The following is a 57,671-nucleotide window of genomic DNA, read 5'->3' as shown; positions in this document are numbered from 1 at the left end:
CATCAACGCAATAAGCCCTTTTTTCACCGAAAAGTCGTAATCGGTTACACTGCCATTTTCTACCTCGTAAATAACGTCACTGCTATTTTTTGACACTGAATAGTTGATGATTTTCCAACTATCAGCAGTTTTTTGCATTAATGCAATGTTATCGTGTGATAGCCAGATTGGATTACGAATTTCTGATGATTTACACTCCATCAGCACGGTGGGAGATATTGGCCCTTTAAGCGCTTGATTAAAATCTAAACTCACCAACTTATAGCACTTTTTCTGAAGTACAGGTTCGTCACAGTCACCTTTTGAAATAAACGTTAGCTTTTTGCCATCGTGAGATAAACTATGGCTGCTATAAACACCCAAATCTTTGGTTAGCTGAAACTCTTGCTGGGTTTTAATATTTTTCGCCCAAATATTATTAATGCAAGCTTGCTCAGAAAAACGATGGAAAATAATAAACTCCCCATCATGAGAGTATATCCCTGCACTTTCTTTATTATCGGTTGCAGTCAACGCACGAATTTGCGAAACCGTTAAGGTGGGTGTTTGGCTCTCGGCCCAGTATTGATATCCCACAACTATCATGATCAATAAAAAAAGTCCGCTAAGGGCTGCTATAGAGCTGATTTTGGGAGTTTTTGCATTATGGTTTTGGGGGGAGGTTAGGTTATTTTCTGGGGAGCTATTTTTAACTGAGTTGACTGGCATGTTGCCCTCAGACCACTGCACGTCACACTCTAAGCTATAACCTTTTTTAGCATGCGTTTTTATATAAACTTGCTCTTTGCCATCATCGCCCAATACCTTTCTCAGCTGGGCAATACTACGCTGTAAAGTATTAGGAGAAACGATAGTGCCTTGCCAAACTACGTCTAAAAGCTCATCTTGGCTTACTACTCTACCTTGGTTTTCGGCCAAGTAAGTCAGTACGCTGAGTGCCTTAGGCGCAATGGTTTGCACTTGTTCACTTTTAGTTATCTGATTTCTCGATACATCAACAAAAAAGTCACCAACCCAATATTGCTGCACACTATTCTCTCTTTTCAAAAACGGTAAATTAATAAGCGTCCAAAGCTAGCTTATATTAAGTGAGCGTTACACACTATAAAAAACAAATAACACTTTGATAAAGTTCGTGATTTATCTACAAATCTTTAGGTCCTAGTTAACCATCACGTATTTGCGCTTTAAACCGCTAGATAGAGTACCTACACGCCTCGGTACTGAAGAAATTGGTTATAAACAGGTCATAAGTCTCAGAACATGCTCATCCGAGTAAGTCTATTAAACCTCCACGGTTACGTGCTCATGTTGTTTTAGCATTTCCAAACACTCTAAAATAGGTCTTGCGGGGCTATAAATATACCCTTGCATTAGATGACAACCAAAGTCAGAAAGCATTTGTTGTTGCTCTGGTTGCTCAACGCCTTCGGCTATTACCTTTATGCCTAACTGAGAGCTCAGATCTATCAAACACTTCACCATCACTTGCTTGTTGTGATCAACCCCCATACTATCAACAAACGATTTGTCTATTTTCACAAAGTCTACTTGGTTCTCAATCAGGTTACTCAATGACGAATAGCCAGTACAAAAATCATCAAGTGCTATTTGTACGCCTAATTCGCTAAGCGCTTCTAATACCTGCCAAGTGTATTTGTTCGCCGCCATCGACTCTGTCACCTCAATCGTAATTGCGTCGTACGGTAAGCCAAAGCGTTCTATTTCTGCTGGAATAAGCTCAACTTGGTTGTTACTTGTTTTAAATTCGTTGATTGAACGGTTTATTGAACAGCTAATATGTTTAAAGCCAGCTTGATGAAGCATTGCAAGATCGCGGCAACTGGTTTCTAGCACATACTGTCCAATTAAATGAATTAAGCCAAACTCTTCAGCAATAGGAATAAAATACGCGGGGGAAATAGCACCAAACTCATCATCAAACCAACGTATCAAAGCTTCAAACTTTGATATTTTACCCGTGCAAGTGCATACAACAGGTTGATAATGTACTTGTAGTCTACCAGCTCTTAATGCGGCTTTAAGTTTGTCTCTGAGTTTTATTTTTTTTAGGTAGGCATTTTGAATCGCTTCATCATGTAGCGCTACACGTGATCGTCCTTGCTTTTTGGCATTACTCAATGCATGAGCCGCATTTTTTACCAAAGTCGAGGCACTTAACTGTTCCGCAGCTTTAAGATATGCAACCCCAATACTCACACTCAGTTCAATCGTTAGCTCTCCAATATGATATGGCTCACAAAGCAGTTGCTTTAGCCTCTGTGCATGATCCATTGCTTCGGAGAGTGTATGATGCGCAACCAGTAAAGCAAATTCATCACCGCCATAACGGCTCGCCATATCCTTTCTTTTAAGCGTATTCAATAATCGGTCAGCGACAGCTATCAGCACTTTGTCGCCTATTTCTGGGCCAAAAATATCATTGACTTCTTTAAATCGGTCTAAGCCTAAAAAAAGCAGCGACGTATCATGAAGCCGATACGACTTAGTCAGTTGCTTTTCTATACTCAACATAAAACTACGGCGATTTAAAAGCCCAGTCAATGCCTCGTGATTAGCGTAAAAGGTAAGCTGTGCTTCGTTACGCTTCCAGTCAGTTATATCTCGAAAGATAGCCACATAGTTGGTTATTTTACCGTCACTCCCTTTGACCGCATTTAGTGTTAATTCTTCTGGAAATACTTGACCATTTTTCCTTCGATTATAAATCTCCCCTTTCCATATGCCGGTTTTCTCTAGCTGCAGCCACATTTTTTGATAAAACTGCTTAGTTTGTTTACCTGAAGACAAAATACCGGGGTCTTCACCATAAAGCTCTGCGGCGCTATAGCCCGTTTGCTGTTCAAATGCACGATTTACCATCATGATTTTATTGCGATGATCGGTGATCATAAATGCCTCTGACGCATTCTCAAACACCACATTCGTCAACTCGACTTGGCGACTCAACGTAGAGGTATAAGTGATATCTTGGACAGTAGCGCGCAGTATGCGCTCGTGCATGTGCTCGTCACTCAACTCAACCTCACCAACAATATGAAACAAGCCTTGCGTGGTAGTCATTTGCTTGTGGCAAACTAACATATCAAATTTATCAATTTTTTCTTGTTTGATAAGTTCCAGCTGCTCGGTAACTTTTTTACTATCGTCTGAACGAAGGTGCGACAAAAAGTATTGCAATGACACTTCGTTATTTTCGCAATTCAATAAGCTACTCATCTCTTGGCTAAACCAATGTACATTGGATGTGATATACCAAGTCCAAGAACTTAACTTTGCAATTCGCTCACCGTTTGCAAGTTGTTTAAGAATCAATTCTTTGGCTGACATTTCAAGGTTGTGACTTAGCTCAGTTGCAACAATACAGCCAATCTCAGAGAACCAAAGTTTATCCTGTTCGCTCAATATCATTGGCTCATTGAACATGCATACCAAAATACCAACGGGCTTGTGATCTGGTGCTCTTAAAGTTACACCTAAGTAGGCATTAATATCGAATGACCTTAAAAAGTCATCTTGAGGGTAAAGCACTTGTAAATTGCTTTCGTAGGCACAAACACTATCCAACTCTTTTGCATCAAAACAGGGGGTGTGAATTAAATCGTAAACAAAATTGCTTTTAATTTGATCCTCATGCAGATATTGCAGTGTTTTAACTTGCTTTGCGTCATTTATAAACTTGCCTATGATACAGTGGCTTGCTTTTAAACGGTGATAAAGCGTCTTGAGCGTATATTGATAACGCTCCTCACTACTTTGTAGGCTGTAAAAGCGGCTAACAGACAAATCCATAAGTTTGTGTACCTTCGAGTATTTTTGAGGCAAAAGACGACGCCGAATAATAATTAATTAAAGTACATACAACTTATACGTGGATCAACAAAGTTGCGAGTAACTGAAAAAAATTAATAACGATAACCACTTGTAACCTCTTTAGAATTACCCATTTCAAGCACAAAGGCTTTACGCTTTAAAATGAGCTTTCAGTTATCAAAAACACCTTACAAAATGTGTAATAATCAAGCATCTTTTTACAGTTTCTTACTGGCTCCTCAGCTAAAAACTCCAAATAATACGCCCACCAAAATCATATTTAGGGCAAAACAATGAAGAATACAATTATTTCACTGACCACCACAGTACTATTAGCAGCCTGTGCGCACCATGACGATGTAAGGCCTGGAGAGGGTAAACACTATGTGGTGATTAAAGCGGTCGATAGAGACCAAGGTATGAAAGAAGCGCTTGGACAAGCTGAACACTTTTGCGACAAAACCAAAAACAGTTTAGTAGTAATAAACGAGAACGTTGATTATCAAGGGGAAAAATCAGAAAAAGATTACCTGGATAGTCGCTCAACTGCTGAGTTTGTAACGGAAGCAAGTACGTGGCTTTGGATACTAGGGGATGGTCACGTTGATGATGCTGGGGCTGTTGCAGCTATTGCTGGTGTAGTCGCACTAGAATCAATGGATGCTCCTTACACTGTCACGGTAAACTTTCGATGTGCATAGCTATACGCGCCGTTATTTTTGAGTATTGATTTAAAATAACGGCGACTTAGTTCACTAAGTGGTTTTTTAGCGTTCAATGAGCATAGATAAGAATAGGAACATACCAAAAGCAATAAATACTAACCCGCTCAATTTGTTATACATACTCCGGCCATATTCATTACTCAAAGCACCTCTTGCACTGTTGGCTAAGGCCACATAACCAAAGTAAATCACAAAATGAATCACCGCACTGGTCAAGCAAAGTATCGTAACCTGAGGTAAAACGGCTTTACTGCTATCAATAAATTGAGGCTGTAATGCACAAACAAAAACCAGTGCTTTTGGGTTTAGCAATGTCACCCAAAATGCCTGCTTAAAGATAAATGCACGTTGTGCACTCAAAGGAGTATGTGCGTTTGGTATATCAACGCTGGTAACGGGTAAGCGAATACTTTTTACACCTAAGTAGCACAGGTACATGGCACCAACTACTTTCAAAGCAGTTAAAAGTGTACTAGACGCGAGTAATATAGCCCCCGATCCCGTAGCGCTAATAATCAGCAATAACTGAAACGCCAGCACATTACCCAATACCCCAAACGCCGCTTTCTCCTTTGTATAATGTAAGCCGTTGTTGATGCAAAGCTGTACCGAGGGGCCTGGGGACAACAATAGAGTCATAATAATCACACAATAGCCCAAGTAAAACTCAATCGTCATCACCTACCTCGCCTAACACTTTACCGTGACTACTATAATCACGCATAACGTGTGCAACGCTTATTCTGTAGTTTGTAAACAGCGTGTACTTTCCTTTTTGTTGTGCAGCTTGATGTTCAAAGTCACTTTTCCACCTCACAACAGCCTCTTCATTTTCCCAAAATGACAATGATAAGAGTTTGTTTGGATTGGCTAAGCTTTGAAAACGCTCAACGCTGATAAACCCCTCTACTTTAAGCAATTTACTTTTTAATCTCGCAGCAATGTCTAAATACGTTTGTTGGCCTTCAGCTTTTGGGATTACTTCAAATATGACGACTATCAACTGCCTCTCCTTTTGTTGGTAGCAAATAAGTGGCAGGAACAGCCCTTAAAAATGTGCGCTTTTCACTTACTATAAACTGTTCACTTTGTGCAAAACTAAAGTTGCGGCTACCGAGCTGTGATTGACGCAAGGTGTGTCGATATACTTCGTAATCCGCAAGAGACTCAAAACTGATTAAGCCGTATGCTGTGTTATTGGTACCTTCATGTGGTAAAAAGTAACCCAGTAACTCTCCTCCACTTTGCGGAATTACTTTGCCCCAGTTCTGAGCATATTGCTCAAATAAATGGACTTTGTGTGGGTCGATTTGATATTCAATAAAGCAGGTTATTTTCATAGTGGTTGTCTCCATAATGTTTTTTTGGCAGTCTACTTGAGGTAAATTTCGATGCTTCGGTGGCAGTCGAACTATGAAGGAAAGGTATGGAACCAAATATTGCTTACTTAGGCGCGCTTGTTGGCGATGTTGCTCGCTCTAAAATGCTTACGGCTTTAATGAGCGGTAAGGCACTCACCGCCACAGAGTTGTCGCTCGAAGCAAATATCACACCGCAAACTGCTAGCAGTCACTTGATGAAATTGGTCGATAGCGAACTAATCACGGTGCGCAAACAAGGTCGACATAAATACTTCCAACTAAAAGACATTCAAGTTGCTGAACTCATTGAGAAAATGCTAAACATGAGTGCGTCGATGGCACATACAAGTATTGCCACAGGGCCCACCGATGAAAGATTGAAAAGATCGCGTATATGCTACGATCACCTAGCAGGTGAACTAGGCGTTCAGTTATTTGATACGTTACAAAGCAATGGATGGATAGTTGAAGCTCAAGATACGCTGACTTTAACGCAACTTGGCCTTGGCTTTTTTAGCGAACTCGGTTTTGATATAGCCACAACTAAAAAAAGTCGTCGACCATTGTGTAAAGCATGCCTCGATTGGAGCGAAAGACGCAGCCATTTAGCAGGTTACCTTGGTAAATGGGTATTATCTGATGTACTGGAACGTAAATGGGCACATCAACACTTAGACTCTCGCGCTATCGAATTTACCTCTCATGGCTTAAAAGCGTTTAAAAGTAAGTATCACCTCTAACAAGTAAAACCAAAATAAGGAATAAATTCATATCGAATTATATATAATCTGCACTCTTTATAATAACTATTACAAGCTCCTATGATGTACAAAATATCAATTGCCCTGACATTTTTGCTTACCTCAACAACCAACGTATTTGCATCCCAACCAGATGTAACCGAATTTCTTAGCGTATTGCCGCAGTATGTTGACTGGGCGATCGAAATTGATAAGCAAGGCCAAAAAACGGGCAAACCTTTAAATGAAGCAGATCTCAAGTTAGCCAAAGATGTTGGCGTAGAACATCCCGAAAAAGTGCGAATAGTTTACGTTGAGCAAGTACCCTACCCATACGAAAATCGAACTCTTAAACAAATGGGCGAAAAAATAGGTTTTATTGGTGAAGGGATCACCAATAATGCGCAAGTTTTCGGTTATGCAATCTACGTTAGAAAAGGCTATGAATTAGACAGACCAAAAATGGCACACGAACTCGTTCACGTAAAACAGATAGAACAAGCAAGCTCACTGCTAGAGTATTCCAAAAAGCACCTCGTGGACATGGCAAAATATGGTTACGCCGACGCACCATATGAAGCAGAAGCTTTCAAAGCCAATGAAAAATACGAGGTTAAATAGCTTCAACTTAGGTTAAATTATTTTACTTCTCAAATGCAGTGCGTGTGACACGGTATTAATCTTACCTCGCGCTATACTCTATAACTCGTTATAATTACGTGTAAGCGAACAAAAAAAGTAAGTAAAAATTCGTATATGAAGAGCCAAAAAGTTAATCCGCTGGTGTCGCACTTTACAATCGCATTCGCGCTATTGACGGCCTTATGGATATTTGTAACAGACAAAGAAATGCTGATCCTCGGTAATTCTCTGGTGCTTGTTTATATTGTTAGTGCGCTGGCATCTCGTGTGTTGAAAAAGCGAAAGCCCAAGAAAAAATAACCGTATTAAAAAGCCCAGCTTGTTCGCTGGGCTTTTCTAAATTGACTGGTTAACTTTATAGTCGACCATTAGCCAATTCGATAAAGAACGCATAATTTAGTGCGGTATCTTTGATACTCTTAAATCTACCTGATGCGCCGCCATGCCCAGCTTCCATATCTACTTTAAGTAACAGCTTATTGTCGTCTGTTTTCATCTCTCTTAGTTTTGCAACCCACTTCGCAGGTTCAAAATACTGAACTTGGGAATCATGCAAGCCTGTTGTTACCAGCATATTTGGATAGGCTTGTTTTGATACCTGATCATACGGTGAGTACGAACGCATATAGTCAAAGTATGTCTTGTCGTTTGGATTTCCCCACTCGTCATACTCGTTTGTTGTAAGAGGAAGTGATTCATCCAGCATGGTATTGATAACATCAACAAACGGTACTGCAGCATGTACACCGTGATATAACTCAGGCGCTTGGTTAACAACCGCCCCCATTAGCAATCCACCGGCGCTGCCACCTTGGGCGTAAATGCGCTTTTTATCACCATATCCTTGGGAGATTAAGGCTTTAGTCACATCAACAAAATCGTTAAAAGTATTCTTTTTATGTAACTTTTTACCATCTTCATACCAAGGGCGACCCAGCATTTGCGAGCCGCGAATGTGCGCAATCGCATAAACAAACCCTCTATCTAGCAGGCTCAAACGACTGATAGAGAAACCTGGGTCAACCGTATAACCATACGAACCATAACCATATTGCAGCAGAGGATTAGTACCATCTTTTTTGAATAATGATTTTTTATATACGATTGAAACCGGCACTTTTATACCGTCGCGAGCGGTAACAAAAATACGCTCAGATTGGTAGTCTGCAGCGTTAAAGTCACCGAGCACTTTGTCTTGTTTTAACGTCACTTTAGAGTAATCATTTAAGTCTACTTCAAAGGTGGTTTTAGGCGTTGTCATACTTGCATACTGAACTCGAACTCGGTCGCTGCTCAGCGTATTATTACCGGTCATCGACACTCGGTAGGCTGGATCATTAAACTCAATTTGGCGTTCTTTATTCTTTGCTAATTCACGAATAGTAATTTTTGACTGACCTTGCGCTCGACTTTGATAAACTAGATGCTCATCAAACAAAGTAAAATCTTCAAGCCTAACGTTTGGCTGATGCTCAATAACGGTCTGCCAGTTTGCTTTGTCAGATACAGCATCTATTTTCGCTTTCATTAGCTTAAAGTTCACTGCGTTTAGATTAGTTAAAATGTAATACCAATCCTTATGCTTAGAAACGCTGTATTCTAACCCTTTTTCTCTGGCTAATAGGCGACGAGGCTTAGCTTTGACATCATCCGCAGACAGCGCCGATACGCCTTTTGATTCAGTGCTATAGTGATGGATAAAAATTTGCTCACCATCTTTGCTACGACTTAGGTAGGTATAATACGTATTATCTGCTTCTTCATATACTAGTTCGTCTTGCTCTTGCGCAGTGCCTAGCGTGTGACGAAACACCTGCGTACCTAGTAACGATACTGGGTCTTTTTTGATGTAATAAAGTGTCTGGTTATCATTTGCCCAAACTACACCACCTTGCACACCTTTAAGCGCATCTTTGAGTGTCTCGCCCGTGGTGAGATTTTTAACTCTAACCGTATAAATACGGCGGCTCAGAGTATCTTCAGTATAAGCCAACAAGTTTGCATTAGGACTAACTTCAATACCACCTAAATCATAAAACTCATGAGGTTTTGCAAGCTCGTTGATGTCTAGTAATAACTCCGGATTAGCGCCATCAACAGTTAGACTACGGTAAATAGTGGCATATTCCTGCTCGCCAACTGTTTCGTTAAAATAAAAATAACGCCCTTTTTGTACGGGAACAGAGCGATTATCCTTAACAATTTTGGCTTTTATTTCCGAGAATAGTTGCGATTGCAAAGCTTCACTTTGCGCTAGCACTGAATCTGTGTAGCTATTTTCTTTCTCCAAGTGCGAAATCACTTGTTCACTAGAGCGCGTATCATCACGCAACCAATGGTAATTATCCACCAATTCATAGCCATGAATCTCAGTTTTATGCGGTATCTTTGCTGCAATAGGCGCTGTAACTGATTGGCTACTAACAGAACTTGTTTGGCTAATTGTAGATGTTGATTGGCATCCAGTTGCCAATATAACCGACGACAACGCGAGCTGCCAAAGAACTGATTGTTTCATCCTAAATATCCTTGTTTACTATATTTTGTAGAAATGCCGGCTGCATCGTCCACAATAATATGATTATTCGGCATAAATATAATTGAATTCTTACTTTAGGAACAGTAATCTTGGTAAATAAAAGTTAACAGGTGTTAAATATGAAGATCCAATTAGCGACTCTAACCATCCCGCTAATGCTCGTACTAGGGGGTTGTCAATCAACTAGTCCTTCCTCAGAAACTTCAATTGCGTTATGTGAAAAAACCATCATTGACTACGTGCAATTTCGTGATCAAGGACCAATAGAAAACTACCAAGCCTTATTTACCAAAGATGCCACTTTTAATATCCCAAAACTAAGTGTGGCACTCAGTTCAAATGAACAAATAGCCGCCAGAGCAAAACACGCGATGGCGAACAAAAAGACCATTCATATGATCACCAGCACCGCCATAACGCCAAACGCTCAAGGACAACTTTCCAGTACTGCCCACTTTATTCTTTATATGAGTGACAAAAACAATACATCGACACCCACTAAAGTATTTAACGGTCGCTACGTGGATAGGTTAGTACTCGAGAATGATCGCTGCCTGATAAAAAATCGAGAAGTGATCATAGACAGAATGGACACGATAGATTAACACTACTTTGCCGAGCGCTTATGCCAGCGGATAAGCTCTTTTTGATCCCTTGTTATGGTGTGTCCCTGAGCTTCGAGCTGTTGGGCACTTTGCGCCAAAGCCGCTTCAGCCCTGAGTTCTACCTTTTCAAGCAGCGACAGTAGCAATTGCTTTTCGTCCTCGCTGATATCGTTAAGTACGTTTTTTTCTCTTTCGCGCATATGGGCCACTACTTTTTCATAAAGTGGCAGGCCTTTTTCACTGATTTTAACAAACTTGCTGCGCTGCCTTGTATGGTCATTATCAGCACAGATCAGCTCCAGTTTCATCAATGTATTAATAGCTCGATTAACCGAATATGGGTCTAGACGTGATTGATAGGCAATATCTGCGGCATTGATAGGTCCATAAGAACCGACATTTAATAGCACTCGAATTTCTCTGGTCTCAAGCCCGGTTAAATTTTTTATATAAGCATCCCGATCCATCGCCAACAGGTTACTAGCCACCGCTATCCTATAAGGAACATGATTATATAAATCATATGGTTGCTCTATATTTTTTGACAACTCAAAAGCTGATTGACGCGCTTTATTGCTCATAATCTCATCCAATAAATAAAAAGCGGCATGCATTTTTTGTAGACAAGCGCTAAAAAACCGCTTAAATTATGTTGCAAATGCAACATTTCAAACCAATTAGGAATACATTATGGCTTTAGTTACCCCTCTTGCACAAGACGCAAACTCTGAAGTGGCAGAGCTAGCAAAGTTTTTTAACGAAACCTTAGGCTTTTGCCCTAATAGCGTTTTAACCATGCAGATCCGCCCTCATATTGCCAAGGCTTTCATTAACTTAAATAAAGCAGTGATGGAAAACCATGGCAAAGTGACCAGCGAATTAAAGCGCCTGATTGGTTATATCACCAGTGCCAATACAGGCTGCAGATATTGTGAAGCACACACCATTTTGGCGGCAAAACGCTACGGTGGAGAAGATATTCGCCTGAAAAATATTTGGCAATTCCGTGACAGCGAGCTATTCACTGACGCTGAAAAAGCAGCATTTGAGTTTGCATTAGCTGCATCAAGCGTACCAAATGCCGTAGATGCCAATATTGAACAACAACTAAAAGCACACTGGGATGATGGTGAAATTGTAGAGATTTTAGGTGTTATATCATTATTTGGTTATTTGAATCGCTGGAATGACTCCATGGGCACAACGCTGGAGCCTGGCGCAGTAGATGCAGGCGAAACCTATTTAGCCCACAATCAATGGCAAGTGGGTAAGCACCAGTTATAAAAACTTTTAAGCGAAATTATAATTGGTAGTAGGTCACAGTAAATGGAACTTTTGGTTAGCGTACGTACCGAAAGTTCTTTGTACACGACTAACAAATAGGTGAATTTGGTTATTTAAACCCTAGGAGCTGTCTACCTTTCAAGTTTGTTTTGCAGCCGTTTGATTTGTATTTATCCAAGTCAGAGCCAGGTTACATATTTATTCTATGTGAGTTTGGCGATAAAGACTTTGTGCTCCTACAACGTCACCTCCCCCCTCCTCCATGTGAAGCAACACTGTAGAAATGACAATCAAGCACTGCCCTTTGGGAAACAATAATCATACAGCAAAGATCAATAGGCCCTAAATGTAGGTATTTTCTTTAAATTTTAAAAAGTAGTGATTTCTCGTATAAGAAAGGATTTCTAGGATACTAGTAATTTACAACAATGCTTCAGTACCTTGTTATGCAGCGCTTTAAAACCACCTACAGTGATCTCTGCGTTGGTAAACACAGCGCAGCAAGATGATGGCACCTGGTCATTTGACATTCAGACACCTAAATGTTAATAAAAAAACCCGCAAACAAACAAAATATTAACAATACAACTATTTATCCAACATTAAGATAAGCAAAGCAAGGAATAATAATATGCTTAAACGCGCTCTAGTACTCTCATTACTGGCCTCACCTGCTGCATTGGCCAACAATCCATTTACGTCTAACAACTTTACCAATGAAGCAATGGCAAGAGGGGCTGGTGCTGCACAGCCCCAAAACCCACTAACTAATGCTCAATTCCGTTCTGCTTTTAATAGTATTAACATCAATGGGGACGATTTCACAAAGATAATTACCCAATGTGAAAATAGGCCCAAAAATTCGCTAAATTGTGCGAGTTTACTCTCTGCGCTGCAAAAGCAATTTGGCCTCAATGATGACGGACTACTTAGCGCATTCAAACAATGTATAGATAACGAACAATTCATCCTTGATCCTGCAAAACCCGAAGAGCGAACTGATTGCCCTCAAGCACAAGAAAACGCTTTTAAAGCTTTTCAATGGGTGTCGTGGGACATTGAAGCAGACAAAAATAATGCCTTTTACCAAACGGCCTTGGCACCAGTGGGGGACAGCAAAAGCTTTAGTGTAGGTCTATACAAAGGATTGTGGTATTTGTGGGGTGAAAACATCCGCTTACCTTTCTATTTTTCCTATGCAGAGCCCAAGTCTAATACCCCAAAAAATGAGGCGTCGGATACTTTGATTGACAAAGACGCAGGGCTACAAATAAGCATACCGGTTATTGCTGCATTCAAAAGTGGCCCTGGCGGTTTAGATAAAAAGCAAAGTACAATATCGGCTGGAGGTATTTTTAGTTTTGTTGCAAAAGATGTTAAAGGTAATGAAGACTCAGAATGGGTCACAGGTTACAGAGCATCACTTATTGCACAATATAACTCATACCTCGAAGTATTCAGCGTGGATGGTCCAAACAACGAGGCTCAGCCAGGCTCACTGAATATTGCCTTTAACTATACTCATCACAAATATAGTAACGACAAGTTGAAAAATGTCGCTAATAATCTAACGCTACTTGACGGTGAAAAGTACTCTGACAGTTTTAACAGTAGAGGCATTACCATCACGGCAGAAATCGGTAAGGTAATCTCTATAAGTTATCAATATGAAGAAGTCGATGACGCTATTTTTGGTAACGACAAAATCAAACGACTCGTCCTTTCAAAAACCTTTTAACGAATGAATTGCAGTGAAAGGCAGCAGAAATTTGCCGTCTTTCACAGTATATGCGCTAGTTATTGCTCAGATTACGCCCCACGGTGTCCATTTTAAACTATACAAATTTCCGTCAGTATCGGTGTACAGCCATCAAGTCCAAAATCAGCAAACTCGATAAACCGTTGTTTATTGCTGCTGTCGCCTTTGCCATCAAAGTTACAACGCCTGTTCCACACAAGTAAATCAGGACTCTTCTTCCGCTGGCTAACTTCTGTTTGTTCTTTTTGCCATTTATAACCTCGATATTTGGATTATATTCCATTATCGCAGTGTCACGTATTATTGGAGCTGTTCAGTTTTCGCACTAACCACCACCTCACCCAAATCGTAAAAATACGGTAACAATTAAACATTATGCAAAATTGCTGAATATTAATTAATCTTGTGAAACATTTATTCACTGAACACGTTAAAAATATTAAAAAATATAAAAATTCACCATTTCACTATATTTTTAATCAAAGCATGATTAAAATGCGTAAAATTTCAATCCAGCTGAATATTAATTCAAAAGTTGCTTTATGGCAGGCTTGTCCCCTGCCATAATTTGTGCTTTTCTTTGTGAGCATAAAAGCAACAATACACCAATGGGGATGCAAAAATCATGTTCAAACCAAGCTTACTTTCATTAGCTGTGTCTAGTGCACTTACCAGTGCTCTGCTAATTCCTAATTTAGCGCAAGCCGATGACGCTCAAGCTAAAAAAGACAAGTCACTTGAAGTAATTCAGATAACCGCAACAAGGCGTGCAGGTTCTGTTCAAGAAGCACCATTGAATATTACAGCCCTTGATAGCGACGTAATGAGTGACCAAAACATTGGTGAATTAGCCGATGTTGCTCGCTGGGTGCCTGGTCTGACAGTAACCGACCAAGGTGGTCGTTCAGGCTCACCTATCATCGTTCGTGGATTGAATACAAATTCATCTGGCCCAAGTTCTGATGGTGGCACTGTGGCAACTTACATCGGCGAAATTCCAGTAAGTATTGATATGCGTTTAACCGATGTTGAACGTGTAGAAGTACTAATTGGTCCACAAGGTACTTTGTATGGTGCTGGCACGCTCGGCGGAGCAATACGTTATATGCTCAAAGCACCTGAACTCGATATCACCACAGGTAAGGTGTATGGAGATCTATTTCAAAACAGTGAAAGTGATTCGGTAGGTGGTGAATCAGGGTTTATTTTCAATACGCCACTTATTGATGACCAACTAGCTCTTCGCGCCAGTGTCAATGTGTTTAAAGACCCAGGTTTTATCGATTACAACTACGTGGTTAAAGACGCGGGCGTTTCTAAGCCAGATCCCGATTGGAGTAACCAAAGTGACGTCGTTCAGAACCTGCGCCAAGCAAAAGACAACAACGGCGAAACCACCACCACAGGGCGTATTTCACTACGTTGGGCCCCTAACGACTGGCTTGATAGCACCATCAACTACTTCTATCAAAAACAGGAGAGTGAAGGCCGTTCAATCGTGCATCGCGGCGCACTTAACCCAAATAATGGCCTGAATGCAAAAATTGGCAAATATGAGTCTGCTTACCGCTATGAGGAACCAAGAGACAAAGAAGATTCTTTACTCAGTTTAGAAATTAAGGCTGATCTTGGCTTTGCGGAGCTTGTATCTGCTACTGGTTTTTCCGAGTTTGAAGCCGATGGTCAACGCGACCAAACTGACTTACTTATTCGCCTTGATTATGGCTATGAAGAGTTTCCATCATTCTCATCTTTCACTCGAGAAGTGGAAGAAGAAGAGACCTTTACCCAAGAGATCCGCTTAGTATCGCAAGGCGACTCCGATTGGAACTGGATCATTGGTGGCTTTTATAACAAATCTAAAGGTGATGGCTTTAGTAAAGAATACACACCAGGTTTTAGTCAATTTGCAGTCGCAAATTTTGGCGGCGCACAAGTACGCCCAGATAGCCTTGAGTATTACTCTGTCGATCGCAGCAAAGTTACTGAGCAAGCCATTTTTGGTGAAGTTGGTTATCAGGTAAACGACAAATTAACCATTACCCTCGGTGCACGTTTTTACGAATACAAAGTTGATGCAGACTCTGCGGTTGACTTTCCGCTATTAAACACGGTTTTCGGCGATGCAGGGCCTAACGACGTTAACTTGGACTTTGAAAACAGTTACGCCGAAGATGATGGCAACTTGTTCAAGTTTAACGCAAGCTATCAATTTTCAGATACCGTCATGACTTATGCGACCGTAAGTGAAGGCTTTAGGATTGGTGGTTCAAATGGCTTGGCACCGTGCCCTGATCCGCTCCCCGCAAACCAAGCAGGCTGCGGTAAACCCAATGAGATGCTTTACAAAGATGATACGACAATTAACTACGAGCTAGGCTTAAAAAGCACTTGGTTGAAAAATAGATTCCACTTTAATGCTGCGCTGTTTAACGTTGATTGGAAAGATGCACAAGTCGGTGGTGCGACAGAAGTTGGTCAGCTGCCCTATACCTCAAATGCAGGCTCAGCCAATGCAAAAGGGGTAGAAATTGCTACTCGAGCGATGTTAACCGACTCATTCACCGCTTATGCAACTTATGCCTATACCAAAGTAGAATTAACCGAAGATGCGCCATACTTATTTAACACCGATGGCAGTGACGGCGGCGTCAAAGGAGATAGATTACCAGGTTCACCTGAGCATCAATTCTCTTTAGGTATTAACTATCAAACCGAAGTGTTAGAAGACAAGCTTTTAGATGTAAACTATGGCTTAACGGCACAAAGTGACTTTATATCTAAAGTGGGCTTACATGATAACGGTGAAACCTTGCCGGGTTATGCACTAAGCAATATATCCGCTAAGTTGACGGGTGATCAGTGGTCTACCACTCTTTATGTGAACAACTTATTTAATAAGTACGCGTTCACATCTGTAAGACGCAGCAACGCTGACATTACCTCTGCTAATGGCGCCGAAATTCAACGTAACTACGGACACTACTTAAACCGTCCTTTAACCGTGGGTATTAAGTTCGATTATCAATTTGAACTGTAACCCACTAGCGGTTAACCTGTTAGGCTCAAACGTTGTTTGAGCCTTTTTATTTTATACAAGAATAATCAACCTATGACGCTCAATGTTACACACTTGCATCAACAAGCCATCAAAGCGCTAAATCAGGGCCAGTTACAACAAGCCCACCAGTACCTTGTGAGCTTAGTACAAATCGATCCTCGCCATGCAGATGGTTACTTTTTATTAGCGATGGTGAATGTGCAAGTCGGGCAAATTAAAAAAGCCATCAAGCTGATAGTAAAAGCTTTAGAGTTTTCACAAACAAATGAATATTATGCGCATCTTGCTAAGTGTTATGCGCTAGACGGCCAACTAGATAAGGCGAAGTCTGCGGCGTTACAAGTAACAGCCTCGAGTATTAAATCTGCACTACATGCAGATACAATAGGCGTGGCTCTGAGCCATATCGGACTTCATGAACTCGCGCTTGAATACTATTTAAAAGCCCTAGAGCTAAACAGTTCAAACCCTCAGTTTTTTTATAATTATGGTGTATGTTGTAAGTTTTTGGGTCAGTTTGATAATGCCAAAACCGCATTTGAAAGCGCCATTAAGCTGCAACCCAATCACCATCAAGCGCACTTTGCGCTATCAGATTTAACCAAAGTAACCGAATGCGACAATCATGTGGCACGTCTAAGTAAAGCATTTGCTGACGTTCAATCACCCGATGCAAAGTTGCATCTTGGTCATGCTTTGGCCAAAGAATATCAAGATCTCAAACAATACGATAAAGCCTTTAATGCATTAAAAAATGCAAAAGCAAGCAAGCTACAACAAGCACGTTTTGATAATCGAGCATCTGAGCAACTATTTAGTTCATTGACATCACTAAGCACTCAATATAGTGATAACAATGTGCAAGGTTTTGCAAGTAACGAACCCATATTTGTACTCGGTATGCCTCGTTCTGGGACGACGCTGGTTGAGCGGATTTTATCAAGCCATAGTGAAGTGATGTCAGCGGGAGAGTTACAAGATTTCGGTATTACCACAAAACGGCTGGCACAAACCGACTCACCACATGTACTTGATGAGCTCACCATCAACAAAGCCTATGAGCTAGATTTTGAGCAGCTTGGAAAACAGTACTTAGATGCAACTCGAGTAGTGACAGGCGCTAAACTCCACTTTATCGATAAACTACCGTTTAACTTTTTTTATGTTGATTTAATTCGTAAAGCACTGCCAAACGCCAAAATCGTCTGCTTGCTGCGCAACCCCCTCGATACTTGTATCGGTAATTATCGACAGCTATTTACGATTAATAATCCATACTATCGCTACTCTCTCGATCTTATGGACACAGCCAAATTTTATGCGCGCTTTTATCATCTGATGCAGCATTGGCAAAAACTGCATGGCAACCACTTTAAACTACTGCAATATGAGTCACTCGTTAGCAACCCAGAACATCACATTCGTGATTTACTGACATTTTGTGATTTACCATGGCAGCAAAATTGTATAGATTTTCACTTAAATACTGCCCCAGTTTCTACTGCAAGCAAAGTACAAGTGAGAGAGCCTCTAAATAGCAAGTCAATTGGTCGATGGCGAAACTTTGAATCACATATTGAGGAAGTTATAAATTACCTAATGAGTCAAGATATTCCAATGTCTGAATAAACTGGCACCAAAAATAGCACTTTGAAAAAGTATAGATTGGTTAATTAATTCAAATAGACTTACTATCTGAATATCAAAGCTGAGCGACTGCTCAGCTTTCTATGTACGCATTAATTAGCAAAGAATAGTTCCACACGCTCTGCATGAGCCAAAGTCTTTTGAATTACATGTGTTTGTAAAGTCATTACAAACTTCTGTACGATATCCACCCGCAACGTTAGGGGTTTGCCCTTTTTCTAAAACCAGTTCACTTAGCTTATTCAACTGTTTGATGTTCTTTTTATTTAGCTTTAGTTTCATATTTTTATTTCCTTATTAATGTAATTTTTAAAATGCTCTACTGAGCAATAAATAAACTAGCAAACAATATTTAGTTTTAAAACTCTATTTTTACTTAAATATATAAAAAATATAAATAGTACTTACAAACTATGTTTAAGTAATATCATTTCTTTAGCTACATTTGCTGCTGATGGCAAAAACATAGTTGATACAATACGCTCATCAATAACAACTTCATGCTTATCTTTGAGCATTGCTTTATTGAGTGCTTTTGCGCCACGCTTATTGAGCTGCTCTTCTACTAAAAAAGGTAACAGCGTACCTTGTTTTGCCCAGCTTTTTTCCCGTTCGGTTGCATTTGGAAAACCAGCCACACGCTTACCTGTAACAATATATTGACCATTTTCGAGCTTTGCATTGGCAAATGCGCCTGGGCCATGACCACTACCACCAACCACACCTCCTGCTTGATAAACCTTAGCAATGATGTTTTGTAGTTCAGGTGACCTGGCTACATCAAATAAAGGACCATAACCTCCTCCAATAAACACCGCCCAATAGTTACTTGGGTTTACTTGCTCAGGCTTTAAAGAGTTATTTGCTTTATCCAAAAAACCCTCATATTTAATGGTGTAACTGCTGATCCCAAGTGGGTCCATCATAAACTCAACTTTACCTCCTTGTGGTGAAGCAAAATCTACTTCATAGCCATGACTGACAAACACATGATACGGCGGTGCTACCTCCCATAAATTGTTTCTTGCGTCATGTTTTTCGGCGTCACCCATATCAAGCATATTTGAAACAATAATCAGTACCTTCTTGTGTGCTTGTGCATTTGCGTCACATTGCACAAAAGCTGCACTCAACAGAATAATAAAAATAAATAACCGCATGTAGTTCCCTTTAATGTCTTATTTAAAATGCTAAACAACGTTAGTCGCAATACGATACGAAAAGGTTTAAATGAAGAGAAAAGCATATTGTCTAGCAACGGCATACTGTTAACTATTTGTACTATTTATGGTGAAAACACGACCAACCTTGCGGCTTGAACAAAAAACATTCTACACATTTCAAAAGTTAAATATATCATTTAAAATCAGCTGGTTAAGAACCCCCCTCTGTTCTATTTATTAGCCATATCAAAAATGTCAACCTTGAAATACCGCTACTAACTCTATAACCTTTATTTTTATTGAACGTTCAATTAATAAAAATATGCCAAAAGTCGGAATGGAACCTGTTCGCCGCGAGCAGCTTATAAAAGCAACCATCGAGTCGGTTGCTGAGCTTGGCTTACAGGGTACAACTATTAATAGTATTAGCAAAAAAGCGGGATTATCTTCGGGGATAATCAGCCATTACTTTGGTGGTAAACAAGGCTTAATCGAAGCAACTGTACGCTATCTTTTATCAAATTTAAAAGTTGAACTGATGGCGAAAGCGGGCCCGAACACGTCACCTGAGCAACGACTGATGTATATCGTTGAAGCCAACTTTGCATTAGTACAACAACGAAAAGATACCACACGTACATGGCTGAGCTTTTGGGCACAGTCAATGCACTAGCGGGGCCTAAAGGACAGTCACTTATAAATCCGACTTATAAATCCGGACCACAGCGTTATAGCTCAATCAAAACTAACATCATCTTATCTTACACGTCCCCAAAAGACGAACACCCTAGACCGAAGTAACAGTTATTTGTGCACACACTTTGGACTTCCCAGACTTCACTAGACACCCAATGGCTACATTGTAACTTCAACTAGAGGTGTTTATGAGCAAAGACAAACGTACACCCAAGCGTTTAAAGTTGAAGCAGCTAAGCAAATCACCGAGCGTGGTTATGCAGTTGCAGTAATTTCAGAACCGCTAGGTATTTGTACCAAAAACGTTATATCATTGCGCGCTCAAGTATCAAATAAGCACCCAAACTCCGACAATGTTGCGATAACTGAAATTCAGCTCTTTCAGATGAGATTAAAACAAAGGGCTACAATTTGCTATTGCATGGTCATTGCAGCTTTAGGGACTTTGTTCGCTGGTATTGTAATGCTTTATATAGGTATCGCGGAAGACTAAATTGTCTGGTTTGAATTTGAATCTATTAAGTTAACTGCCGGTGGTTTAGGAGCAACAACCATAACGGCTAGTGTATTTTGGGGGAATTTTGCGTACCGCTCTCGACCTGAAATTAAGTATATTGGGACGACATGTAATCTGCGCCTTACTCGCGAAGAGAGCGAGAGGGGTAGGCACACGCAAAAAAGCAAACAAGAAAAGCGGTTAACCGCATAAGTGCACAGCTGTTTTAGGCATTATACAGATAGTTTCGATTGAGTTACATTAACTTAATGAGTTCATGATAAATAGAGATATTTATTCAATTACTAATTTAATAAAAGGTATTTATGGTCGTTTACAAAACATTCCTTATTTTTCTAGTTTACTTAACCTTGTTGTCAGGCTGTGGTGGTGGAAGTGCTCCTTCATCAAATCAGCCACCAGTTTCTAATGTAGAAAACAATCACCCGTCAAATCAAGCACCAATTTCTAATGCAGGAAACGACCAAAGCGTAAATGAATTAAACACAGTTGTGTTATCCGGAGCTGAATCAACTTCTGAAAAGAGCATTAAACATTACGCTTGGTCACAGGTAGGGAATGGCCCCAGAGTTACAATTAAAAATGCAAATAGTATTTATGCTAGTTTTACCGCACCAGAAGTAAACGCAGAAGAAGAAACATTATTAAAATTTCAATTGGTTGTTACGGATCAAAATGGATTAAGTTCAAGCGATACTATTCAAGTAAATGTTAAAGATATATCAGTTAATCCATCAGAGTTAATATTTACCAATCACCTTGAGTTTGAGAACAAGATATCACTCAAATATTCAGATCTCTGGCAGAAAATTAATTACACACATAAATATAAAAGCTTAGTAACATTTTATGAACGACCTGGAAACAATGATGATTTATATCAGGCAAGCATCAAATTATACAAGACAGATCAGGATATTATTGCCTTGGAGAATATAAGTAATTTTCAAGAAATATCAAGAAAGCTTATCAATGCCGGTGGATTTGAAGGGCAAGAAATTATTTTTAGCGGTGAATTATTGGGGCAAGAACAATATGACTTGATGTTTATGCAGTTTACCATTGAATTTAATGGAATGAACTATTTGTTGTTTTACACGGCTGAGCGGAAAACTTTTGGAAGAAATATAGAAGTTGTTCGTCATATGTCAAAATCAATCGAAATTGGTCAGGTGCTCATTGATAATTTGAGTAGGGACAGTGATTTAACTGATCCAGGAAAGCCAGCAATTGCAAATGATGGTATAAATCATTTAATAGTTTCTTGTAGAGAAGAAAGTGATTTTCCTTACTCTGGTCAATTAATTGGAAAAGTAATATTTGAGGATCGTACAACTACCGACGAATTTACAATAGTGCCAGCTAGTGGTGAGAATACGGGTTCATCTGGATGTGGGTTTAGTACTTTTCTTAGAAGCTACAGTGCAATATTTGACGGTACCAATTTCTTGTTAACTTATAGTGGGAAGGTTGATGGTACAGTTAGAATTTTGGCAAAAAGAATAAGTCCTGAAGGCGTTGTATTAGATAACACACCAATCATAGTTTCACAAAATACAACCAATGCAGTATATCAACCAACCATAGCATTTGGTACAAATCGAAGCCTAGTGGTTTGGCATGAAAAGAAAGATGTAGATTTGATTAAAGCTGCATTTGTTGACAGTGAAGGTAAGGTCACTGACAGTTTTAATATTGTAGATGATGTAGGCTATTCATATGTCGACAGTGAACATATGGCTTACACACCACAGGTTGCCTACGGTGACGGAAAGTTCATGATTGTTTGGAGTCCTCATTTTTTTAGGGGGACTCGTTCATCTTCTATGCCAGTTTATGGTCAACTAGTTGATATCAATGGTAACACTCTACTTTCACAACCCGTAGAAATAAGAAAAGACGATGGTAATAATCCTCGCTATGTACAAATAGCCTCCGATGGAACAAACTTTTTAATTGGATGGATTGAAGGTTTACTTGAAGATCATTTTATAGATGGAGGTAGCTTCACCATTTATGCTCGACATGTATCTCCTCATGGGAAGCTTCTCAACGGTGGTTCCGAAAAACTAGGGCTTGAAATTTCTCCTATCCTAATGGCGGACGAGGAGAGAGAAGTAGCAAAGAATTTTCTGAACTTATCTTTCCATGATGATAACTATTTGTTTTTTTGGTCTGCTGGTCAGTATACTCAAAAAGATGGCGTGTATGGTGTAAAAGTTTCAAAAGATTTGAGCACTGTTTCAGAATCAATTCCAATTATAGGGACTAGAGGTGAATCCTCAAATGATAACCTTGGTGTAAAAGCATCTCCAATGAACATTTCACACACTGATGACCAGTCATTTATTGTTTGGCCTTCAATGAGCGGTGATTTGGAAGGTTGGCGTATAGATGAAGAGTCATTCAATTAAACACTATACTAAACTACCTAACGAGTGTGTTAAGTTCAAGTTGTAATAAGCCTTAGGACGCCCCTCGCAGGCTTCGCGCAAGTATAGCCTGCGATATGCACCCCTTAAAAAGTGTTATGTTCTCAGTGGAGGAGTATATGAGGTTTAAAGTAATTCATTATGTAGCTAAAACAATTAGCATCTCCTTCAAAAAGGTTGAAAAACGGAAGTTGCTCTTCCCTTAAAACACCACACACCTAGTTTGCCGAAACACAGAACGTGGGTATGATCAAAGAAGCTGAGTTTTTCATTCCTACAACAGAGACACATCACAAAAATGGTGTTGCCCAAACTACATTTTACAAGTGCCGTTCTAAATATAGTGGGATGGAAGCCTTGTTCTGCGCAACCAAATCAGAACACAGTTTTTATTGCCCCTTCTTCAAGCAATTGTTGCTCAAAAGCCAACCACCCCAAACGCTTGAGCAAAAAATATTCGAACTTTTCTAAATCAAAATAAAAAAATATATATCAACAACTTGAAAACATCTTACTTAGGCTTTGAACGGCTATTCTGAAAATGTCAACCTTGAAATACCGCTACTAACTCTATAACCTTTATTTTTATTGAACGTTCAATTAATAAAAATATGCCAAAAGTCGGAATGGAACCTGTTCGCCGCGAGCAGCTTATAAAAGCAACCATCGAGTCGGTTGCTGAGCTTGGCTTACAAGGTACAACTATTAATAGTATTAGCAAAAAAGCGGGATTATCTTCGGGGATAATCAGCCATTACTTTGGTGGTAAACAAGGCTTAATCGAAGCAACTGTACGCTATCTTTTATCAAATTTAAAAGTTGAACTGATGGCGAAAGCGGGCCCGAACACGTCACCTGAGCAACGACTGATGTATATCGTTGAAGCCAACTTTGCATTAGTACAACAACGAAAAGATACCACACGTACATGGCTGAGCTTTTGGGCACAGTCAATGCACGACCCAGAGTTACACCGACTACAAAACGTCAATAGCAACCGCTTATACAGCAACCTTGCTAGTTCGTTTCGACAATTGATGAGCGTAGAAAACGCAAAACGTGCCGCGCAGCTCAGTGCTGCGATGATTGATGGCTTATGGCTACGAGCCGTATTAAGTCAATCGGATACAGACCAATTTAAACATAGTGAGGAACTGGCAAAAGACTACGTTCGCTCACTGATAAGCCAGTATGGAGCCTAATATGACAACCACGACGCAAAACGTCCCCGTCTACCAAAACTTTATTCACGGCCAATACATGCCTAACCAAACTGGTGATAGTTTTGCAGTAAAAAACCCCGCCACTGATGAAGTGATCTATCGTGTAGAAGTAGCTGACGAGGCAATTCAAACTGCTGCCATCCAAAGTGCCAAACAAGGTTTTGCCATTTGGTCAGCAATGACACCGATTGAACGTAGCCGTATTTTATTAAAAGCCGTTTCACTGTTGCGTGAACGCAATGATGAATTAGCCCAAATTGAAGTGCTTGATACTGGCAAACCTTGGCAAGAAGCACAGTGTGTCGATGTACAAACCGGTGCCGATGTTATCGAATACTTTGCTGGCCTCGCACCTGCACAAGTTGGCCAACAACAAATGGTTGGCAACGACTTTTATTATACTCGCAAAGAGCCGCTAGGCATTTGCGCTGGCATTGGTGCTTGGAACTACCCACTACAAATTGCCTGTTGGAAATCGGGCCCAGCTCTTGCCGCTGGCAATGTGTTGCTATTTAAACCATCTGAAGAAACACCGCTTGGCGCGCTAAAACTGGCGGAGATTTTTATTGAAGCCGGCGTACCAGCGGGCGTATTTAACGTTGTGCAAGGTGCTGCGGAAGTGGGTCAATGGCTAACAGGCCATCCAGATATTGAAAAAGTTTCGTTTACCGGTGAAGTTGGCACAGGTAAAAAAGTAATGAGCAGTGCAGCAAGCACACTCAAAGATGTCACCATGGAGCTCGGTGGCAAGTCACCTCTTATTGTATTTGATGATGCAGATATCAGCGACGCAATCAGTGCCGCTATGTTGGGGAATTTCTACACTCAAGGAGAAATTTGCACCAACTGTACACGTGTTTATGTGCACCGCAACGTATATGAGCAATTTATTAGTGAGCTTAAAACCCGTACCGAGCAAAATATCATTGCGGGTAACCCAATGAACCCAGAAGTGAATTTAGGGGCATTGATCTCAAAGCCACACCAACAACTGGTTATGGATTACATCAATAAAGGTATCACTGAAGGTGCTAGATTATTAACCGGTGGTAAAGCACTAAGCCCAGACTCTGCGCCTAACGGCTACTTTGTTGCACCAACCATTTTTGTTGATTGCTCCGATGAGATGACCATTGTCAAAGAAGAAATATTCGGTCCTGTAATGAGTGTATTGGTGTTTGACGACGAGCAAGAGGTAATAGAGCGAGCTAACAACACACACCTTGGTCTAGCAGCTGGCGTATTTACTAAAGATATTCAGCGTGCACACCGCGTTATTCATCAAATTCAAGCGGGGATCTGCTGGATAAATGCATACGGTAATTCCCCTGCCGAAATGCCTGTGGGTGGCTATAAGCACTCAGGTATTGGCCGAGAAAACGGCATTGAAACCTTAGATCAATACACCCAAACCAAATCGGTTTACGTCGGAATGAATAAAATCGACAGCCCATTTTAATAGGAGTATCCATGACCCAGAAATATGATTACATCATAGTCGGTGCAGGCTCTGCAGGATGTGTACTCGCTAATCGACTAACCGAAAACGGTCAGCACAAAGTATTGTTGTTAGAAACGGGTGGCAGTGATAAGAGCATTTTTATTCAAATGCCAACAGCCTTGTCGATCCCGATGAATACCGACAAATATGCATGGCAATTCCATACCGAGCCCGAGCCGTATCTAGATAATAGAAAAATGCACTGCCCGCGCGGTAAAGTGTTAGGTGGTTCATCTTCAATCAACGGCATGGTGTACGTACGTGGCCATGCTAAAGACTTTGACGAATGGCAACAACATGGTGCACAAGGCTGGGATTATCAATCATGCTTGCCTTACTTTAAAAAAGCTGAATCTTGGTACTTAGGCGAAAACACCTACCGAGGATCTGAGGGTCCATTGGGTGTAAATAACGGCAATGAAATGGAAAACCCCCTATATCGTGCCTTTATTGAAGCAGGCCAGCAGGCAGGTTACGCTAAAACGAACGACTACAATGCAGCCCAGCAAGAAGGCTTTGGCCCAATGCATATGACCATAAAAAATGGTCGTCGCTGCTCCGCCAGTCGAGCCTACCTTGACCCCATTAAACGTCGCAGCAACTTAACTATTATTACCGGTGCGCAAGCGCAAAAGGTATTGCTTCAAAACAAGCAAGCACAAGGCGTTGAGTTTAAGGTTAACGGCAAAGTGCAATCAGCACTGGCAAAGCGTGAAGTGATCTTAAGTGCAGGGCCTATTGGCTCCCCTCACCTATTACAACTATCTGGCATTGGCGACAAAGAAACGCTAGAAAAAGCAGGCGTTGAAGTACAGCACCACTTACCTGGTGTTGGGCAAAACTTACAAGATCACTTAGAGTTTTATTTCCAATATAAGTGCAAGCAACCTATTACCCTTAACGGTAAACTAGGACTGATATCAAAAGGCTTGATCGGTGCCCGCTGGATTTTAAGCAAAGATGGCTTAGGTGCCACAAACCATTTTGAATCTTGTGCTTTTATTCGCTCAAAACCAGGAGTTGAATGGCCTGATATCCAATATCACTTTTTGCCAGCGGCTATCCGTTACGATGGTAAAAGTGCCTTTGACGGCCATGGTTTTCAAGTCCATGTGGGTCACAATAAACCTAAGAGCCGCGGCGCTGTTACGATTGCCTCTAGTGACCCTGACGAAGCACCAAAGATTCAATTTAACTATCTACAACATCCTGAAGATATTGAAGGCTTCAGAGCCTGTGTGCGCTTAACCCGTGAGATCATAGAGCAAAGTGCCTTTGACGATTATCGCGACGGTGAAATTCAGCCGGGTAAAGACATACAAACTGATGAACAAATTGATGCTTTTGTGCGTCAAGCGGTAGAAAGTGCTTACCATCCTTCTTGCTCATGCAAAATGGGGGAAGATGACATGGCAGTGGTTGACTCACAAACCAAAGTTCACGGTATCAATAGTTTACGTGTGGTTGATTCATCTATATTTCCAACCATACCTAACGGTAATTTAAACGCCCCAACAATTATGGTTGCAGAGAAAGCCGCAGACCATATTTTGGGTAAAACACCACTTAACAATCTTAATGCACCAGTAGTCATGGAATCGCAGTGGCAACAAGTGCAACGTCGTTCGGAGATCTAAATTTGCCACTCGCTCAGGTAGCCATACCTAGGCGGGACTCGCAGTGGCGTGCGGGATAAATTGTTTATCCCAGGGGCTCAGAGCTTTGCTCTGCTCCCTAAGCATTAATGCGAGATAAAATAAAAAAACAATGGAGAAATAATGAGTTACTTTTACTTATTTTGGGAGGGTGACAATGACCTTATGGCTTAGTGCTGGTATCATTTTCACCCTATTAGCAATTGCTTTAATTTTGTTTAAATGGGGTAATTTACAGTGTGTTGGCGTCACACCAGTTAAAACATTTACGTTTATCGCCATACTATTTACATCAGGCTTAGATGTCGGACTGATCATGTTTCCGCTTACTGAGTTTGCGGGTTACGCAGACATAAAAGCAAGCCCAGAGTATGCATTTGCAAACCCTTTGGCCATTGAATTTGGTTTTTGGGGCTTTTTGATCTGGGGATTTTATTTTCTGACCTGTTTTTATTTCTGCGTAATAGAACCCAAAGTGAAGTTCTTTGAAATTCCTTGGGTGAAATTAATCAATAATGTGATCATTATTGGTACCTGTGCTTTTACAGCCTACTTATTGCTAACCAACTTGCCTTGGTATTTACCAGAAGTAGGCGATGGTAGTTCTATTATTCCGAGTTTTTACTTGGTTGTGCTCGCGGCTATTTGCTTTGCCGTATACTCTAGCACCAGTTTGAAGTACGTACGTTTTTTAAGTATTTCAACTACATGGCTATTTATTGGTTTAATCGCTTTCATGTGGGCCTCAGCTTTTGTTTTTGGCGACAGCGCCATGAGCAGCTTTGCCAATAAGTTTGCGCTACTTGGCGATTACTTTGTAAATATTAATCAGTTTGTATTGCCACTGAACGATTACCATGAGTTCTACCTATTTTGGTGGTTTGCATGGAGTATTATGATTGGCCAGTTTACGTCGCGCTTCGTCGGCGGGCTGAAAACTTATCAAGTACTCGCTGCTATGTTGGTGTTTCCTTCTATCCCAATCGCTGTATGGTTTAGTGTGCTTTACCACTATCACGAAGCGGGTATTCCAACTGAGGGCATTAAAAACTTCGCCATGGTGTTTGTTGGCGTGGTGTTTGTGATCAACTCGCTTGATTCACTTATTCGCCTGTATACAGACAATCTAAATTTAACTGTAAAGCGCTTAGGCATGCGTAACTACATGATATTTAATATTGTTGCACTATCATTGTTAACATTATTGTTTAAACTCGAGTTTTTACAAATTCAATGGGTCGGTGCACTGGTGATAGGTTTGTTTTTCTCATGTGTTATTTACATCGGGTACAACAAGCTTAAAACCGTGAGCCAAATTGATAGCTCACCAAAAGATAACAAAATTGATTACAGCAAAATTGAAACCGCTAGCTAAGGAATACAACATAATGACAACGAAGAAAACAATATTGTTTGGTGCATTAGCACTCGCTTCAACACACGCTATGGCTAACCTATCAACAACCATTACCGCTGCGTCTGATTATAGCTTTAATGGTGTGAGCCAGACTCAAGAAGACCCCGCTTTGCAGGGCAGTCTTGATTATGCTTTTAACGACGGCGTGTATGCAGGCTCGTGGGCATCAAATGTCGATTTTGCTGACAATACAGACATTGAGTGGGACTTTTACGTTGGTAAGTATGCAACACTCAATGACAACTGGAGTATTGATTACGGTATCGCATATTACAGTTACCATGGCGGTACCAGCTCAAGTCATGGAAACTACCCTGAGGTATATTCAAAGTTTGGCTTTGCCAACTCACTAGGCCAAACAGAGTTTAACTTTTGGTATAGCTGGGATTACTTTGGTACCGGCGCAGACCACACTATTGCTATGGTCGCGCACAGCATTGAAGTAGCGCCAGGCCATACACTACGCGCAAGCTTTGATGTATCAAACTCTCTCGATGGCAACAAATATATGTGGGATGCAGGCGATAAGTCTTATACACACTATCGACTAGCCTACCAAACAAGCTACTCAGGCTTCGATATCGAAGTCGCTGCAGAGAACACCAGCCTAGACTACGACACGGCTGATGAGCGTGTTGTACTGAGTGTGTCTCGCACATTTAATTTGTAACAGTACAAGTCTCCTACTACTTGTATCAAAGGCCAAGCACATGCTTGGCCTTTTTTATATAATAAAAATCGAATTGGTTAATTGTTCTTGATCAACTACACGATGTAGCGAATACAAAATGCTCAGCAGCAACATCCTTAAGCCCAGATAATGCAGTAATCAATTGAAAATGGTACATTTTCCATACCTGTCACGCTCTTTTTGTTTAGCCGGTAGTTGACCTATATTATTAAACCTAAGGTCAACAAAACTAACGAAGAGTAACAAAGCGATTCTCAGAAAACTACGATGACAAAGAGGCTTTCCTTGTGAACAACTTTCTCAGCTCTTTTGCAGCATTGCGATATCACAAAAATCCTCCCCTCTTTTTATTGCAATAAATTATCCTATTAAATAATATGTTACTGATTTGTTGGAATATGACAGTTGGCAAGGATAAAGCATTAATACTCTTGGCAAACTTGAGTGTTGTCTCTCACCTTTATGCAGAGCGCCCTCTTTTACCTAGCACACCACTTGTATAACCAGATCACAATTCACCTTACAACATGACTACGTGGTACAAACTATGGATAAGCAATACGAAGCGTTACCAAAAGAGCTCGATAAGCTGGTTCAAGAGAGTTACGAAAAGTTCTCTAAACGTGCAACAAATTACAGCCCCCTACATAAGCTGTCACGCAGGTCAGCAGCTACAGCGAGCATTTTTGTTCTTATCAGTGCAAGCTACCTTATAGCTGGTCTCTCGTTATTTAAATCTACTCCCATTGGCGACTTAAAAAAGTTAGGCGATATTGTAATTTTTGATTTGGGTAACAAAGCACTCGTTGTAAGCATCGCTACCAGCTTCGTGACTTTTTCAATTTATCTATGGTTAAAAAAATGGCAAAACAGTAAAAAAGAGCAAGGCTCTACGACCTACCCTATCCAGTTTTATCAAAGTTACTTTCTTATCATTTCTACGGGTATCAGTTCACTACTCTTTTTTGAGTGGCAACAGTTAATGCCTGTGTTTTTTGCTGCTGGATTAATTATTTTCATCCTATCTTATTCAATTAACCGAAAGTTTGGTTACACGCGGGCATGGTCAAGAAACAGACTGTATGCAGAAAAAGTACGTCTTATTGATGCACGTTATAAGTCTGGGATGATTTTTAGAGATAAAGCACATGAAGACCTACTCAAGCTATTAGAACAATACGAAGAACAAACCCATCAAGATACTGTTAATGACTATATCAGCTATGGAAATTCAGCACTGAACACACTAAAGGGGCTAAGGAAATAATCAATGAGCCAGACACACATATTAAACCTGGATAAAAATGAGTTCAGAGACGATTTCATTGGTAAAGATAATCTGAATGAGCTGTGGCAAGACGAAGCTCGCGAAGGGCTGATTGGCCGCTTACAAACCTGCCTAGCAGAAGCTAAACATTATGCGAAAAGTAGAGCCGACAACCCACATAAAACATGGCTCTCTCACAACGCCATTTTAGTATCCGGTCAACGCGGTACAGGTAAAACTGTGTTTTTAAGAAACAGCCAAGCCATCTGGCGCAATGCCAACCAACAATCGAACGATGATAAAAGCGCACTATGTTTTCTCGATGTGATTGACCCAACCATGCTGGTCAACGATGACTCTTTTGCTAATGTTATCGTCGCGCAAATATACAGTAAAATTGAAAAGCAGTTGCTGCATCTTGCCCATGTAAGTGGCTCAAGCTCCAGACAAACGGATAAAAACAAATTTACTCAAGCGTTAAAAAAGCTTGCTGACTCATTAGGGAAATCGAGTGAGTTTAACGGCCATACAGGTATCGATAAAATTCAACACTATAAGTCGGGCATACATATCGAGTCATATTTTCACGAATTCATTGAAATATCGATAAAAATTTTAGGCTGCAAAGCACTAGTGCTGCCCATTGATGATGTAGACATGGCCTTAGATCGTGCCTTTGAAGTGGTCGACGATGTACGTAGGCTCTTAGGTTGTCCTTACATTATCCCGATTGTCAGTGGCGATATGCGTTTATATGAGCATATGACACGAGTCCATTTTGATGACAAAGCCTACAAAAAACACCGCCATAATCAAGCGCTAATCGACGAAGGCAAGGCGGTGACCAAAGAGCTCACAACCGCTTATCTTACCAAGGTTTTTCCAAACCAAATGCGACTATCGCTTTTACCCATTAGTCGTTTGGTTAACAGCCTCAAGATTGTTCAAAATTTGGGTAGCGAACAATTGGGATATTCTATAAAAGAATATAATCAATTACTTTTTAAATCCTTCTACCCGCTTTGTAACAACAAAGAAGTATTACAGCATTGGCCAGAACCAGAGTCATCACGTGAACTGGTTCAGCTAGCTCGGGCTATTCCACCTTGCCATATAGATGAATCTCTAAGCCAAAAAGAAGTACCTCAGCCCGACAATAAAACACTATGGGAAAGCTATGCTAACTGGGCAGAGCAAAAGAAAAATGGTGTAGCCTACACCAACGCAGCCTCTTATCTAACACTTGTAAATAGAAACACAGAGCAGCTATTTGATATTCAAAAGTTGCTTTCTTTTAACCCCAAAATGCAGATGGATAAAGAGCTATATCCTTGGGCAAGAGTTCATTTTTACAAACAACAGACTGCCGAAATGGCCAAAATTGAAAGCGAAAAGGATCGCACTAATAATAAAGATATACTTGATTCGGTATTTAACGCTCAATCTTTGACTTTGCGCAGCATGCCACCTTTGGAGTTTTTTGACTTCAAACTGTTCATTAGTCAAACAACTATCAACAACACGCCTAAAACCTTCCAAGAAGGTAGCCAAAGCTCTACTGAGCTATCAAACAACGCACAAGAGCGAGTATCAACCGAACAACTACTATTAGACATATTCACCCATAGAGATTTTTATTCCACCATGTCTAACACCTATCGGTTTGTATTTATGAGCCGCTCCTTTGAGCTTATTGCCTATTCATTTTTATCGCCCACTGTGGACCAGAAAAAGCTGACCGACAATATAATGGCTATCCTCAGTAGAGCCCCGTTTTATTCTATCTTTAATATGAATATGACCAAAGCGGTGTTTAACGATGATGATGATGCAGAGACAGATGAGCTTGAGCGTACTCAGTCGACACAAGCTTCCACTGCAGCTGAGCTGAGCAACCGCATAGCTAAATGGCACAGTGACAATAAAGCATTATTTGAGCAAATTGACACGCGTAAACTCACTGAGCTTTTCGCCTATATGTTTAATAAGACCTTCACCGCCTTCAACCTATTTAAGTACCAAAACCTATTAAAAACAGAAGATCGCCGGAGTCTATTTAGAAAAAGCCAAGGCTATAAAGACGAGCATCTATCGGATCTTGCCACGCGATTTAACTACATGCTACTCAACTCTGCTTACAGCGCGGGAGTACAAGGTGAAGCGATAGCTGCCAATGTTGCTATTACATCTAACTACTCCACTATTCGTGACCGAGCCGAATTTGAACGCACCGACCGCACATTAATGCGTAACAGAGCTTTTTTAGAAGAACAATCCAAAAGCTCGGATTTGACAACGAGCGATACATCTTCGCTTACACTCGCATTCTGCCAAGCCCTTGAACAACACCCAATTATTAAGCTAAGTAATTTAGATAAGGGTAAGACACTCATGCTGGGTAAATACAGGGAAGCTGCTGTAGCTAAAAATGACGCTGTTTTTATGCAACCACAAAAGGACATCCAAAAAATTGATTCTTTGGACGAAGAACTCAATGATCAAATTTATACAACACTTGCTGAGCTCCTAGATTTGTATCATATAGATGAACAAACCAGAGCCAGCACAGCGAGGTTACGCAACTGGTTAACTCAAAATACGGATAATATCGTTAAGCGTTCCCCAGCCTTCAAATGGTTATTACAATACCCTAGAGTCGTTTTGCAGCAATTTAAAAAGGATAGAAAGCTTAATGCACAATCTGACGAGGGAAAAGTACTTTCTTCGCTTATAGTTTCAGGGCTGTTTAAGTGATCTGTTCTTCAGACAAGTCGGTTGTTGCGGCCGCACTACTCACATCTGATCGCTTGCTCAAAACCGCAGACAATTTAGAGCAAGTATTGAGCTGTTCTGATGCGCCTGAGCATAACACCAATCTGGTAAAAGCCGTTGAAGACTATCAAAAGTATGTGAGCCATACTCTGCGTACTGACGATATACGCCATATGCTCGCACTGCACGGCACATCAAATATTGATGAAGACCCAGAACGGTTACTGAGCAAGCTGGCTAACTATTATTTGCAATGGCAAGGTAATCGCTTTGAAGTCAAACCCAAAAAGCTAGATCAATGGTTAGAATTACTCAGTTTAATTGACCCTAGTTGGGTTGTTGCCCAAGCCTACAAAGATGTTACGTCTCGAAATGGGGTGAGCTATTTAGATGTGATCAATGCCATTATTAACGAGCAATGCCCGTTTGGCCTGCCTAATGACAGGTTTGGCCGAGGGTATGCCGATAACCATGTACATTTGGGAGGGCATGGTTACATCGGCCCCTCACTGCTCAGTTTTGCCCTTTACGGACAACAATTAGATGATGAAATCGTGTGGCCAAGGCGCAGTGAGTATACCCAGTTTGAAAGTGGGATATATAAAAAACAAAGTTTACCTATCTGGTGTCATTATTTAGGATGCGAGCTGATTGAACGCACATTTAATAAAAGCGACAAACCATTTATTCCCTTTGGCTCAGAAAACGTTAAGAAAGCTGAGCATAATATACTAGTTTACCTCAATGAAGATGAAGCACAGCAGCCACTGCAACCTTACTTTGTTGCTGCACATAACCGCTCAGCCCCTTCAGCAAAACGATGGTTACTTTATTGCGTAGGCATATTAAGCACTCATTGCGCTCTAAACCCGCTAAAAAGCCAATTTATTCGCACCTGTAATATTTTAAGAAACTACATGGTGGTCTCTGGTGTAGGGCTAAGCCAGTTTGTGAATCATTCGCGCTTCAAAGCTCGAGACTCCAGAGCCCTCAAACACCAGACTCACAGTGCAATTGATGCGTTAAACACCGATATGCACCAGAATTATCGCGAATTTAGGTCTACTGCCAATGTGTTGCTAGGTAGTGATTGTTTTCCGTGTCACCCAGATGCATTGGCTAAAGCGCTAAAAGGGTTATACAAAAACAGTCTTGCCGAACAAGTGCACTTTGTTCTGCACTTTACTCGCTCAGGAATGCGTAGCGACAAATACCAAGAAGAGGTCAGGAAAAGACTCAAACAACAAGTTAATATGCTACAAGAATTTGCTTGTTCAACGACCTTTTCTGAAGAAGATAGCAACAAAAGTGGGCTTTTCAAAGCGCAACGAGAATTAACTTTTGACTTGCGCAAAGCCATTCGTGGCTTTGATGTCGCAGGCGATGAAAACCAACTTCCCATCGAAATTTTTGCACCGGCCCTTAGGGTACTACGTGAAGCTAAGTATAGCTCTAAAGGTATGTTTTCTAACCGTATGCAACGACCCTTCTTAACTGTTCACGCAGGGGAAGACTTCAGCCACTTACTCAGCGGATTGCGCGCTATTGATGAAGCCGTTTATTTCTGTAACTATCAAGCAGGAGATAGACTAGGACATGCCTTAGCATTAGGTGTATTACCCAGAAAGTGGGCAAAGCGCCAACGTGTTGCTTACCTGACATTAGATGAGCACCTAGATAATCTAGTATGGTGTTATCAAAAAGCACTCGAAGTAGTGCAGCAGGTGCCACAGTTTACCGGCGTGCTACAGTTGCTGAACGAAAAAATCCAATATTGGTCGTCACTGCAATATGATCAGGAATATAGCTGCAGAACCCTATATGAAGCGTGGAAGCTACGTAGAAACTGCCCCTACTCTGTACGCAATAGTAATCTTGTCGAGCCCGGATGGGCGATTGATTTTGATGAAAATAAACCATCAAACACGTCCAATAAGGCATTTGAACTTTGGAAACAGTATACAGGTAACAGTCTACTATCAGGCAATAATCAAAAATCTGTCATGATCCACTGTATACCCAAGTCAGGTGAAGAGCCCTTTGGTACAGAGCTGGGCATGTATTTTGATTCTATTTCTGCCGCTGAGCTTGAGCTATACGAAGCTATCCAAGATTTGCAAATGGAAAAGTATGCTGCCCAAGAGATTATTATTGAAGCGTGCCCAACCTCCAATATTTATATTGGTCGCTTTAAACATCATCGCGAGCACCCTATTTTTCGCTGGGATCCCCCCGAACAAGATTGGATCAAAGCAGGTGAAAAGTTCAACCAATTTGGTCTTCGTAAAGGCGCTGTTGCCGTATGTGTTAACACCGATGATTCTGCCCTTATGCCAACCACCATCCAGAACGAACATCGTATATTACAGCAATCGGCAATTGGATATTATGATGTGGGTGTCAATAAGGCTGAAATTTGGATTGAGCGGATACGCAAAAAAGGTATGGATGTATATAAAAGTAACCATTTAAACTGGGTAAATAATAAGTTAGATTAGTTTAAGGGGCTAATGCAGCCCCTTAAACTAGGCTCGTCTGTGTCTTCACTCAAAGTTCGAGTAGATGTCCACAATTCCAACTTTTTATTGAAGTATTATTATATTCCCCCAACACCAGAGCAAGATAACGAACTTTACCTCGATATAAATTTATGACCTTATACTGCTTTTTAAATTGAGCAGCTCAATTATGTCAGCCAATACGTTGTTCGAACACTTTTTTCCATTGATGAACCACGCCAGCAAGGCAAAGTGCAACACCCATTATTCGATATTCTGTTTCTAACAATCACTGCCGCCATTGCAGGTTGCCAAGGTTGGAAGGAAATTGAAGATGATGCCCATGACAACTAACGTGGTTACGTAAGTTTATCGCATTAATCAACTTCTCTTGCTTGGTTGGTAGTTGTAAGCAAAAAGCAAAACAGCCACGCATATCTATCAGTAAGTTCAGGTCACGTTGTTATTCCCTTTCTAAAATCAATGCCCTTCCTTTGCGACCCGAACTAGATTGCACGGCTCTAAGCCCGTGTACTTTGCCAAGTGAAGTATTAAAAGGCACCCATTCACCGTCTTGTAGCTGTGCTTCAATGGCAAAACTCGCAATGGCGGTAAAAGCATCAAGTTTATCTGCAGATAACTGTTTTGCTGCGACAACAGGTACTCGATACGCAATATCAGCCAGTGCTAATTTAGGTAACTCTTGATAGCCCAAAATGGCTACAAACCGCTGCCAATCGGCTTCTCGTTGTGCTTGCAACTGCGCGGTAAAATATCCGCTAGATTGGCTGTATGTACGACCTGCTTGGTAGGGTAGCTCCCACTTTGCATGATGCCATGCACGCTCTGCAAGGGCTAATAACCTTGGGTAAAGCATGTACTGTGCTTGCTCATCACTTCGCAACATTTCACTCCATAAATGCCCCTGAATTCCAGATAATTTAACTCCATTGTTAAGTGATGACTCACTGTCATCAGCTATGTAAGAATGATTGTGAGTATTTTTCCAGATCTCTGCATGCGCAGGGAGGTTATCTGGCATAAATTCAAACATCTTTTTACTGTCAATGGCACGGCTTGCCCAATGATTACCCCGCTCCTGTGGATGAGACTGATATGGAAAATCAAAGTAGGTTACATCAGGGCTAGACAACACAACCTGCCACCCTTGATTAGCGAAACGATGAGCGACCACATGCCCATTTTCGCTTAATGTCGCCCAAGCATTGACCTGGACATTCTTTGTCATTTTGGCTACACGTACATCACCTAAGCCATCGCTCCACCCAGCAACCTGTATACCTTTTTTATCAAGTAACGTTGCTACCCGCTCAATAAAGTAACCATTAAAGTTGCTAAAGTCTTTCACGCTTGCCTGCAATGTTTTACAAGCTGGCGAATCAAGCCAAGCCCCCGCGGTTTCATCTGCACCGATATGGTAGGTGCTAAGTGGTACCCCTGCACGGTCATGTAATACTTTGACTTCGCTCAATACTTTGTCGATAAAGGTGTAAGTATTTTCAATACAGACATTAAGCGTGTTGTCATTATAATGTTGAATGGAGCTGTAACGCGTCTTATCAGCAGGTTCTACTAAGCGATATTGCTGTGCATCCTCTTGTTTGCCTTGTGTCATCAGCTTTTTATATCGCGCTTCCATAGCTATAATCGCAGCGCGTGAGTGACCAGGCATATCCAACGAGGGTAATACTTCGATGTGGTGCGTTTTGGCATAGCGTAGAATTTCAATATAATCCTCTGCCGAGTAAAAGCCGTTAACACTCGCGTTTTTGCCATTCCCAGCGCCTAATTGCGGCAATAGGCAGCGAGTTTCGCTTAAATCTAAACAGCGATAAGCGCCCACTGAAGTGAGTTCATCGAGATCTTTGATGGCTAAGCGCCAGCCTTCATCATCAGCCAAATGTAGGTGTAACTTATTTAACTTATATGCCGCCATCTGTTCAATGGTTTGCAAAATAAAGGCTTTAGAACGGAAGTTGCGGGCAACGTCCACATGTAACCCACGAAAGTCATACCTTGGTGCATCTATGATCTCAACGGTGGGAATGCTCAAATCATGAATATCCAACAGCCCTGCAAGGCTCTGTAAAGCGTAAAATGCAGCGGCTGCGTTGTTGGCCCTAATGGCGATATTATCTGCGGCGACCGTCAGTTGATAATGTGGGCTTGTTTGCTGATTTGGCTTTACGGCTACATCAACTAAAAATCCATTCTTGGTACTTTTAACTCCCAGAGTATTGAGTCGTTTTTCTGCCATTGCGATAGCATTTACAGAAATACCTGACAGTTGCAGATTAATACCGCCCGCTAGTTTTATACGTTTATCAGACAGCACGGTAAGTTGTCTGGGTTGAGGAATAAGCCCAATCGCAGCATCAAGGGTTGGTTTTACTTGGTGTTGATACAGGTATTCACTGCCCATCCACGGCGTGTCGTCTTTACCGCTGGTTTGCAGCTGATTGAGTGAAGTAAATGGCGCTAAGTATGGCTGTAGTTCAAGACCAGTGTCATTATCAAGCTGGGTTTGTGTGCTTTTTATCACTTTTGGGGTGAGCGTAAGCTGCGCGTCCGTAACAATATAATTTGGCATAAATTCCGAACGTGTAACTTGAGAGTCCTTGGTATAAAAGCGCACCTTAGTGGGGGTGTTTGAAAATCCAGTAAACCCCTTTGCTGGCATGATTTTGTGAATGTCACCATTGATATGGGTAATGGTAAAGTTATCACCCTCTACATGGTAAATCGGCATCAGTTGGCTAAAAAAGATAGCAAAGTCATTGTTTGCTCGGGTATTGGCTTTGGCTACGCTAAAGCTCAACTCAGAGTAATAGCATTTTTGTTGCTCTTTAGGACAGGAGGTGGGCTTGCTATCCAACAAAGTGTATTTCACTTCAAGGTTTTGGCTCAGCCAGTTTAATGCACTTTGGTCAATGGCATAAAGGGGAGACGACACCCCAAAAATTAGGGCAATAAGCCGATTAAACCTCATTGGCGAGCTCCTTGTTATCATAGTTAATTTTATTATGTTGAAACAATCCGTACGCTCCTAAAAGTGGCGCATGATTTAAGGTGCTCGGCATAACACTAACGGATTGGTATAAAGCACCGTCAAGCAACTGCAGCATCTTTGCATCAAGGGCCGCTTTAAAATAGTCATAGGAATGTGTTACGGAACCGCCAAGAACAATGACATCAGGGTTTAACACCAGCACCACTTGGGCTAGCGCATGACCCACATGACTGCCGAATGTCTCGAATTGTTGTAGCGCAAATGAGTCACCGTACTGTGCTTGTTCGGCCAACCATTTTCCTTCAATCCCTTGTCGCCCAAAGAACTGTCCAGAAGCGTAATCTTCAATAATACCATCAAGATAAGTTAAATTACCTAACTCTCCTGCAGCACTATGATTTCCTGTATACAAGCTACCATTAAAAACAAAACCAGCACCAATTCCTGTGCCAAGGCATACGCCAATCAGGTTTTTAGCATCATGACCACCGTATAGATATTCACCGTAAACAAAGCAGTTTGCGTCATTGTGCACCACTACGGGTAGCGAGAACCGCTGCTCTAGCAGGTGCTTCAAAGGCACGTTATGCCAATGAGGAATATTTTGTGTTGTCAGTACGGTGCCGCTGCACACCTCCAAGGTGCTTGGTACTCCAATGGCAATGCCTGTTGTTTCGAGCGTTCGGTTTTCGTCGATTAAGCGCATCACAAAGGCATTAACTTGGCTCAAACTGGCCTGACTGGGTACAGCATATTGGCGTACCTGTTTAACTTGAGAGTGCGTAACAGACGCTACTTGGGCCTTTGTGCCGCCCAAATCGATACATAACAAAGAGTGATTCATAGTAATTTAACTATTCTCGTTTAGAGGTTGAGACAGCGTCTTTTGGCTATTGCCAAACGTTTTATTTTTAATCAAAGGATTAGCCCACACTCCAACGCTCAGAATGTAGCCAAGTGGAAGCAGTAATAGCAGGGCAGCAAGTTGTAGGTTATTACTTAACTCAGCCGCAAAACCTAAGATAGGTGACATAAAGGCACCACCAATGATCCCCGTACATAAAATTCCCGTAACTGCACCATGACCTGTTTTAAATGAGTTCAATGCGAGGGCAAATATGACCGACCACATAATGGAGAGGAAAAAACCCACTATTGGAAAGGCGATAAGGGCAACTGTTTTAGTCCCCAATAACGCACATAGCAGCGCGATAGCGGCACCAAGGCTGAATAAAATCAACAACTTTTGTGCATCAATCAGTTTAAGGAGCAGCAGTCCAAGCAGGCAGCCTAAAGTTAGGCATAACCAAAACTCGCTGACGACTTTTGCGCCTTCGCTCGTTGGGTCAAGGCCATGATATTGCTGCAAAAAGACAGAAATAAGATTAGCCACCCCCTGCTCTAGTGCAACATACGCGGCTATGGCAACAAAAAATTTCAACACGGTTTTATCTTTAAAAAAACCGATACTTTGTGACCAGCCCAGCTGCTGCTTTTTCTGCTCAGGTACCACGCTAAATGGGGTAAATTGTGAAAGTAGTAACATAGTCACACTAAGTAGTGCGAAGAGTGCATAAATACTTAGCCACGTTTTATCGGCGGGAATAATGCCAGACAGCGCACCGCCAATTCCCTCGATGGTGGTTACTTGAGCTTGCAGTTTGCTATACACCAAAGGCGCAAGTGTTGCGGCAGCACCAAACATCAACTGTGCAAAAACTGACAGCACGGCAAAATGTTCTGAGCCACCGCTTGCTCTTAGCAGCGGATTGATAGCCACTTGCAGCAAAGCCATGGCACAACCCAACATAAACAAGGCAACCATGGCAATTACAAATGTAGGCAGTAACACAAAGGTCGCTGCGCCAATTGCAGCAAGGGCAAATGCCAGCTGCATCACTGTCTTTTCTCCTAGGCGCTGTACCAGTAGCCCTGCTGGAATTGACATCACACCATAGGCGATAAAAAACGCGAACGGAAAAAAACCTGCGAGCGTTAAGCCTATGCTGTAACTGTCTATTAATGCGGGAAAAATCGCGCCTAAAATATTGGTGATAAAAGACACCGTAAAAAAGGTTGCTAATACTAATGCAATCACTAGATAGCTTTTTTTCATGTTGTATTTCCATCTTCAATTAAAAAGCGGGTGATGACGTGGCGATCTCGCTTGTGGGCAGACAAACAAAAAGATCAAGAGGAATCTCACCACCACCCGCAATTGGGGTTATGCACCACATACGTGTAATTGTTCCAGCGCATTTTCATGAGCAATAAAATGTGCTTCACTAAGTTTGTTTAGGTAGACTTTTGCTGCATACTCAATATGTTGCGGTGCCTGTTCAAAGGGCATGTGGCAGCTACTATCACGATGATCCATGCCACCAAGTAAGCAATACCAGCTTGGTCGAATATAGGGCGATTGTTGTCTGTGTTGGTTGAGCCAAGCATCAAAGTCGCCACCGCTACGCCAGTGTGTGAGTAACTCATCGAGCTCGTTCAAGCTCAGCGCTGCGGCTTTCGCATCTAGCCAATACGGAGTATCTACACGCTTGCTGGTAGCGTAATGGGCCAGTACATATTCTTTGATCCCAAGCACAAGATCAGACAGCTCTTGATTGATAGCTTCATAGTCAAGTTGCTGAGATAACAGCCTATTCAATAACTCAATGCTATGACCTGTGACCATCAGTGCCGTGGCTTCTAATGGTTCGATAAAACTCTGAGCAAGACCAATGGCAAACACATTACCCTCTACACTGCGCGCCATCATGCCCACTCTCATGCTAAGGTGTTTCGCTTGCCCTTTATCAAGTTGAGCTGCTTGGCGCAGCTGTGCCTCAGCTTCCTCAGCGGTGACATATGCGCTACTGTACACGTAACCATGACCAGTTCTGCCTTGCAGTGGGATCTGCCAACGCCAGCCACACGGCATGGCGATAGATGACGTACTCGACGGTAATGGGTCTTTTTTGTCATTGGCAATGGCGACAGCCGCGTCATTAAGTAGCTGATCCGAAAAGGAAACAAACGGCACTTTCAGCGCTTTGTCAATCAACAATGCGTTAAAGCCCGAGGCATCGACGTAAAAATCGCTACTTACCTGCTCACCCGACTCTAGTGTTAGAGCAATAATTTCCCGTGCTTGATGTTGTACTTCACTCACCGTGCTTGGTATATGTTTTACTCCTCGGGCCAAGCTAAATTTTCTTAGCCAATCAGCCAGCTTTTGAGCATCAAAGTGGTAACCGTATTCAAGAGCTCTGGGCAGCGGACTTTGTGGTAGTGGCGCTTGTTGTTTGTCAGCAAGCACTGCTGCCAAAAAGTAATGATTGGGCTTATCAAAGTATTCACTGCCTCGACGCCTCGCATTGGCATTAACAAAGTAGACTTCAGCTGTTTTCGCGTCCATTTCACTGAAAAAAGGGTGAAAGTAGCTACTTTTATCGCCATTCCAGTTATCAAAATAGATCCCAGTTTTATAGCTTGCCTGACATTCGCTCATCCAATCACTCTCTTGCACGCCTAGGCTTTGCATAAAAAGCTGTAAGTGCGGCGTTGAGCCTTCGCCAACACCAATTCGGCCAATGCTTGGAGACTCAATCACAGTGACCGATAAATTAAGTTGATGCCTAGCCAAGTAGGCTGCGCACATCCAACCCGCAGTTCCGCCACCCAGTATGGTTAGTGAATGTATTTTTTTCATGACTCAAATAACCCCAGCCGCAACCGGCTGGGGCTCCATGGTTAGAACTTATAGCTAACGCCAAGGTAATAACGTGCTCCAAATTCAATGGTATTCTGCGTTAACTTGTAGTTAGTGTCGTAAGACTGAATAACCTCATTAGTCAGGTTCACACCTTCTAGGCTGACGTCTAGATTTTCCATTGCATGCCATACCAGTGAGGCATCCCATTGCTGGTAGCTGTCATTGCGTACAGCCTGCGCTGCACCAACGCCAATCCATTCACTGCGCCAGTTATAAGCGATACGTGCACTAAACTGCTCGTTTTCAAAAAATAGTGAGCCGTTGAATGAGTTCTCAGATACCCCAGGCACCATTTCTTTACTATTGTCGGGTGTGGTGGTTTCACTATCCACATAGGTGTAGTTAGTAATAAAACCAAAGCCATTATCAAAACTATGTTGAAGCTGCAGTTCTACCCCTGTTACATCACCATCACCGTTACTGCGCGGACGCGTGACACGACACTGATCGTATTTAGAAGAGTCGGTGCCGCATCCTTCTACGTACTCAACACCTTCAGTCGAGAAGACAACGTTATCAATTTTTTTCACAAAAACAGCTGCTGAGAGCAAAGATGCTGGTGTGAAGTAGTACTCCACACCAATATCTGCTTGATCTGCTTCGTATGGCTTAAGGTTCGGGTTACCACCTGTAGCAGAACCAAAGTTAGCATCAATGGCAAGGCCTGGTTTTAAGTCGCTGTAATTTGTACGGGACATAACGCTAGATGCGGCGGCGCGGATGATAATGTCGTCACTGTAATCATAAGCAACGTTTATGCTTGGCAACCAGTTATCATAATCAACTGTTTCATTAAACTTCTGTTTATCGACATAGCCAAGCGATGTTTGTTCGGTATCAACATAGCGTAACCCGACATTACCACGGAAGTTTTCTCCGCTAAAATCACTTTGTACGTATATCGCGAGCATATCTTCTTCAACGTTAAACGTCTTGCCAAGCGCTTTAATTTCAACTAATTCACCTGCCTCATACTTGCCCTTGATAAAGTTCCACCACTTGTCTTCATCTAACTTGGCGTAAGAATCTAGAATGTGCCCCCCAGTTTGTGAGTGAAGATTGGTAAATACACCATCACTCCAATCAGCAAGGTTTGAGTTTGGTACAAAACCCAATATTTCTGAAGGGTTACGCTCTAGCGCAACACGCGAAAACTCATTTTGGTTTACCTTCACACCAGCTTGAATATTATTGAAATAAGCATTATCTAACATCCACTTCACATCTGCTTGCGCATAGCTCACATCGTGTTCTTGCACGGTTGTTTGAAAGTTAGCTTCTTGAGCATGTTTAAATTGCGTCGCATCAGTTGGGTCTAAAGAGTCAAACCAGATTTGATAAGGACCTGAAGCGTCGTATGTAAATCCGCCGTCGGTGCTGCTTTGACCATCAGGGAATGCAGGGTCGCCAATGCGCTCACCTTCATCTGAAGCTGGGATCCACCAGCTTGATGAACCAAACTGAGTACCACCTTCAGAGCTAGAGTGACCGATTACACCGCTGATCTCAAAAGTGTCTCCTACATATTTACCGCTTAGGTTAAGTACGTCGACTTCCATGTTTACAGCGTTACGAACAACTGGGTTATAGATAATGTTCGCATAACCTGGCAAAATGCGCGCACGCTGCGTACCACCTGCCGCATTGTTTTGCACATCAACCGCACCGGCACCACGGGCACTTACCGTAAGAAAGTTATGGTTCACATGTGGATTATCAAATTCAAAGCTAAAATAGTCGACAGTGAACTCGGTATTGTCACTTGGTGCGAATTGCGCGGTCAGTTGTGCGCTGGTACGTTCGCGCTCTGCTTTGAATGCTTGCGAGCCGATAGCCCAAGCACCTACTGTGGAAGCTTGCCCAGCATCTTGGTTGGCGGCAAAATATTCATAATAACCACCAATGGACTCGATAACATGGCGACCCGACGTCAGACTCTCAACAGAATAAGCCGCCAGTACACCGAATTTTTCATCATCATTTTTCCAGCTACCTAAAAACGATCCACTTAAGTCGTTTTCATCATACAAAGAGGAGCGGCCCAGTTCTGCTGACACCATATAAGTGTGCGCATCTAAGTCCAAGGGTTTACGCGTCACTAGGTTTACCGTACCACCCAATGCACCTTCTTCGATGTTTGCCTCTGGCGTTTTGTAGACATTCACCGCCGACACTTGCTCTGCAGAGAGCAGCTCCATGTTAAACGTGCGGGTCGCTGGGCCTAAATCATACCAATCGGTACTAGCAACTGACTGGCCATTTAACAAAATGCGAGACTGTTCAGGAGCAGTACCACGAATAGTGACACCACTCACTTCACCATATTGACGGTCGACCGTTACCCCTGAAATGCGCTGTAGCGCATCACCAATATTTTTGTCTGGAAACTTACCTATATCTTCCGAGGTGATGGCATCGACAATACCATCTGCAAAACGCTTGGTGTTCATTGAGGCTTCAAGCGAGCGACGAATTCCTCTGACTTCAATCACTTCAACACTTTCATCGGCGCTTTGATCTTGGGCAAAGGCTGATGGTGCTACTGTGAGTAGCAAGGGTGATAAGGTACTTGCTGTTATGATGGCAGCAAGTTTATTCAATTTAAATTGCTTCAACTTAGTTGTATTCATTATTCTGCCCATTGTTCCTAATCTGTTATTGGCAGAAGCTAGGGTATCGTCTTGGGTGTTTTATAAGCAGTATATTTCTATCTACTACTGATACTTTTCACGCTTAAACGAAGATAGTTTGATAAAAACACTTCACAGCAATGTTGGCAATCCTATATTTCGATAGGTTAAAATTATTTAGTGATTGAATTTGCATGGTATCTTATTTAATGCAATCATTTTTCAGTTTTAAATTTGTAACATTAAGATATTTAAGATATTTAAGATATTTAAGATATTTAAGATGTTTAAGATGTTTGATAAGGTTGTGTTGTTGCAGCGAAAGTCAGTCCCTCGAATGTAAAAGGAAATTACTATGCGTGCGATGTATGAAAAAGTACTGCCATCACCGGGATGTTCATGGCGCTATTGCCTCTATCAATTACCCGAAATTCCCTTTAATTGGCACTATCATCCAGAATATGAGATCTGTTTGACGCTAAACAGTGTTGGCGTATGTCACGTAGGAGATCATATCGCCCCCTATGACGATCTAGATTTAGTTATATTAGGTCCTGATTTGCCCCATACTTGGCAATCAAAACCTAACCCTGATAACAGCGCTCACGTTGTGCATGTAGCACAAATACCAGCGAATTGGTTAGAGTCTTTGGTAACACAGCACCAAGAATTACATGGTTTATCTGAATTGTTAAATGCATCACGCCGTGGTGTAAAATTCTCCAAAAAGGTAGCACTGCAAGCGAAAGTTTGGTTTGAACAAATGGCCGATGCGCAGCCGTTAACCCGCTTTGTGCTGCTACTAAAAGTGCTAACGCTAATGACAACTTCGGATTATCAGCATTTGGCCAGCAACGGCTTTCGCTTTGATGATCGCCATGACCCAGCCAAAGACAAGTTCGATCGAGTTATTGCTTATATCTATGATAATTATACCGAAAAATTAAGCGCCGATGAGCTTGCACAACAAGCGCATATGAGTACCAATCATTTCCATCGTTTTTTTAAAAAGCGCACAGAGCGTACCGTTACCGAGTTTATTAATCAGCTACGCATTGCCAAAGCCTGTAAGCTTTTGATTAGCTCTGCATCCCCGATCAGTGTAATATCGGATCAATGTGGCTTTAATAACATTTCTAACTTTAACCGCCGATTTCAAGTGTTGAAGGCGTGTACGCCCAGTGAGTTTCGTGCTCGACTGCATCAAAAGGCATTGTATTAAAATGCGATAAGCAGCAAATAACCACAAATTAAACTAAACGAACCTGTGTCGTTACTCGCAAATCAATCAATTTAACCTACAATGAAATAAGTCTTAACTAGCTGTAAGCAATATTGATGAAAGAGTGTATTTGGCTGTTTCTTTCCTTCTCTATTTTTATTTGTACTTCAATAAACGCACAACTCCCCGATGAAGAGTTTAGTCAATTACGCACACAAGTAAGTAAAGCGGCGGGTCAATCGCCACTGGCAGGCATTGAACAGGTTGAAAAGATAATTAATGAATATAATCAAAAGCTTGCAAACTTTCAAACCATCCGGCTGCTCTATCTAAAGTCTTGGTATCAAATCAATGCAGACCGATTAGAAGCGGCCTTGGATACCTTAGCTCAAGCACGCCTAATGGCGCGAGATATTAAAGAACCAGGTATTTTATATAGCTATTACAGTATCTCTGCCAGTGCCTTTTCTAACATTGAACTTTATGATTTAGCTTTAAAAAATAACTTAAAGGCCTACCAAGAAGCGCCATTACTAAATCGCCCTCAATTTATCGCGCAAACAGAAAATAATATCGGCCACGTGTATTTAAAGCTGGGCCTGTTAGAAGAAGCAGAAAATTACTTTCAACGTTTTTACAATTCCGCAATGGAATTAGACTTAGCATCACAACAAGCAACTGGATTAAACAACTTAGGTGAAGTTGCCTATTTACAAGGAAAACTCGGAAAAGCCAAACAATTGCATCAAGAAGCGCTTGAGATCCGTAGAGCAAATGGTTATGACTACCACCTTTCTTGGTCACTTTATAATTTGGGCCGGGTTTATGCTAGTGAAGGCAATTTTCGCCAAGCTGAACAATATCTAAAAGACGCAATCAAAAATTGGCAAAACAAAAGCGCCCACTCAAAAACAGACAGGGCACTCCTCGAGCTTGTAAAAATCTATCTAATACAAAATCGGTTTGATGAAGCACAAGCAAAAATTGAGCAAGTAATACAGCTTGCAGAGCAATATAAACACTTTAGTTCATTGCAAAGGGCTTTAAAGCTAAAAAGCGAACTAATGCAGCAATCTGGCGAGCTAATCGAAGCTTTGGAGGCCCTTAAACAATATAACTCAGCCTATGAAACATTTACTAAAAAGCAAGCCTCTATTGGACTTGCTTACATGCTTTCGCAAACTGAATTACAAACTAAAGAAATGGCCTTAAAACAACTAGAACAAGCGCACCAAATAACACTTGCCAAAGCGGAGTCAGAACGTCGCCAAGGTTGGATTATATTATGCAGCTCGCTGATTATTATCACGGTAACCTGGGCCTTTATGTATCGATTAAATAGTAAAAAGAGGCAGCTGCAGAATTTACTGACACAACTCAACAACACCCAAGAAAAACTGGTCGAGTCTGAAAAAATGCGGGCAATGACCACGCTTGTCTCTGGCATGGCACATCAGCTTAACACCCCACTTGGGCTTGTGATCACCGCTGACTCCAGCTTACAGTCATTGGTAGAGCGTCTATCCACGCAGTTTTCTAGTCAGTCTTTAACACAAAAGTTGCTTGAGCAATTTATTCACGAAGCAACTGAGCTATTGCAACTGAGTCAAAAGAATAGTGAAAAAGCAGCAGACATGGTTCAACGATTTAAAATGATGTCGGCAAAACTACAAATCAGTGAGTTAACTAACTTTTGTGTATTAAGCTTTTTACAAAGTCATACCAAAACCTTAATCGCAACACAGCAAAAGTCGATACAATTGTGCTTAGATGGAGAAAATATAGAGCTTACTAACTATGCGCCAGTGTTACTCAAAGTTATCGCACAACTCATTGAAAATTCAGTTAAACATGGCTTTACCAATACTGAAAACCCAAAAATTGAAATTGTTGTTGAATGTGACGCCAATGAGCATGTGCTCATCCATTACAAGGATAACGGCTCGGGTATTGCGATAGAAAAACGCAAGCAAATTTTTGACCCGTTTTATACCACTCGATTGGGAGAAGGTAGTTTAGGTTTAGGCCTTAATATTATCTACAATTCGGTCGTGCATATTATGTGCGGCCAAATCGACTGCATTGAAGACAGTGAAGGTGCACATTTTGTGATCCGTATACCTAAAGAAATACCTCATAACACAGTCTTTGATGCAAGTCCTATTGTATCTCATAGTTAGTGGTATCAGGCCTACCCTTATAGTTATTTTCAATAGAAATTTGAGTATTTAAAAATTTAAAATAACAGTATAATAATCATCTACTTTTGCGAAAAAAGTCATTTTTAATCGACAATTTAAAGGCAGCGCAACATTACCCACAAAAACAATTGTATTAATATAAATAAAAGCTTTACCAACCAATTTTATACCGCTTGCAATATCATTTAAAAAAAATAAAATACCGCCAGACTGAGTAATAACTCTATATTTGACTTTATTAAGGATGAACAATGAAAAAGTTAGGTCTGATAATCGCAAGCACTGTAACATTTACGGCGTTTGCTAATGTTGAGCAAGCCGCTTCTCTGCCTGTAAATAAAAACATTAAAATTGTAGCTATTGGGCAAAGCGGTTGGGATCCAATTTGGCGAGAGCCAACTTGCAGTATTGAAAAAACGGATGAAGACTCTGTAGGCAATGCTTATATGATCAACCATTACGATATGTGTTTGTGTCAAAACAGTAAAAAAGCAAGCTATTTAATTGAAGATACGCAACAAAATCCAAAACAAGAAGCGGTTATTTGTTATCTCGAGCAGTAACCAAATTTTAGCTTTACCAAACATCCATGTAATTACAGTGCACTCTGTAATTACATGTAATAGAACAAAGTTGGTACCACTCATATACTTTTGCTGTTCAAAAGGAGAATATTATGTGTACCAACTTCGTAATCACAACCGAAACAAGCTCAAAAGAAAAAATCCCTTTCACGATACCTGATGCAGTCATTGTTGGCAGAACAATGGAATTTGGTAATCAATCAGTTGCAAATGGGCAAGTAACTATCTTACCTAAAGGTGAACAACTTTATTCATATGGTAAAACAAAAGCACACCACAAATACTGTATAGTGGGTGTAAACATTAACGTCACAACTGATGATAATAACGATGATGGGTATGTAGCACAACTGCTTGGCAATTGTTTATCCGATGGTATGAACGAGGAAGGACTCACTTGTGGCTCGTTATGGTTACCGGGTTCTGAATACCTAACAACAGAAAAAATACAAGACAATGATATTCCGGTTTATTTATTCACTAACTGGGTACTGGGTAACTTTTCCTCAACTGAAGAGGTAGAACAAGCTGTTAACTCTCGAGATTACCGCTTTTTTGAAGTAGCAAAGCTTCCCCTACCTTTACACTTTCCTATCACCGATAAATCAGGCAAGAGCATTGTTATCGAGTTTTCTTCTAAACATGGAACGCCTTGTGTGTACAACAACGAGCTTGGCGTTTTAACTAATGCACCAACCTACCCTGAACAGCTCGCAAATTTAAACGCCATGCTACGAGAGCATAAGTTTAGCCCTTATAATCCACCCCAAATAGCATGCTCAATCGAAGCACCACAAGGCGAAGGATATGGGTTAGCAGGATTACCAGGCGACCCTGTTCCGGCTTCACGCTTTGTTAAAACAGCGGTTTTAAAACAGTTTGCAACCGATGCCCAAGCAGGATATAAAATCAAAAATGCAGCAGATGCAAAAACTCTTGCGTATCATTTGATTAACTCGGTTGACTTACCAAAAGGCGTTACCCGTTATGGTGATGCCCACTTAAGCGAAGGCAGCGATTATACACAGTGGGTCGTGGTTAAAGATTTAAGCCATGGCGAATTTCAGATCCGTAAATACGACTCTCCAATCCCGTATAAGATTGATTTTGATACAATAAGCCAGCTCGATTTGACTGCACCAATGTATATTGATGTACCTAAAGATGTGGACGCTTTACCACTGATACCAAACACATAATCTCACGTTTTGGATAAGAATTTTGCAATATAAAATACGTGTAGAAAGGCATAACTTTATTGGAAATGATTCGCTTATCCGACGCTGAGGTTAATTACCCCACAATATAAACCAGCTTGAGGTGACTCATCTCAAGCTGGTTTACGCGGTAGTAGAGAACTAAAATACTTATAGCAACTCTCGTAGAATAAGTATTAACTTATCGATATCCTCTCGGGCAATATCTTTATGAGTTACAAGCCTCATGCCTTGATATCCAGGCGTAATAACAATACCCTGCGTTTTTAATTTTTCACATATTTTTTGAATATCAACATTATCCTCAATATCCACAAATACAATATTGGTATGTACTGGGTATGGCTCTGTATTAAATCCCTTTAGGGTATTTAACTGATGTGCTAAATATTGTGCATTGTCATGATCGTCAGCTAAACGACTCACATTATGTGTTAATGCGTAATGCCCCGCGGCAGCTAGGATCCCCGCTTGTCGCATACCACCACCGAGCATCTTTCTGAGTCGTCTTGCTTTGTTAATAAATTCGTGATTACCTAGCAGTAATGACCCCACCGGAGCTCCTAACCCTTTAGACAAGCAAATTGTCATTGAGTCAAAATGTTGGCTAATTTCTTTTATATCAACGTTTAATGCAACTGCCGCGTTGTATACACGTGCGCCGTCTAAATGCAGCATGAGTTGATGCTTATTGGTGAACGCTCTGGCTTGTGCTAGATACTGCAAACTTAACACCTTACCACCTATGGTGTTTTCTAAACTCACTAAGCGCGTTCTAGCAAAGTGACTATCATCCGGTTTAATGGCTTTTTCAAGTTTAGTTAGGCACAAGCTACCGTCAGGTTCATTTTCGATTGGTTGAGGTTGTACCGAGCCAAGTACAGCAGCTCCGCCCGCCTCATATCGATAGTTATGGGCATTTTGCCCACACAAATACTCATCCCCACGTTCACAATGGCTTAATATGGCCAATAAGTTTGCCTGAGTGCCTGAGCTGACAAACAAACTTGCTTCAAAACCATGGCGTGTTGCCGTCCATTGTTCCAACGCATTAACGCTGGGATCATCACCATAAACATCATCACCAACTTCAGCGTTGCTCATCAACAAGCGCATTTGTTGGCAAGGTTGGGTGACCGTATCTGAACGAAAATCTATCATGCTACAGCCCCTTTTAAAGTTGGTTTTTATAAACAACACCATTTTTCATTACAAAGCTAACTTCACTGAGCGCTGAAATATCTTCTTCAGGGTTGGCTTTGATGGCAATGATGTCAGCATATTTGCCCACCTCTAAAGAACCTAAGGTATCTTCTTGACCAAGTAACTTTGCTGCAGAGCGCGTTGCACTGACCAGCACCTGCTTTGGCGTCATACCATACTCCACCATCAACTGAGCTTCTTTAGCATTATCTCCGTGGCGAGATACTCCTGAGTCAGTGCCAAACGCTATATTAACGTTGTTTTTTAGTGCATTACGAAATGCTCGCTCTACCACAGGTGCAACTTCACGTACTTTATTTGCAATCGCTTTTGGCATATTAGGATTACTTAGTACCTCTTTTGATACGGTGTAGCCTGCAAGTAGAGTTGGTACTAAATAGGTATCGTGTTTTTTAAATAAGGCTATTGATTCATCATCCAAATATGAACCGTGCTCTATCGAGTCTACACCGGCGCGAATCGCTGCATTGACGCCTCGAGTACCATGCGCATGAGCCGCCACTTTACGGCCAAGGTTATGAGCAGTATTTACAATGGCATTGAGTTCGTCATCTGTCAGCTGTTGATTTAAGCCTGCGGCAGTGTTGCTTAACACCCCTCCTGTGGCAGTTATTTTTATTACGTCTGCACCATATTTAATGACCTCTCGCACCGCGCGTTGACAATCATCAGCACCATCACAAATGCCAATACTAGTATTCATCGCGTCTGTCAGGTCATGTCGATAACCATGCATATCACCATGGCCGCCCGTTGCAGATACCGCGTTACCTGATGCAAATATTCTCGGACCCACTATAAGTTGCTTTTCTACAGCACGTTTAAGGGGAAATATAACGTGGTAATTCGCGCCTAAATCTCTAACCGTGGTAAAACCTGCATCGAGCGTTTTTTGCAAATAAGGGAGCGAGTTTAACGCATAGTCCGCATTGTCCTGCGTTAACCACCCGTGTGGGTTTGCATGTTTGTCTCGTTCAAATGTTAAATGCACATGCATATCTATCATGCCAGGCATGACATAGTAGTCTTTCAGGTCGTAAAGTTTCACATCTTTCAGGCCTAGCTTTTCAGGTAAAACATAGCCTTCGTGGATAGCTGAGACTTTGCCCTCTTCTAGAACCAATGTTTGTTTGCTCAGCGCCCCGGCTTCTGGCTTAACTAACACTTTTCCTGCATAAATTACCCCATCAACTTGTGCAAATGCCGCAAAATTAACGAGTGATATACTGGTGAGCAGCAACCCTGCCTTAATTATTTTCATTCTTTTCTCCTCTTATACAGATAGTGTTAATACCATATTGACTGCTATCTGTTTTTTATTTGCGCTCAACGACTGAATTTTAGCCATATTACGGCTCAGATTAGTGATTAATTGAGCGACACAAATACCGCAACTGTTCAATAAACGCCTTTGCTGCTACCCCTAAACGGTCACTATCTTGAAACACGAGATACAACGCACTTGAGCGCGTTGCATTATGGGTTAGAGGCAATTGCTTTAATAAGCCATTTTTTAATTGTTCTGTAATCGCACTTGCTGGTAGCCAAGCAAACCCTAACCCCTCACAAATCATATCAATTGAAGTTCGCAGATGGCTTACTGTCCACCTTTGATTTGCCTCAAGCCACCCTGAGTCTGAACGTTTATTATGCGCTGAATCTCGAATAACAATCTGCCGAAATGACTTAAGATCTTCAAACGTCAACGGCCTATTATATTGTTGTAACGGATGAGTAGGACTCGATACAGCGACAAATTCAACACGACACAGTTGTTCACTAAATCCACTTGCTAAAGTCATTGGAGAAATTGCAATATCGGCTTGGTTGTTTTCAACCAGCTCATGTGCGCCACTTAAAATAGACTCAAAAAGTTCAATCCTAAGCAGAGGGAATTTCTCCGATGTGTTATCCAGTGCTTGATAAAGAATTTGCTTTGCAAAAACTTCGTCTACAGCAATACGCAGTGATGTTTCAACTCCCTTTGCAAGCGTATGCCCAACAGACTCAACCTTCTGTGCCTCATCTAAAAGGTAATTTGCTCGACGCAGCAACATTTGTCCCGCTTCAGTTAATCTTGTTTTTCTTCCTTCGACATAAAAAACTTTGACACCCAGCGAATGCTCTATTTTGCTCACTGCGGTATGAATACTTGATTGGCTTTTATGTATCTGCTCAGCGGCTTGGTTAAAGCCACCATGTTCGGCCACCATACGAAGCATTCGCCACTGCTCAAGAGTAATTCTTAGCATGATGCAGTACTTTCCTTTCATTTATTCTGTAGATACACAGCTAGTAAAGCATATCGATGTATTTGGGTGAATGACTTTTTTATCTTGGTGATCATAAATGATAAAAAATGACTTTACCTAAAGTTAAGTTGAGCTTTTACGCTAGCTAAAAATTAAAACGACTTTCAAAAGGATCACTCAATGCGTAAAACAGTTATTTTATTTTCAAGCGCCAATAAAAGCGGCAATACATTCAAGCTCGTAAATCTAGTTATGACACAGTTGCACGCTGAGCAAGTTAAATTGGTGTCAATCGACGACCTTGAATTTTCTGATTACACTTATTCAAATAAATATACTAGTGACGATTTTTACCTTGTATCTGAGGCACTAGATTGGGCCGACAACATTGTGTTTGCCTCTCCCGTTTATTGGCATAGTGTCAGTTCAAATATGAAACGCTTGATTGACCGCATGACGGAGTTAACAGAAAATCCAACCATCAAACCCATCGGTAAAGGCTTAAAAGGAAAACAAGGGTACGTGTTAACAACCTCAGCCAGTGCACAGGTTTGTGAGATATTTTCAGGTTTTTTTGATAAACTTTTTAGCTACTTTGGTATTCACAATACCGGTTTACTTCATGTGTCATGTAGAAATGGCTTTGCGTTAACCACTAATACGCTTAATCAATTTACACAACATCTTAATAGTCAAAAAGCGTAACGATTAACTAAGTTACCGCTCGCTTAAGATAAGCTGCTGAAAAGTTCAGAGCGATTATATTGAGTCATATTGACGCAATATAGCAATCATGACGAGCTCAATGAGATAGACAACAGCATCCAACCAAGCACTTACCCGTCCCCCTGACGAAGGTCAGGATCTCTTAAGCGAGTGGTATTAAAGATGAAGTAACCCTTGTTAAAACGATGAGCTAACTTACGTTGGTGATACCAGTTGATATTGTCGACGTACCTCGTCAATCAGACGGTGGCGAGAGCTGCGGTGGCGCTCATGTGGCGCAAAATGCGCACTGACCTTATCGAGCAAATCAACCGCCTTTGCTAAAGCATTCAGCTCAGCAGCACTAAGATGCTCTGTAAGTGTTAATTCATTAATTTGAGCAATTGCAAGCTCTTTAGCGGCAATATCTTCAGGTAAACCTGAGCGTGTACATAAACCATAGGTGCCCGATAAAAAGTGTTGCCACTCAGATTCTACATGTTCAGCAAGTTTAATGTTTAGCTTTTCATCTTTACATTGATAGCCCTGAGTTTTTAAAACGCTCACTGTTTGCAGGTATCTTTGACTGAAAACTTGATAAATAAACTCGGGCTCGGCATTGGCTTGCACTATGCCAAGCCAATGTAAGTAGCCTTTGGCATAATACTCACACTCAGTTTGCTGCTCATGATGACCAAAAAATGACTCACAACCGACATGCAAGTTCAGCACATATGACGCTTTTGGCATGATCCCACTTTGTTGATAACTACGCAGTGCCTGTTCACCGACCCCTGAGTTTGACAACAACTGTGATAAAGAAATAAAGTGACCGTTCAGATAATCTAGTAGCTGCACTATTCGTTCCTTGTAATAGTAATAATTAATTAGTTTGTTTAGTTTGCTCATCCTGGACGCAAAGGCGTTACTATTTGCGGCAGCACGATTCATTGGCTGGTATTACACTGGCTTTATTTTAGCATATAAATTAAAGGATTAGGATATGGAACAGGCTATACCACCTACGTTATCCCTCAGCTGCCAATGCAAAAAAATGAAAGCAAAGGTAGAACCTATTTCACCTAAACAGGCCAATCATCTCACCTGTTATTGCAGTGACTGTCAAAAGTTTGCGGTCGTGCTCAATCGCGACGATCAAGTACTTAATGAATATGCTGGAACAACCATAGTACAGGTGCCTATTGCACATTTTAAATTCACCGACGGGAAAGAGAACCTAGCCTGCTTGCGGCTTACTGAAAAGGGCCTCTACCGCTGGTATGCAAAGTGCTGTAACACGCCTATTGGTAATACCCTTAATGCAGGATGGCCCTTTATTGGTATCATTCATAGCTTTATCGATGATGACAGACTCGTTGAAAAAGCAGGAGAAATGAAAGGCTCAGTCCACATAAAGGAGGCATCTAGTCGAGTGCCTGAGCGTCTACTTGGTCCTCAAGGGCATACCAAACTACTACTCGCTACATTGCAAAAGCTTGCACTGTGGAAACTACAGGGTAAAAACAAGCCAAGCGAGTTTTTTGACAGTAATAGCCAGCCCGTTGTTGTTGCGCAAATCCAAGCACACTAATCTGTGTGCTTAATGCTCAAAGGCAGCTCCATGTTCTACCGCATAAAATACCAATATCTCAACAGATATTTTTCCTTCATTGTTACCTTCGTTTAGTTATGAGCTTCCATACTTATACATTGAATTATCAGATCACAACCGAAACGCTCAAATTCTAATGCGGCTCGCATTATAAAAAAGTAAAAAAAACACCTTTACCTAAAGTTAACTTGAGGTTTTAAAGTTAACTTAAATCAACAGGAGGTGCTTAATGAATAACTATTTAAATATTATTAATCAAAGCTTTATTGAAAGAGTTTTTGAGTTGTTAACGGATACGATGAAGAATAAATAGGAGAAAAAAATGCGCTTAGAACATGTAAATTTAGTGGTGTCAAACTTAGAAAAAGCTCTTCACTTCTATCAAGCTGCATTCCCTCATTGGTATATACGCAGCGAGGGACATGGCGAATGGTATGGTAAAGCACGACATTGGCTACACCTTGGGGATGACTATAACTACATTGCCTTTAGCGACCACGGAGAAGGTAGTAACCGAAAGCTTGAGGGACATCAAATTGGTTTGGGACATTTTGCTTTTGAAGTAAATAACCTTGACGCTTTGATCAACCGACTCATAGCTGCAGGCTACCCAGTTGATAAGGGAAGTAATGACAATCCGCACAGAAGAAATGCTTACTTTATTGACCCAGATGGGTTTGAAGTCGAGTTTGTAGAGTATCTAAGCGATCTGCCACACGAGCGAAATAATGACGATTAATAAACCAAAGGCGACATGAGAGTAACTCTGTCGCCTTTTGTTTAATCAAACACCTGATCACCAAACTTTAGAAATTCTTATTGAAGCCACTGATCTATCTTCGCTTTGCTCCAATACATCAATAATAATGCCTTTTTTAGGGATGTTACGCCCTGTCGCTGGACGCAAGTAATTTGAATAATCATCCCAGTCTATGAATCGAGGGTTGTTATTGATAAACGGGTCTGACAACGTAACACCACTTATAATGCTTTTCCAATCAAATGGTTCTTGAACGTCTAAGCTAAAAGCCGCATCACGGATCTGCATTACCGAGCCTGCCATTTCACCTGTGCTATACAAGATAGGGTTTCTATCTGCATCCACGAGCCCTAACCAACCTTCACCTGGGTGATCGGCAACATGATTATCACCTTGCTGAACTGTACTTGCACCTGCACGCGATACTGGACGGTATGA

45 protein-coding genes and 1 pseudogene (2 of these 46 running past the window's edge) are annotated in these 57,671 nt (G+C 41.3%); 27 read left to right on the top strand and 19 right to left on the bottom strand.

What is annotated here, in order from left to right:
• Positions 1–1,029, bottom strand: partial view of a winged helix-turn-helix domain-containing protein gene (locus tag HG263_RS17280; RefSeq protein WP_171627345.1) — the 5' portion only. 1,089 nt of this gene lie to the left of the window's left edge; only the first 1,029 of its 2,118 coding nucleotides appear in the window; the start codon lies at positions 1,027–1,029; its stop codon lies beyond the left edge, outside the window.
• Positions 1,030–1,284: 255 nt separating this feature from the next.
• The gene (locus HG263_RS17275) at positions 1,285–3,813 is read right to left on the bottom strand and encodes a putative bifunctional diguanylate cyclase/phosphodiesterase (protein WP_171627344.1); all 2,529 of its coding nucleotides are present in this window, start codon (positions 3,811–3,813) and stop codon (positions 1,285–1,287) included.
• Positions 3,814–4,127: 314 nt separating this feature from the next.
• Between HG263_RS17275 and HG263_RS17270 the strand changes: the two genes are divergently transcribed.
• Positions 4,128–4,535, top strand: a complete 408-nt coding sequence (locus tag HG263_RS17270) for a hypothetical protein (protein WP_171627343.1) — start codon at positions 4,128–4,130, stop codon at positions 4,533–4,535.
• Positions 4,536–4,601: 66 nt separating this feature from the next.
• On the opposite strand, the gene HG263_RS17265 is transcribed toward HG263_RS17270, so the two are convergent.
• The 3 genes from HG263_RS17265 to HG263_RS17255 are packed head-to-tail and all read right to left on the bottom strand — an operon-like array spanning position 4,602 to position 5,899.
• Positions 4,602–5,237: a LysE family translocator gene (locus HG263_RS17265; protein WP_171627342.1), complete on the bottom strand. Its 636-nt coding sequence runs from the start codon at positions 5,235–5,237 to the stop codon at positions 4,602–4,604.
• Entirely contained in the window at positions 5,227–5,562 is a 336-nt protein-coding gene (locus HG263_RS17260) for an antibiotic biosynthesis monooxygenase family protein (RefSeq protein ID WP_171627341.1), read from the bottom strand. Before HG263_RS17260 ends, HG263_RS17265 begins: the two co-directional genes overlap by 11 nt.
• Positions 5,543–5,899, bottom strand: a complete 357-nt coding sequence (locus tag HG263_RS17255) for an NIPSNAP family protein (protein ID WP_171627340.1) — start codon at positions 5,897–5,899, stop codon at positions 5,543–5,545. Before HG263_RS17255 ends, HG263_RS17260 begins: the two co-directional genes overlap by 20 nt.
• An 86-nt stretch (positions 5,900–5,985) precedes the next feature.
• On the opposite strand from HG263_RS17255, the gene HG263_RS17250 reads away from it, so the two are divergent.
• The gene (locus HG263_RS17250) at positions 5,986–6,660 is read left to right on the top strand and encodes an ArsR/SmtB family transcription factor (protein ID WP_171627339.1); all 675 of its coding nucleotides are present in this window, start codon (positions 5,986–5,988) and stop codon (positions 6,658–6,660) included.
• Positions 6,661–6,741: 81 nt separating this feature from the next.
• The gene (locus HG263_RS17245; protein WP_216628491.1) at positions 6,742–7,281 is read left to right on the top strand and encodes a hypothetical protein; all 540 of its coding nucleotides are present in this window, start codon (positions 6,742–6,744) and stop codon (positions 7,279–7,281) included.
• A gap of 376 nt (positions 7,282–7,657) precedes the next feature.
• Here the strand turns inward: HG263_RS17245 and HG263_RS17240 are convergent, their stop codons facing one another.
• The gene (locus HG263_RS17240) at positions 7,658–9,820 is read right to left on the bottom strand and encodes a S9 family peptidase (protein ID WP_171627338.1); all 2,163 of its coding nucleotides are present in this window, start codon (positions 9,818–9,820) and stop codon (positions 7,658–7,660) included.
• Positions 9,821–9,960: 140 nt separating this feature from the next.
• Here HG263_RS17240 and HG263_RS17235 point away from each other — a divergent pair, with 140 nt between their 5' ends.
• A complete protein-coding gene (locus HG263_RS17235) occupies positions 9,961–10,446 on the top strand; it encodes a nuclear transport factor 2 family protein (protein ID WP_171627337.1) in 486 nt (161 codons plus the stop codon).
• Positions 10,447–10,448: 2 nt separating this feature from the next.
• Here HG263_RS17235 and HG263_RS17230 read toward each other — a convergent pair whose 3' ends face one another.
• Complete coding sequence (locus HG263_RS17230) at positions 10,449–11,027, bottom strand: MarR family winged helix-turn-helix transcriptional regulator (RefSeq protein ID WP_171627336.1); 579 nt, start codon at positions 11,025–11,027, stop codon at positions 10,449–10,451.
• A gap of 109 nt (positions 11,028–11,136) precedes the next feature.
• Between HG263_RS17230 and HG263_RS17225 the strand changes: the two genes are divergently transcribed.
• From HG263_RS17225 to HG263_RS17210, 4 genes are all read left to right on the top strand, one after another.
• Positions 11,137–11,730: a carboxymuconolactone decarboxylase family protein gene (locus HG263_RS17225; protein WP_171627335.1), complete on the top strand. Its 594-nt coding sequence runs from the start codon at positions 11,137–11,139 to the stop codon at positions 11,728–11,730.
• Positions 11,731–12,361: 631 nt separating this feature from the next.
• Entirely contained in the window at positions 12,362–13,468 is a 1,107-nt protein-coding gene (locus HG263_RS17220; RefSeq protein ID WP_171627334.1) for a hypothetical protein, read from the top strand.
• A gap of 646 nt (positions 13,469–14,114) precedes the next feature.
• Complete coding sequence (locus HG263_RS17215) at positions 14,115–16,529, top strand: TonB-dependent receptor (RefSeq protein WP_171627333.1); 2,415 nt, start codon at positions 14,115–14,117, stop codon at positions 16,527–16,529.
• Positions 16,530–16,601: 72 nt separating this feature from the next.
• A complete protein-coding gene (locus HG263_RS17210; RefSeq protein ID WP_171627332.1) occupies positions 16,602–18,179 on the top strand; it encodes a tetratricopeptide repeat-containing sulfotransferase family protein in 1,578 nt (525 codons plus the stop codon).
• Between the two features lie 114 nt (positions 18,180–18,293).
• On the opposite strand, the gene HG263_RS17205 is transcribed toward HG263_RS17210, so the two are convergent.
• Entirely contained in the window at positions 18,294–18,479 is a 186-nt protein-coding gene (locus HG263_RS17205) for a hypothetical protein (protein ID WP_171627331.1), read from the bottom strand.
• Between the two features lie 122 nt (positions 18,480–18,601).
• Positions 18,602–19,357, bottom strand: a complete 756-nt coding sequence (locus HG263_RS17200) for a type 1 glutamine amidotransferase domain-containing protein (protein WP_171627330.1) — start codon at positions 19,355–19,357, stop codon at positions 18,602–18,604.
• A 325-nt stretch (positions 19,358–19,682) separates the two neighbouring features.
• Between HG263_RS17200 and betI (HG263_RS22455) the strand changes: the two are divergent.
• The 12 genes and pseudogenes from betI (HG263_RS22455) to HG263_RS17140 all read left to right on the top strand — a co-directional run.
• Positions 19,683–20,030 (top strand): annotated as a pseudogene (gene betI / locus HG263_RS22455) (transcriptional regulator BetI); the annotation flags it as partial.
• An 848-nt stretch (positions 20,031–20,878) separates the two neighbouring features.
• Positions 20,879–22,987 carry a PKD domain-containing protein gene (locus tag HG263_RS17190; RefSeq protein ID WP_171627329.1) on the top strand — a complete coding sequence of 703 codons (2,109 nt, stop codon included), beginning with the start codon at positions 20,879–20,881 and terminating at the stop codon, positions 22,985–22,987.
• Between the two features lie 264 nt (positions 22,988–23,251).
• Complete coding sequence (locus tag HG263_RS17185) at positions 23,252–23,476, top strand: hypothetical protein (protein ID WP_171627328.1); 225 nt, start codon at positions 23,252–23,254, stop codon at positions 23,474–23,476.
• A gap of 140 nt (positions 23,477–23,616) precedes the next feature.
• Entirely contained in the window at positions 23,617–24,207 is a 591-nt protein-coding gene (betI, locus tag HG263_RS17180; RefSeq protein WP_171627327.1) for a transcriptional regulator BetI, read from the top strand.
• A complete protein-coding gene (gene betB, locus HG263_RS17175) occupies positions 24,197–25,687 on the top strand; it encodes a betaine-aldehyde dehydrogenase (protein WP_171627326.1) in 1,491 nt (496 codons plus the stop codon). The genes betI (HG263_RS17180) and betB overlap by 11 nt, the downstream gene beginning before the upstream one ends.
• 11 nt (positions 25,688–25,698) lie before the next feature.
• Entirely contained in the window at positions 25,699–27,366 is a 1,668-nt protein-coding gene (gene betA, locus HG263_RS17170; RefSeq protein ID WP_171627325.1) for a choline dehydrogenase, read from the top strand.
• 175 nt (positions 27,367–27,541) lie between these two features.
• The gene (locus tag HG263_RS17165; RefSeq protein ID WP_171627324.1) at positions 27,542–28,759 is read left to right on the top strand and encodes a BCCT family transporter; all 1,218 of its coding nucleotides are present in this window, start codon (positions 27,542–27,544) and stop codon (positions 28,757–28,759) included.
• Positions 28,760–28,772: 13 nt separating this feature from the next.
• Positions 28,773–29,471: a TorF family putative porin gene (locus tag HG263_RS17160; protein ID WP_171627323.1), complete on the top strand. Its 699-nt coding sequence runs from the start codon at positions 28,773–28,775 to the stop codon at positions 29,469–29,471.
• A gap of 568 nt (positions 29,472–30,039) precedes the next feature.
• Complete coding sequence (locus HG263_RS17155) at positions 30,040–30,759, top strand: hypothetical protein (protein WP_171627322.1); 720 nt, start codon at positions 30,040–30,042, stop codon at positions 30,757–30,759.
• Between the two features lie 3 nt (positions 30,760–30,762).
• On the top strand, positions 30,763–33,513 hold the full coding sequence (gene rdrA / locus HG263_RS17150) for an antiviral RADAR system adenosine triphosphatase RdrA (RefSeq protein WP_171627321.1): 2,751 nt from the start codon (positions 30,763–30,765) through the stop codon (positions 33,511–33,513).
• The gene (gene rdrB / locus HG263_RS17145) at positions 33,510–36,029 is read left to right on the top strand and encodes an antiviral RADAR system adenosine deaminase RdrB (protein WP_171627320.1); all 2,520 of its coding nucleotides are present in this window, start codon (positions 33,510–33,512) and stop codon (positions 36,027–36,029) included. Before rdrA ends, rdrB begins: the two co-directional genes overlap by 4 nt.
• A 174-nt stretch (positions 36,030–36,203) precedes the next feature.
• Entirely contained in the window at positions 36,204–36,383 is a 180-nt protein-coding gene (locus HG263_RS17140) for a transposase family protein (RefSeq protein WP_439332000.1), read from the top strand.
• Positions 36,384–36,492: 109 nt separating this feature from the next.
• Here HG263_RS17140 and HG263_RS17135 read toward each other — a convergent pair whose 3' ends face one another.
• The 5 genes from HG263_RS17135 to HG263_RS17115 form a co-directional block, all read right to left on the bottom strand.
• Positions 36,493–39,039 carry a family 20 glycosylhydrolase gene (locus HG263_RS17135; RefSeq protein WP_171627318.1) on the bottom strand — a complete coding sequence of 849 codons (2,547 nt, stop codon included), beginning with the start codon at positions 39,037–39,039 and terminating at the stop codon, positions 36,493–36,495.
• Complete coding sequence (locus HG263_RS17130) at positions 39,029–39,904, bottom strand: ROK family protein (protein ID WP_171627317.1); 876 nt, start codon at positions 39,902–39,904, stop codon at positions 39,029–39,031. Before HG263_RS17130 ends, HG263_RS17135 begins: the two co-directional genes overlap by 11 nt.
• Before the next feature lie 6 nt (positions 39,905–39,910).
• Positions 39,911–41,176, bottom strand: coding sequence for an MFS transporter (locus HG263_RS17125; RefSeq protein WP_171627316.1), 1,266 nt, complete (start codon positions 41,174–41,176; stop codon positions 39,911–39,913).
• A 108-nt stretch (positions 41,177–41,284) separates the two neighbouring features.
• Complete coding sequence (locus HG263_RS17120) at positions 41,285–42,763, bottom strand: tryptophan halogenase family protein (protein WP_171627315.1); 1,479 nt, start codon at positions 42,761–42,763, stop codon at positions 41,285–41,287.
• A 41-nt stretch (positions 42,764–42,804) separates the two neighbouring features.
• A complete protein-coding gene (locus HG263_RS17115) occupies positions 42,805–45,456 on the bottom strand; it encodes a TonB-dependent receptor (protein ID WP_171627314.1) in 2,652 nt (883 codons plus the stop codon).
• 355 nt (positions 45,457–45,811) lie between these two features.
• Here HG263_RS17115 and HG263_RS17110 point away from each other — a divergent pair, with 355 nt between their 5' ends.
• From HG263_RS17110 to HG263_RS17095, 4 genes are all read left to right on the top strand, one after another.
• Positions 45,812–46,678, top strand: a complete 867-nt coding sequence (locus HG263_RS17110; protein WP_171627313.1) for a helix-turn-helix domain-containing protein — start codon at positions 45,812–45,814, stop codon at positions 46,676–46,678.
• 116 nt (positions 46,679–46,794) lie between these two features.
• Positions 46,795–48,858, top strand: a complete 2,064-nt coding sequence (locus tag HG263_RS17105) for a tetratricopeptide repeat protein (RefSeq protein ID WP_171627312.1) — start codon at positions 46,795–46,797, stop codon at positions 48,856–48,858.
• A gap of 272 nt (positions 48,859–49,130) precedes the next feature.
• The gene (locus HG263_RS17100; protein ID WP_171627311.1) at positions 49,131–49,442 is read left to right on the top strand and encodes a hypothetical protein; all 312 of its coding nucleotides are present in this window, start codon (positions 49,131–49,133) and stop codon (positions 49,440–49,442) included.
• 113 nt (positions 49,443–49,555) lie between these two features.
• The gene (locus HG263_RS17095; RefSeq protein ID WP_171627310.1) at positions 49,556–50,662 is read left to right on the top strand and encodes a linear amide C-N hydrolase; all 1,107 of its coding nucleotides are present in this window, start codon (positions 49,556–49,558) and stop codon (positions 50,660–50,662) included.
• Positions 50,663–50,830: 168 nt separating this feature from the next.
• Here the strand turns inward: HG263_RS17095 and ltaE are convergent, their stop codons facing one another.
• The 3 genes from ltaE to HG263_RS17080 all read right to left on the bottom strand — a co-directional run bounded on the left by ltaE (position 50,831) and on the right by HG263_RS17080 (position 54,156).
• Positions 50,831–51,841, bottom strand: a complete 1,011-nt coding sequence (ltaE, locus tag HG263_RS17090) for a low-specificity L-threonine aldolase (RefSeq protein ID WP_171627309.1) — start codon at positions 51,839–51,841, stop codon at positions 50,831–50,833.
• Between the two features lie 13 nt (positions 51,842–51,854).
• A complete protein-coding gene (locus tag HG263_RS17085) occupies positions 51,855–53,156 on the bottom strand; it encodes a metal-dependent hydrolase family protein (RefSeq protein WP_439331999.1) in 1,302 nt (433 codons plus the stop codon).
• A 109-nt stretch (positions 53,157–53,265) separates the two neighbouring features.
• Positions 53,266–54,156 (bottom strand): LysR family transcriptional regulator, encoded by an 891-nt coding sequence (locus HG263_RS17080; protein ID WP_171627307.1) that lies wholly within the window; start codon positions 54,154–54,156, stop codon positions 53,266–53,268.
• A gap of 180 nt (positions 54,157–54,336) precedes the next feature.
• Here HG263_RS17080 and HG263_RS17075 point away from each other — a divergent pair, with 180 nt between their 5' ends.
• Positions 54,337–54,861 (top strand): flavodoxin family protein, encoded by a 525-nt coding sequence (locus HG263_RS17075; protein ID WP_171627306.1) that lies wholly within the window; start codon positions 54,337–54,339, stop codon positions 54,859–54,861.
• Between the two features lie 216 nt (positions 54,862–55,077).
• Here the strand turns inward: HG263_RS17075 and HG263_RS17070 are convergent, their stop codons facing one another.
• Entirely contained in the window at positions 55,078–55,719 is a 642-nt protein-coding gene (locus HG263_RS17070; protein ID WP_171627305.1) for a DUF6058 family natural product biosynthesis protein, read from the bottom strand.
• A 145-nt stretch (positions 55,720–55,864) separates the two neighbouring features.
• Here HG263_RS17070 and HG263_RS17065 point away from each other — a divergent pair, with 145 nt between their 5' ends.
• Both HG263_RS17065 and HG263_RS17060 read left to right on the top strand, forming a co-directional pair.
• Positions 55,865–56,452, top strand: coding sequence for a DUF6151 family protein (locus HG263_RS17065; protein ID WP_171627304.1), 588 nt, complete (start codon positions 55,865–55,867; stop codon positions 56,450–56,452).
• A gap of 343 nt (positions 56,453–56,795) precedes the next feature.
• A complete protein-coding gene (locus tag HG263_RS17060) occupies positions 56,796–57,212 on the top strand; it encodes a VOC family protein (RefSeq protein ID WP_171627303.1) in 417 nt (138 codons plus the stop codon).
• A 57-nt stretch (positions 57,213–57,269) separates the two neighbouring features.
• Here the strand turns inward: HG263_RS17060 and HG263_RS17055 are convergent, their stop codons facing one another.
• A protein-coding gene (locus HG263_RS17055) for an immune inhibitor A domain-containing protein (RefSeq protein ID WP_171627302.1) crosses the window boundary here: on the bottom strand, positions 57,270–57,671 show its final stretch. Its footprint extends 1,809 nt past the window's final position; 402 of the gene's 2,211 nt are visible here — the last part of the coding sequence; its start codon lies beyond the right edge, outside the window; the stop codon is at positions 57,270–57,272.

The sequence above is a fragment of the Pseudoalteromonas caenipelagi genome (assembly GCF_013140855.1).
GTDB lineage: Bacteria > Pseudomonadota > Gammaproteobacteria > Enterobacterales > Alteromonadaceae > Pseudoalteromonas > Pseudoalteromonas caenipelagi.
Note: the sequence above shows the minus strand (reverse complement) of the source record. Positions and strands in the feature narration are given on the sequence as shown.

Coding starts and splice junctions, on each gene's coding strand:
- HG263_RS17275 (WP_171627344.1), bottom strand. CDS start 3,813: ATGGATTTGTCTGTTAGCCGCTTTTACAGCCTACAAAGTAGTGAGGAG.
- HG263_RS17270 (WP_171627343.1), top strand. CDS start 4,128: ATGAAGAATACAATTATTTCACTGACCACCACAGTACTATTAGCAGCC.
- HG263_RS17265 (WP_171627342.1), bottom strand. CDS start 5,237: ATGACGATTGAGTTTTACTTGGGCTATTGTGTGATTATTATGACTCTA.
- HG263_RS17255 (WP_171627340.1), bottom strand. CDS start 5,899: ATGAAAATAACCTGCTTTATTGAATATCAAATCGACCCACACAAAGTC.
- HG263_RS17250 (WP_171627339.1), top strand. CDS start 5,986: ATGGAACCAAATATTGCTTACTTAGGCGCGCTTGTTGGCGATGTTGCT.
- HG263_RS17245 (WP_216628491.1), top strand. CDS start 6,742: ATGATGTACAAAATATCAATTGCCCTGACATTTTTGCTTACCTCAACA.
- HG263_RS17240 (WP_171627338.1), bottom strand. CDS start 9,820: ATGAAACAATCAGTTCTTTGGCAGCTCGCGTTGTCGTCGGTTATATTG.
- HG263_RS17235 (WP_171627337.1), top strand. CDS start 9,961: ATGAAGATCCAATTAGCGACTCTAACCATCCCGCTAATGCTCGTACTA.
- HG263_RS17230 (WP_171627336.1), bottom strand. CDS start 11,027: ATGAGCAATAAAGCGCGTCAATCAGCTTTTGAGTTGTCAAAAAATATA.
- HG263_RS17225 (WP_171627335.1), top strand. CDS start 11,137: ATGGCTTTAGTTACCCCTCTTGCACAAGACGCAAACTCTGAAGTGGCA.
- HG263_RS17220 (WP_171627334.1), top strand. CDS start 12,362: ATGCTTAAACGCGCTCTAGTACTCTCATTACTGGCCTCACCTGCTGCA.
- HG263_RS17215 (WP_171627333.1), top strand. CDS start 14,115: ATGTTCAAACCAAGCTTACTTTCATTAGCTGTGTCTAGTGCACTTACC.
- HG263_RS17210 (WP_171627332.1), top strand. CDS start 16,602: ATGACGCTCAATGTTACACACTTGCATCAACAAGCCATCAAAGCGCTA.
- HG263_RS17205 (WP_171627331.1), bottom strand. CDS start 18,479: ATGAAACTAAAGCTAAATAAAAAGAACATCAAACAGTTGAATAAGCTA.
- HG263_RS17200 (WP_171627330.1), bottom strand. CDS start 19,357: ATGCGGTTATTTATTTTTATTATTCTGTTGAGTGCAGCTTTTGTGCAA.
- HG263_RS17190 (WP_171627329.1), top strand. CDS start 20,879: ATGGTCGTTTACAAAACATTCCTTATTTTTCTAGTTTACTTAACCTTG.
- HG263_RS17185 (WP_171627328.1), top strand. CDS start 23,252: ATGATCAAAGAAGCTGAGTTTTTCATTCCTACAACAGAGACACATCAC.
- betI (WP_171627327.1), top strand. CDS start 23,617: ATGCCAAAAGTCGGAATGGAACCTGTTCGCCGCGAGCAGCTTATAAAA.
- betB (WP_171627326.1), top strand. CDS start 24,197: ATGGAGCCTAATATGACAACCACGACGCAAAACGTCCCCGTCTACCAA.
- betA (WP_171627325.1), top strand. CDS start 25,699: ATGACCCAGAAATATGATTACATCATAGTCGGTGCAGGCTCTGCAGGA.
- HG263_RS17165 (WP_171627324.1), top strand. CDS start 27,542: ATGACCTTATGGCTTAGTGCTGGTATCATTTTCACCCTATTAGCAATT.
- HG263_RS17160 (WP_171627323.1), top strand. CDS start 28,773: ATGACAACGAAGAAAACAATATTGTTTGGTGCATTAGCACTCGCTTCA.
- HG263_RS17155 (WP_171627322.1), top strand. CDS start 30,040: ATGGATAAGCAATACGAAGCGTTACCAAAAGAGCTCGATAAGCTGGTT.
- rdrA (WP_171627321.1), top strand. CDS start 30,763: ATGAGCCAGACACACATATTAAACCTGGATAAAAATGAGTTCAGAGAC.
- HG263_RS17135 (WP_171627318.1), bottom strand. CDS start 39,039: ATGAGGTTTAATCGGCTTATTGCCCTAATTTTTGGGGTGTCGTCTCCC.
- HG263_RS17130 (WP_171627317.1), bottom strand. CDS start 39,904: ATGAATCACTCTTTGTTATGTATCGATTTGGGCGGCACAAAGGCCCAA.
- HG263_RS17125 (WP_171627316.1), bottom strand. CDS start 41,176: ATGAAAAAAAGCTATCTAGTGATTGCATTAGTATTAGCAACCTTTTTT.
- HG263_RS17120 (WP_171627315.1), bottom strand. CDS start 42,763: ATGAAAAAAATACATTCACTAACCATACTGGGTGGCGGAACTGCGGGT.
- HG263_RS17115 (WP_171627314.1), bottom strand. CDS start 45,456: ATGAATACAACTAAGTTGAAGCAATTTAAATTGAATAAACTTGCTGCC.
- HG263_RS17110 (WP_171627313.1), top strand. CDS start 45,812: ATGCGTGCGATGTATGAAAAAGTACTGCCATCACCGGGATGTTCATGG.
- HG263_RS17105 (WP_171627312.1), top strand. CDS start 46,795: ATGAAAGAGTGTATTTGGCTGTTTCTTTCCTTCTCTATTTTTATTTGT.
- HG263_RS17100 (WP_171627311.1), top strand. CDS start 49,131: ATGAAAAAGTTAGGTCTGATAATCGCAAGCACTGTAACATTTACGGCG.
- HG263_RS17095 (WP_171627310.1), top strand. CDS start 49,556: ATGTGTACCAACTTCGTAATCACAACCGAAACAAGCTCAAAAGAAAAA.
- ltaE (WP_171627309.1), bottom strand. CDS start 51,841: ATGATAGATTTTCGTTCAGATACGGTCACCCAACCTTGCCAACAAATG.
- HG263_RS17080 (WP_171627307.1), bottom strand. CDS start 54,156: ATGCTAAGAATTACTCTTGAGCAGTGGCGAATGCTTCGTATGGTGGCC.
- HG263_RS17075 (WP_171627306.1), top strand. CDS start 54,337: ATGCGTAAAACAGTTATTTTATTTTCAAGCGCCAATAAAAGCGGCAAT.
- HG263_RS17065 (WP_171627304.1), top strand. CDS start 55,865: ATGGAACAGGCTATACCACCTACGTTATCCCTCAGCTGCCAATGCAAA.
- HG263_RS17060 (WP_171627303.1), top strand. CDS start 56,796: ATGCGCTTAGAACATGTAAATTTAGTGGTGTCAAACTTAGAAAAAGCT.